This window comes from Sorangium sp. So ce327, assembly GCF_051530205.1.
In the GTDB taxonomy this organism is placed as follows: Bacteria; Myxococcota_A; Polyangia; order Polyangiales; family Polyangiaceae; genus Sorangium; species Sorangium cellulosum_B.
The window spans coordinates 10,675,861-10,732,752 of sequence record NZ_CP150330.1 but is presented as its reverse complement, the minus strand read 5'-3'; the positions used below and the strand labels follow the sequence as shown (position 1 = coordinate 10,732,752).

At 71.7% G+C, this 56,892-nt stretch carries 51 protein-coding genes (2 of these 51 cut by a window edge); 35 read left to right on the top strand and 16 right to left on the bottom strand.

What is annotated here, in order from left to right:
- Positions 1-70: the final stretch of a VanW family protein gene (locus WME95_RS40200; RefSeq protein WP_437904566.1), read on the top strand. It extends 1,694 nt beyond the left edge of the window; 70 of the gene's 1,764 nt are visible here — the last part of the coding sequence; its start codon lies off the left edge, out of view; its stop codon occupies positions 68-70.
- A 96-nt stretch (positions 71-166) separates the two neighbouring features.
- Here the strand turns inward: WME95_RS40200 and WME95_RS40195 are convergent, their stop codons facing one another.
- Complete coding sequence (locus WME95_RS40195) at positions 167-1,195, bottom strand: tryptophan--tRNA ligase (RefSeq protein WP_437904565.1); 1,029 nt, start codon at positions 1,193-1,195, stop codon at positions 167-169.
- 290 nt (positions 1,196-1,485) lie between these two features.
- Here WME95_RS40195 and coaBC point away from each other — a divergent pair, with 290 nt between their 5' ends.
- The gene (coaBC, locus tag WME95_RS40190) at positions 1,486-2,871 is read left to right on the top strand and encodes a bifunctional phosphopantothenoylcysteine decarboxylase/phosphopantothenate--cysteine ligase CoaBC (protein WP_437904564.1); all 1,386 of its coding nucleotides are present in this window, start codon (positions 1,486-1,488) and stop codon (positions 2,869-2,871) included.
- On the top strand, positions 2,868-3,656 hold the full coding sequence (locus WME95_RS40185; protein ID WP_437904563.1) for a CPBP family intramembrane glutamic endopeptidase: 789 nt from the start codon (positions 2,868-2,870) through the stop codon (positions 3,654-3,656). Before coaBC ends, WME95_RS40185 begins: the two co-directional genes overlap by 4 nt.
- 22 nt (positions 3,657-3,678) lie before the next feature.
- On the opposite strand, the gene WME95_RS40180 is transcribed toward WME95_RS40185, so the two are convergent.
- The 4 genes from WME95_RS40180 to WME95_RS40165 all read right to left on the bottom strand — a co-directional run bounded on the left by WME95_RS40180 (position 3,679) and on the right by WME95_RS40165 (position 8,703).
- The gene (locus WME95_RS40180; protein WP_437526015.1) at positions 3,679-4,428 is read right to left on the bottom strand and encodes a YebC/PmpR family DNA-binding transcriptional regulator; all 750 of its coding nucleotides are present in this window, start codon (positions 4,426-4,428) and stop codon (positions 3,679-3,681) included.
- A gap of 320 nt (positions 4,429-4,748) precedes the next feature.
- Complete coding sequence (locus WME95_RS40175) at positions 4,749-5,963, bottom strand: ammonium transporter (RefSeq protein WP_437545341.1); 1,215 nt, start codon at positions 5,961-5,963, stop codon at positions 4,749-4,751.
- A 141-nt stretch (positions 5,964-6,104) separates the two neighbouring features.
- The gene (locus WME95_RS40170) at positions 6,105-6,551 is read right to left on the bottom strand and encodes a universal stress protein (RefSeq protein WP_437904562.1); all 447 of its coding nucleotides are present in this window, start codon (positions 6,549-6,551) and stop codon (positions 6,105-6,107) included.
- Positions 6,526-8,703, bottom strand: a complete 2,178-nt coding sequence (locus tag WME95_RS40165) for a DUF2079 domain-containing protein (RefSeq protein ID WP_437904561.1) — start codon at positions 8,701-8,703, stop codon at positions 6,526-6,528. Before WME95_RS40165 ends, WME95_RS40170 begins: the two co-directional genes overlap by 26 nt.
- Positions 8,704-8,850: 147 nt before the next feature.
- On the opposite strand from WME95_RS40165, the gene WME95_RS40160 reads away from it, so the two are divergent.
- Positions 8,851-9,489 carry a hypothetical protein gene (locus tag WME95_RS40160; protein WP_437545335.1) on the top strand — a complete coding sequence of 213 codons (639 nt, stop codon included), beginning with the start codon at positions 8,851-8,853 and terminating at the stop codon, positions 9,487-9,489.
- 61 nt (positions 9,490-9,550) lie between these two features.
- Here WME95_RS40160 and WME95_RS40155 read toward each other — a convergent pair whose 3' ends face one another.
- The 3 genes from WME95_RS40155 to WME95_RS40145 all read right to left on the bottom strand — a co-directional run bounded on the left by WME95_RS40155 (position 9,551) and on the right by WME95_RS40145 (position 12,724).
- Positions 9,551-10,534: a lysylphosphatidylglycerol synthase transmembrane domain-containing protein gene (locus tag WME95_RS40155; RefSeq protein ID WP_437904560.1), complete on the bottom strand. Its 984-nt coding sequence runs from the start codon at positions 10,532-10,534 to the stop codon at positions 9,551-9,553.
- Positions 10,535-10,646: 112 nt separating this feature from the next.
- On the bottom strand, positions 10,647-11,708 hold the full coding sequence (locus tag WME95_RS40150) for a glycosyltransferase family 2 protein (RefSeq protein WP_437904559.1): 1,062 nt from the start codon (positions 11,706-11,708) through the stop codon (positions 10,647-10,649).
- A gap of 200 nt (positions 11,709-11,908) precedes the next feature.
- Entirely contained in the window at positions 11,909-12,724 is an 816-nt protein-coding gene (locus WME95_RS40145; RefSeq protein ID WP_437904558.1) for a hypothetical protein, read from the bottom strand.
- A 328-nt stretch (positions 12,725-13,052) separates the two neighbouring features.
- Here WME95_RS40145 and WME95_RS40140 point away from each other — a divergent pair, with 328 nt between their 5' ends.
- A complete protein-coding gene (locus WME95_RS40140) occupies positions 13,053-13,796 on the top strand; it encodes a DUF434 domain-containing protein (protein WP_437904557.1) in 744 nt (247 codons plus the stop codon).
- A gap of 16 nt (positions 13,797-13,812) precedes the next feature.
- On the opposite strand, the gene WME95_RS40135 is transcribed toward WME95_RS40140, so the two are convergent.
- Entirely contained in the window at positions 13,813-14,772 is a 960-nt protein-coding gene (locus tag WME95_RS40135) for an NAD-dependent epimerase/dehydratase family protein (protein ID WP_437904556.1), read from the bottom strand.
- Positions 14,773-15,468: 696 nt separating this feature from the next.
- Here WME95_RS40135 and WME95_RS40130 point away from each other — a divergent pair.
- Together WME95_RS40130 and cysK are read left to right on the top strand one after the other, a co-directional pair.
- Positions 15,469-16,539 (top strand): sulfate/molybdate ABC transporter ATP-binding protein, encoded by a 1,071-nt coding sequence (locus WME95_RS40130; RefSeq protein ID WP_437741684.1) that lies wholly within the window; start codon positions 15,469-15,471, stop codon positions 16,537-16,539.
- A gap of 51 nt (positions 16,540-16,590) precedes the next feature.
- The gene (cysK, locus tag WME95_RS40125; RefSeq protein ID WP_437545322.1) at positions 16,591-17,547 is read left to right on the top strand and encodes a cysteine synthase A; all 957 of its coding nucleotides are present in this window, start codon (positions 16,591-16,593) and stop codon (positions 17,545-17,547) included.
- A gap of 85 nt (positions 17,548-17,632) precedes the next feature.
- Here the strand turns inward: cysK and WME95_RS40120 are convergent, their stop codons facing one another.
- Positions 17,633-18,166 (bottom strand): hypothetical protein, encoded by a 534-nt coding sequence (locus tag WME95_RS40120; RefSeq protein ID WP_437545320.1) that lies wholly within the window; start codon positions 18,164-18,166, stop codon positions 17,633-17,635.
- Between the two features lie 91 nt (positions 18,167-18,257).
- Between WME95_RS40120 and WME95_RS40115 the strand changes: the two genes are divergently transcribed.
- The 7 genes from WME95_RS40115 (at position 18,258) to WME95_RS40085 (ending at position 29,018) form a co-directional block, all read left to right on the top strand.
- On the top strand, positions 18,258-19,322 hold the full coding sequence (locus WME95_RS40115) for an AAA family ATPase (RefSeq protein ID WP_437904555.1): 1,065 nt from the start codon (positions 18,258-18,260) through the stop codon (positions 19,320-19,322).
- Positions 19,323-19,378: 56 nt separating this feature from the next.
- Positions 19,379-21,457: a hypothetical protein gene (locus tag WME95_RS40110; protein WP_437904554.1), complete on the top strand. Its 2,079-nt coding sequence runs from the start codon at positions 19,379-19,381 to the stop codon at positions 21,455-21,457.
- The gene (locus WME95_RS40105; protein ID WP_437545315.1) at positions 21,454-22,692 is read left to right on the top strand and encodes an ABC transporter ATP-binding protein; all 1,239 of its coding nucleotides are present in this window, start codon (positions 21,454-21,456) and stop codon (positions 22,690-22,692) included. The genes WME95_RS40110 and WME95_RS40105 overlap by 4 nt, the downstream gene beginning before the upstream one ends.
- The gene (locus tag WME95_RS40100) at positions 22,689-24,437 is read left to right on the top strand and encodes an ABC transporter permease (RefSeq protein ID WP_437904553.1); all 1,749 of its coding nucleotides are present in this window, start codon (positions 22,689-22,691) and stop codon (positions 24,435-24,437) included. The genes WME95_RS40105 and WME95_RS40100 overlap by 4 nt, the downstream gene beginning before the upstream one ends.
- A 237-nt stretch (positions 24,438-24,674) precedes the next feature.
- Positions 24,675-25,925, top strand: a complete 1,251-nt coding sequence (locus WME95_RS40095) for a serine/threonine-protein kinase (protein ID WP_437904552.1) — start codon at positions 24,675-24,677, stop codon at positions 25,923-25,925.
- A gap of 857 nt (positions 25,926-26,782) precedes the next feature.
- The gene (locus tag WME95_RS40090) at positions 26,783-28,018 is read left to right on the top strand and encodes a hypothetical protein (protein WP_437904551.1); all 1,236 of its coding nucleotides are present in this window, start codon (positions 26,783-26,785) and stop codon (positions 28,016-28,018) included.
- 139 nt (positions 28,019-28,157) lie between these two features.
- Positions 28,158-29,018, top strand: coding sequence for a hypothetical protein (locus WME95_RS40085; RefSeq protein ID WP_437904550.1), 861 nt, complete (start codon positions 28,158-28,160; stop codon positions 29,016-29,018).
- A 39-nt stretch (positions 29,019-29,057) separates the two neighbouring features.
- Here WME95_RS40085 and WME95_RS40080 read toward each other — a convergent pair whose 3' ends face one another.
- Positions 29,058-30,932: a hypothetical protein gene (locus WME95_RS40080; RefSeq protein WP_437904549.1), complete on the bottom strand. Its 1,875-nt coding sequence runs from the start codon at positions 30,930-30,932 to the stop codon at positions 29,058-29,060.
- Positions 30,933-31,139: 207 nt separating this feature from the next.
- Positions 31,140-31,652, bottom strand: coding sequence for a hypothetical protein (locus WME95_RS40075; RefSeq protein WP_437904548.1), 513 nt, complete (start codon positions 31,650-31,652; stop codon positions 31,140-31,142).
- 397 nt (positions 31,653-32,049) lie between these two features.
- Here WME95_RS40075 and WME95_RS40070 point away from each other — a divergent pair, with 397 nt between their 5' ends.
- Complete coding sequence (locus WME95_RS40070) at positions 32,050-32,970, top strand: transposase (RefSeq protein ID WP_437904547.1); 921 nt, start codon at positions 32,050-32,052, stop codon at positions 32,968-32,970.
- A 184-nt stretch (positions 32,971-33,154) separates the two neighbouring features.
- Here the strand turns inward: WME95_RS40070 and WME95_RS40065 are convergent, their stop codons facing one another.
- The gene (locus tag WME95_RS40065; RefSeq protein WP_437545301.1) at positions 33,155-34,042 is read right to left on the bottom strand and encodes a hypothetical protein; all 888 of its coding nucleotides are present in this window, start codon (positions 34,040-34,042) and stop codon (positions 33,155-33,157) included.
- 831 nt (positions 34,043-34,873) lie between these two features.
- Here WME95_RS40065 and WME95_RS40060 point away from each other — a divergent pair.
- The 4 genes from WME95_RS40060 to WME95_RS40045 all read left to right on the top strand — a co-directional run bounded on the left by WME95_RS40060 (position 34,874) and on the right by WME95_RS40045 (position 38,453).
- Positions 34,874-35,632 carry a DNA methyltransferase gene (locus WME95_RS40060; RefSeq protein WP_437911075.1) on the top strand — a complete coding sequence of 253 codons (759 nt, stop codon included), beginning with the start codon at positions 34,874-34,876 and terminating at the stop codon, positions 35,630-35,632.
- 45 nt (positions 35,633-35,677) lie between these two features.
- Positions 35,678-36,637, top strand: a complete 960-nt coding sequence (locus tag WME95_RS40055) for a gluconeogenesis factor YvcK family protein (RefSeq protein WP_437545299.1) — start codon at positions 35,678-35,680, stop codon at positions 36,635-36,637.
- 644 nt (positions 36,638-37,281) lie between these two features.
- The gene (locus WME95_RS40050) at positions 37,282-37,665 is read left to right on the top strand and encodes a hypothetical protein (protein ID WP_437545297.1); all 384 of its coding nucleotides are present in this window, start codon (positions 37,282-37,284) and stop codon (positions 37,663-37,665) included.
- A gap of 182 nt (positions 37,666-37,847) precedes the next feature.
- Entirely contained in the window at positions 37,848-38,453 is a 606-nt protein-coding gene (locus tag WME95_RS40045) for a hypothetical protein (protein WP_437904546.1), read from the top strand.
- A 240-nt stretch (positions 38,454-38,693) separates the two neighbouring features.
- Here WME95_RS40045 and WME95_RS40040 read toward each other — a convergent pair whose 3' ends face one another.
- A complete protein-coding gene (locus WME95_RS40040) occupies positions 38,694-39,635 on the bottom strand; it encodes a hypothetical protein (RefSeq protein ID WP_437904545.1) in 942 nt (313 codons plus the stop codon).
- A complete protein-coding gene (locus WME95_RS40035; protein WP_437904544.1) occupies positions 39,632-40,531 on the bottom strand; it encodes an SPFH domain-containing protein in 900 nt (299 codons plus the stop codon). The genes WME95_RS40040 and WME95_RS40035 overlap by 4 nt, the downstream gene beginning before the upstream one ends.
- A gap of 143 nt (positions 40,532-40,674) precedes the next feature.
- On the opposite strand from WME95_RS40035, the gene WME95_RS40030 reads away from it, so the two are divergent.
- Entirely contained in the window at positions 40,675-42,036 is a 1,362-nt protein-coding gene (locus WME95_RS40030) for a serine/threonine protein kinase (RefSeq protein WP_437904543.1), read from the top strand.
- A gap of 37 nt (positions 42,037-42,073) precedes the next feature.
- Here WME95_RS40030 and WME95_RS40025 read toward each other — a convergent pair whose 3' ends face one another.
- The gene (locus WME95_RS40025; RefSeq protein ID WP_437904542.1) at positions 42,074-42,796 is read right to left on the bottom strand and encodes a polyprenol monophosphomannose synthase; all 723 of its coding nucleotides are present in this window, start codon (positions 42,794-42,796) and stop codon (positions 42,074-42,076) included.
- 362 nt (positions 42,797-43,158) lie between these two features.
- Between WME95_RS40025 and trxA the strand changes: the two genes are divergently transcribed.
- From trxA to WME95_RS39950, 15 genes are all read left to right on the top strand, one after another.
- On the top strand, positions 43,159-43,482 hold the full coding sequence (gene trxA, locus WME95_RS40020; protein ID WP_437545284.1) for a thioredoxin: 324 nt from the start codon (positions 43,159-43,161) through the stop codon (positions 43,480-43,482).
- A gap of 260 nt (positions 43,483-43,742) precedes the next feature.
- The gene (gap, locus tag WME95_RS40015; RefSeq protein ID WP_272102749.1) at positions 43,743-44,768 is read left to right on the top strand and encodes a type I glyceraldehyde-3-phosphate dehydrogenase; all 1,026 of its coding nucleotides are present in this window, start codon (positions 43,743-43,745) and stop codon (positions 44,766-44,768) included.
- Positions 44,769-44,772: 4 nt separating this feature from the next.
- Positions 44,773-46,008, top strand: coding sequence for a phosphoglycerate kinase (locus WME95_RS40010; protein WP_437904541.1), 1,236 nt, complete (start codon positions 44,773-44,775; stop codon positions 46,006-46,008).
- A complete protein-coding gene (gene tpiA / locus WME95_RS40005) occupies positions 46,005-46,847 on the top strand; it encodes a triose-phosphate isomerase (protein WP_437904540.1) in 843 nt (280 codons plus the stop codon). Before WME95_RS40010 ends, tpiA begins: the two co-directional genes overlap by 4 nt.
- 106 nt (positions 46,848-46,953) lie before the next feature.
- Positions 46,954-47,226, top strand: a complete 273-nt coding sequence (secG, locus tag WME95_RS40000) for a preprotein translocase subunit SecG (protein ID WP_104985237.1) — start codon at positions 46,954-46,956, stop codon at positions 47,224-47,226.
- 6 nt (positions 47,227-47,232) lie between these two features.
- Positions 47,233-48,879, top strand: a complete 1,647-nt coding sequence (locus WME95_RS39995; RefSeq protein WP_437904539.1) for a hypothetical protein — start codon at positions 47,233-47,235, stop codon at positions 48,877-48,879.
- Positions 48,876-49,550: an acyltransferase gene (locus WME95_RS39990; protein WP_437904538.1), complete on the top strand. Its 675-nt coding sequence runs from the start codon at positions 48,876-48,878 to the stop codon at positions 49,548-49,550. The genes WME95_RS39995 and WME95_RS39990 overlap by 4 nt, the downstream gene beginning before the upstream one ends.
- The gene (locus WME95_RS39985; protein WP_437904537.1) at positions 49,547-50,665 is read left to right on the top strand and encodes a DegT/DnrJ/EryC1/StrS family aminotransferase; all 1,119 of its coding nucleotides are present in this window, start codon (positions 49,547-49,549) and stop codon (positions 50,663-50,665) included. The genes WME95_RS39990 and WME95_RS39985 overlap by 4 nt, the downstream gene beginning before the upstream one ends.
- 145 nt (positions 50,666-50,810) lie before the next feature.
- The gene (locus WME95_RS39980; RefSeq protein WP_437904536.1) at positions 50,811-51,917 is read left to right on the top strand and encodes a hypothetical protein; all 1,107 of its coding nucleotides are present in this window, start codon (positions 50,811-50,813) and stop codon (positions 51,915-51,917) included.
- Positions 51,914-52,471: a hypothetical protein gene (locus WME95_RS39975; protein WP_437545269.1), complete on the top strand. Its 558-nt coding sequence runs from the start codon at positions 51,914-51,916 to the stop codon at positions 52,469-52,471. The genes WME95_RS39980 and WME95_RS39975 overlap by 4 nt, the downstream gene beginning before the upstream one ends.
- A 17-nt stretch (positions 52,472-52,488) precedes the next feature.
- Entirely contained in the window at positions 52,489-53,253 is a 765-nt protein-coding gene (locus WME95_RS39970) for a formyl transferase (protein ID WP_437904535.1), read from the top strand.
- Between the two features lie 161 nt (positions 53,254-53,414).
- Complete coding sequence (locus tag WME95_RS39965) at positions 53,415-54,365, top strand: LysR family transcriptional regulator (RefSeq protein ID WP_437904534.1); 951 nt, start codon at positions 53,415-53,417, stop codon at positions 54,363-54,365.
- Positions 54,366-54,462: 97 nt separating this feature from the next.
- Positions 54,463-55,554 (top strand): redox-regulated ATPase YchF, encoded by a 1,092-nt coding sequence (ychF, locus tag WME95_RS39960; protein WP_437545263.1) that lies wholly within the window; start codon positions 54,463-54,465, stop codon positions 55,552-55,554.
- A gap of 118 nt (positions 55,555-55,672) precedes the next feature.
- A complete protein-coding gene (locus WME95_RS39955; protein ID WP_437904533.1) occupies positions 55,673-56,137 on the top strand; it encodes a hypothetical protein in 465 nt (154 codons plus the stop codon).
- 162 nt (positions 56,138-56,299) lie between these two features.
- Positions 56,300-56,892 carry the 5' portion of a hypothetical protein gene (locus tag WME95_RS39950; protein ID WP_437904532.1) on the top strand. The gene runs 46 nt beyond the window's last position, so the window shows 593 of its 639 coding nt (coding positions 1-593); its start codon is at positions 56,300-56,302; its stop codon lies off the right edge, out of view.

Here is a 56,892-nt window from a genome sequence, read left to right as displayed (position 1 = left end):
GAAGGGCGGCAAGGGCAAGAAGCGACGCCAGAATCAGAACCAGAAGAAGACGACGAGCGACGGCGGCTGAGCGGGCGGCCTCGAACGGAGCCGGCGGCGGCTGCTCGGCGGCGCTCGCCGCGCGCTGGCCCCGGCGAGCTCCGCCCGTCCTCCGCCGCCGCGGCCTTCAGCGAGCGCCGATCGCCCGGCGCACCTCGTGGAGCGTCGGGCCCGCGAGCGCCCGCGCGCGCTGGGCGCCTTCCAGGAGCAGGGCGTCGATGCGGGCCGGGTTGGCCATGAGATCGGCGTAGCGGCGCCGCGGCTCCTCGAGCGCGCGGTTCAGCACCTCGAACACGGCCTCTTTCGCCTCGCCCCAGCCGATGCCGCTCTGGTAGCGGCCGCGGAGCGCCTCCGCCTCTTCGGACGTGGAGAACTCCCGGTAGAGGTGGAAGAGCGGCGAGGTGTTCGGATCCTTCGGCTCGCTCGGGGGCGACGAGTCCGTCTTGTACTTGAAGATCGTCTTGCGCAGCTTCTCCGGCGGCAGGAAGAGCGCGATGGTGTTGTCGTAGCTCTTGCTCATCTTGCGGCCGTCGAGGCCCGGGATCACCGCCGTCTCCGCGCTGATGCGCGCCTCGGGCAGGACGAGGGTCGGGCCGTAGATCGCGTTGAAGCGCTGCGCGATATCGCGGGCGATCTCGATGTGCTGGACCTGGTCCTTGCCCACCGGCACGACATTCGTCTTGAACAGGAGGATGTCGGCCGCCATCAGCACCGGATAGGCATAGAGGCCCATGTTGATCCCGGCGTCGAGGTCGTCGCTGTCCTCGGCGCCCGCGGCGCTCGACGCCCCGGCCCGGGACTCCATGTTCTTGGCGACAGCCGCCTTGTAGGCGTGGGCGCGGTTCATGAGCCCCTTCGCCGTGAAGCAGGAGAGGATCCAGCTGAGCTCGAAGATCTCCGGAACGTCGGATTGCCTGTAGAAGATGACCTTCTCGGGATCGAGGCCGAGCGCGAGCCACGTCGCGGCGACCTCATGGACCAGGCTCCGGAGCTTCTGCGCGTCGTGGATGAGGTTGAGCGCGTGATAGTCCGCGACGAAGTAGAGCGCGTTCGACGCGGTCCCTGCGAGCGCGAGCGCCGGCTTGATCGCCCCTACGAAGTTGCCGAGGTGCGGCGTTCCGGTGGGCTTGATGCCGGTGAGGACGGTGCTTGCCATCGTTGTCGTGTTCCTCTGAGAGAGCTCATCCCATTACGCGCTCCCGGTGGGTGATGCCACTGTCACGCCCCAAAAATCAGCCGGGTTTCTTGCTGCGCGGGCGCGTTGGCGCGGGTCGGCGCGCGGTAGTGCGCGCGTGCGCGCCAGCACGAGCTCTCTGCCCGCAGCGCGACCCCGGATCATCCGCCCGCGGCGCAGCGTGTACCGTGTCGTGGCCGTGTACGATCGGCGATTTTCGTGCCACGGTGGACGCCGGACCGACCCCCACGACCCACGCTGGCACCTGCGCCATGTCTGGCCGAACGCCGTCATCTCCCGCTCCTCGCCCCGAGGCCTCCGCCCCGCCGCCCGCTGGCCAAGCCCCCGAACGCGCGCGGCCGACCGTCGCGCTCGCCGTCTCGGGCAGCATCGCCGCGTACAAGGCCGCCGAGGTGGCCCGGCTCTTGATCCAGGGCGGTGCGCGCGTGCTCCCGATCATGACGCGCGCGGCGCAGCAGTTCCTCGGGCCGATGACGCTGAGCGGGCTTTGCGGCGAGCCGGTGCGCGACACCATGTGGGATCCCGGCTTCGCGGGCGAGCTGCACGTCGCGCTCGCCGCCGAGGCCGATCTCGTGCTGCTCGCGCCCGCGACCGCCGACGTGATCGGGCGCCTCGCCGCGGGGCGCGCCGACGACCTCGTGACGGCGCTCGCCCTGTGCGCGCGGGGGCCTGTGCTCGCCGCGCCGGCGATGCATCCCCGCATGTGGGCTCATCCCGCGACGGCGCGGAACGTCGCCACGCTCGAGGCCGACGGGCGCGTGCAGCTCGTCGGCCCGGTCTTCGGCGAGGTCGCCTCGGGCGAGCGCGGCCTCGGGCGCATGGCCGAGCCGGCGGCGATCGCGGCCGCGGCGTTCTCGCGGCTCGCCCCGCGCGACCTCGCGGGGCTCCGCGTCGTCGTCACCGCGGGCCCGACGCTCGAGGACCTCGATCCCGTGCGCTTCCTCGGCAACCGGTCGACCGGCAAGATGGGCTTCGCCGTGGCGGAGCGGGCCGCGGCGCGGGGCGCGCAGGTCACGCTCATCGCCGGCCCCGTGTCGCTCTCCACGCCGCCGGGCGCGCGCCGGGTCGACGTGCGCGGCGCGCTCTCGATGCGCGGCGCGCTCTGGCAGGCGCTCGGCGAGGACCTGCGCGGCGCCGACGCGCTCATCATGACGGCCGCCGTGTCCGACTACCGCCCGGCCGAGCTGCACGCGACCAAGCTGAAGCGGACGCCCGACCTCGCGTCGCTCCCGCTCGTGCCGAACCCTGATTTGCTCGCGGAGATCGGCGCGGCGCGCGGCGGGCTGGCGGACGCTGCCGGCGACGACGGAGCGCGCTCGCCGGTGCTCGTCGGGTTCGCGGTCGAGACCGCCACGGACGAGGGGGTCATCGCCTACGCCCGGCACAAGCTCGCGAGCAAGCGCGTCGACATGATCGTCGCCAACCACGCGGCGGACTCGTTCGGCCGGGACGACAACCGCGCCACGATCGTGACCGGCGACGCCGCCGACGCGCTCGGCGTGTTGCCCAAGCCGGCGCTCGCGGACCGCATCCTCGACCGGGTCTTGCAATTAAGTCAGACGAGTCAGACGAGTCGAACGAGTCAGACGGGTCGAACGAGTCAGACGGGTCGGACGGGTCAGGCGAGCGCGCGATGATCCCGGGTGAAGACCGCGCCGCGGCTCCTCCGGCTGCCTCTGGCTCGGCCGCCCCGGCCTCGTCGCGCGATCCGCGGGCGATCGATCCGCGCGATCCGCCGCGCTCTTCGCGCCGCGAGGCCGCGCTCATCGCCGCGTCCGTCACCGCCTGTGTCGCGCTCGCCGTCTCGTTCGCGTTCGATCCCGGCCGCGCGGGCGCGCCTGCCATGCTCGCGGCGCTCGGCGCGCTCTACGCCGTCCTCACGGCGATCACCGTGATGTGGCTCCGCCGGCGCGGCGAGCTCCGCGCCGCGCTCCGCCCCCTGTCCGGCGATCTCGCGCGCGGCGCCCTGGTCGCGGCGGGGCTCTACGGGCTCGCCATGGCGGTGCAGCTGCTGCTCGCCCCGCGGGGCTCGCCTCGCGAGGCGTGGGTCCTTCGCCTGTACCTCCAGCTCGGCGACCCCTCGGCCGACGCGCGCGTGTTCGTCGGCGCGCTCGTCTTCGTCATCGCCGCGCTGGAGGAGATCGTCTGGCGCGGGCTCGTCCTGCGCGCCCTGGAGGGGCCGCTCGACCGGGGCGCCGCGTGGCTGCTGTCGAGCGCGCTGTTCGCCGCCGCGCACGCCCCCACGCTCTTCCTGCTCGGCGATCCAGTGGCCGGGCCGAACCCGCTGCTCGTCGCGGCGGGCTTCGGCTGCTCGATCGTGTGGGGTCGCGTGGTGCACCGGACCGGGCGCCTGGCGCCGGCGGTCTTCGCCCACGCGTTCTTCTCGTGGGCGATCGTGAGCTTCCCGATCTGGCGGCCGTGACGGGCTCGCGCCTGCCGCGGGATCAGCCCTCGAGCTTCGCGAGCTCCTCTTCGGGGACGTCGAAGTCGGCGTAGACGTTCTGCACGTCGTCGTGGTCGTCGAGCGAGTCGACGAGGTTCAGGCAGACCTCGGCGTCGCGGCCCGCGACCTCTTTCTTGGTCTTGGGGACGTAGCCCGCGGAGTTCGACTTCACCGCGATCTTCGCGTCCTCGAGGGCCTTCACGACGGTGTCCATCACGTCGACGCTGGAGAGCACCTGCCACTCCTCTCCCTGGTCGCTGTAGTCGTCGGCGCCCGCGCCCACGGCGGTGTCCATCAGCTGATCCTCCGTCGCCGCGTCCTTCGCGAGGAGGATGATCCCCTTCCTCTCGAAGGCCCACTGCGCGGAGCCGCCGGCGCCGAGCTGCCCGTTGTTCTTCTCGAAGATCTTCCGGATCTCGGCGACGGTGCGGTTCCGGTTGTCGGTCATCGCCTCGCAGAGGAACAGCGTCCCGCCGGGCCCTGTCCCTTCGTAGAGGATCTCCTCGTAGTTCGCGCCCTCGATCTCGCCGGTGCCGCGCTGGATGGCGCGCTTGATCGTGTCGGCGGGCATCGCCTGGCCCTTGGCGTCGTTGATCGCCTTGCGGAGGCGCGGGTTGCCGTTCGGGTCTCCGCCGCCCATGCGCGAGGCGACGGTGATCTCCTTGATGAGCTTCGTGAAGAGCTTGCCGCGCTTCGCGTCGAGCGCGCCCTTCTTGCGCTTGATGGTGGCCCACTTCGAATGGCCGCTCATGCCTGTCTGCTCCGTGATGACGGGGCGCTCGCTCGTGGCGCGCGCCCAGGGGGAAGGTTCGGCGCAAGATGGAGCACCGTTCGGTTCGAGCGTAGAAACCGTCAGGGCGCCGGGAGCGCCAAGAGATTGTCGAGCTCTCTTGGCGCTCTCGGCGCCTTTCGGTTCGAACCGTCTGTCGCTCTAGCGGTGCGCCCGGGGGGAGGCAACAACGACGGCACCCCCGGCCGCGCGGTTCCCTCCTCACCGGGAGGACGAGCGCGGCCGGGAGCCCTTGTCGACCTGGGTCTGCGGCTGCCCCCCTCTGTGTCGCTACAGCGTCGCTACAGCGCGTAGCCGGTCTCGCCGTGCTCGGTGGCGTCGAGGCCCTCGCGCTCGTCGCTCTCGGGCACGCGCAGGCCGATCAGCTTGTCGACAAGCTTGAGGAGCACGAAGGTCACGATCGCGGCGTACAGCCCGACGGCCGCGATGCCGACCAGCTGCGGGACCATCTGCCCCGGGTTGCCGGCGATCACGCCGTCGCGGCCGGCCTCGTTCAGGGCCTTCTCGGCGAAGACGCCGGTGAGGACCGCGCCGAGGAGGCCGCCCACGCCGTGGACGCCGAACGCGTCGAGCGAGTCGTCGTAGCGCAGGCGCTCCTTCGAGACGACCGCCGCATAACACACCACGCCCGCGAGCAGGCCGATCACGACGGCGGCCCACGGCGCCACGAACCCGGCCGCGGGCGTGATCCCGACGAGCCCGGCCACGATGCCGGACGCCACGCCGAGCGCGGTCGGCTTGCCTCGCTGCGCCCACTCGACGAGGAGCCACGCCGCGCCGCCCGCCGCCGCCGCGAGGTGCGTGTCGAGCAGCGCCAGCGCCGCGAGCCCGCCCGACGTCAGCGCGCTGCCGGCGTTGAAGCCGAACCACCCGAACCACAGGATGCCCGTGCCCGTCAGGGTCATCGTCAGGTTGTGCGGCACGTGCCGCTCGTGCGGATATCCCGTGCGCCTGCCCAGCACGAGCGCACAGATCAGCGCCGAGATGCCCGCCGCGAGGTGAACCACGGTGCCGCCCGCGAAGTCGAGCGCGCCCATCTCGAAGAGCCAGCCCTTCTCCGCCCACACCCAGTGCGCCACCGGGTCATAGACGAGCGTGGACCAGAGCAGGATGAAGACCAGGTACGCCGAGAACCTCATCCGCTCGGCGAACGCCCCCGCGATGAGCGCGGGCGTGATCACCGCGAACATCATCTGGAACGCGGCGAACGCGATGTGCGGCACCGTGCCGCGCTCGACCATCGCGATCCCGTGCAGACCGACAAAGTCGAACCCGCCGATGAGCCCACCGTGCGAGGTCCCGAACGCGAGCGAGTACCCGACGGCCACCCACTGCACCGAGATCACCGCGAGCGCGGCGAACGAGTGCATGAGCGTCGCGAGCACGTTCTTGCGGCGCACCATGCCGCCGTAGAACAGGGCGAGGCCCGGCGTCATGAAAAGGACGAGGGCTGTCGATGCGAGGAGCCAGGCCGTATCCCCAGTGTCGATCTTCATGGCACCGGGGTAACGTGCCCAATGTTTCAACGAGGTTTCGTCGTCGCGGCAGGACGCATTTGACAGGAAGTCGGGAAATTTCTAACGCCCGATCTGGCGGCGCCGGACACCGAATCCGATCGTTTCGTGATGTCACCTACATCAGGCCGGTTGCGGTCCCCGTATCGACAGGACCGGGACCTTTGCCGATCTCACCACCCGTTGCGCCACGCTGCCGAGCAGCGCCCGCGCGACCGCCCCGCGCGCGTGCGTCCCGATCACGATCATCTCGGCGCCGATCTCGTCCGCGAGGCGGCAGATCTCCTCGTCGGGGACGCCGGCGCGCAGCACGCCCGAGATCTCGACGCCGGGCGTGGCGCGCCGGCGCTCGAGCACCTGATCGAGGCTCCGCTGCGCCGCATCGGCGATGCGCGCGGCGTCCTCGGCCGAGGGGATCAGGGACGAGCCTTCCGGGAAGCTGTAGACGGGCACGCTGTACACGTGCGCGACGACGAGCTTCGCGGACAGCTTGCGGGCGAGCTCGATCGCCGTGTCGAGGGCGATCTCGGAGGTCGCGTTGAAGTCATGGGCCAGGAGGAGGGTCTTCATCTTGCTCCGCGGTGGTGGAGGGCGCAGGCGGCGCGCCGCCGTCCTTTCGGTCCAGCTTTCGTAGCTCCGGGGGCGGGTCTCCGGTAGGGGGCTCGTCGGAGGCTGCCGGCGCCGGCGGCTGCGCCTTCGACGGCGGCTTCACCCGCTTGAACAGCGCCATCTTCTTCAGCCGGCTGAGCTCCTCGAGCTCGCCGCGCTTCACCGCAGCGTTGTGGCGCTCCAGGTCCTTGCCCTTGAGCTCCCCCTCGTCGAGCAGCACGTACTGGACGGTCGCGGCGCGGTCGCCCGGATAGAAATAGGCCTCCTTCCGGTTCGACACGTGCGGTCCCATCTTGCTCGTCGCGCCGACGATGGCGCTCTTCGGGATCGCCTCCACCTGCTGCCGGACCCAGGCGTAGGTCGCCTCCTGGTCGGGCGTCAGCTTGCGCGCCACGCGGGAAAAGCCGCCCCTGAACGACGCGTTCTCGACGAGGCCGCCGAACTTCCACGACATCAGCGCGGCCGCCACCACCATGGCGGCGAGCAGCGCGCGCGACAGGCGCCGCCCGTCGAGCCCGTAGTACGCGGTCGGCCCGGAGCCCTCGATCCGCTTGAGCGCGATCGGCGTCAGCACGAACGCGATGGGGAAGAGGATCGACGAGTACTGGAAGTGGATCGAGAACACCGCGTCGCGCGAGGCGAGCAGGCAGAACAGGAGCCCGTAGGCGAGCATCCAGCGCCCGGGCTTGGCGAGGAAGGGCAGGAAGCAGAGGGGGACGAAGAGCTGGAGCAGGAAGATGATTTTCGGCTCCTCCAGCAGGACCTTGAGCGCGAAGACAGGGTTCGTGAGGAGGGAGACGAGCATGCCGCCGAGCCCGCTCCGGTTCGGCATGAGCTCCTCGTAGTAATAGGCGAACGAATAAGCGTCCTTGCCGGACATGATGATGCCCGCCGACGTCATGAAGAACAGCTTCACGATCACGAAGTAGACGAGGCTCGTCGCGATCGTCACCCAGCCGAGGCGCGTCCTTCCCGGGCGCCGGTCGAAGATGGCGTAGAGCCCGATGAAGCACATCAGCAGGGAGACGTCCTCCCGGCAGAGCAGCAGCACGGCGAGGGTGACCCAGTACAGCCTGTCCCTGCCGGTCTCGTAGAAGTAGAGGAGCCAGACGACGAGCGGCGAGATCAGCGCGAGCGAGTGGAACTCGTACATGTTCGCGCCGTGCAGGGCCGGATAGATGGCCCACACGGCGGCGAGCAGGAGCGCCTTGCCGCGGTGAGCGAGCTTGTCGCGCGCGAGCAGGTACACGGGGACGACGCCGGCGCCGAGCCACGCGGACTGGAGGATGAGGAGGAACTCCGCCCTCGGGTAGATCAGGTAGAGCGGCGAGAGCAGGATGAGGATCGGGTCGAAGTGCGCGGAGCCGTGGTAACCGGCCTTGAGCCAGGAGCAGCCGAGCGGCCGTCCGTGGATCGTCTGGTAGAAGATGTTGTCGTAGTACCCGAGGTCGGGCGTCCTCGTGTGCAGCGCGCGGTGGTTGGTGATCGCGAGCCGGGAGAAGAAGAGCGTGTAACCCGTCCACATCGCGAGCAGGGCCAGCGACGGGAGCCATCGCGCGACCGTCGCGAGCGCGCGGCTTCCGCGGGCGGGCGCGCCATCGAGCTCGGACGCATCGTCGAGCCCGGGCGAGAGCCGCGCGCGGCGGCCCCAGGCGTAGGCGCCGACGCCCGTGGCCAGGGCGGCGAGGGCGGCGAAGAAGATCGTGCTCTTCGGGCTGTCCTTCTCGATGTTCGGGAGCTTGAGCGCGGCGACGAACGGGAGCGCGAGCAGGGGGATCAGGGCGCGGTTGAGGCGGCCCACGGTGCCCACGAAGTCCCACGAGCGGGTGCGGACCCGCCGCGCCAGCATCACGAGGAAGTAGGCGAGCGCGACCCCCACGATGGCGGCGACGGCGCCGCCGGCCATCCAGCGGCGCTCCACCTCGGTCAGCTTGTTCGTGTCGAGCTGCGCGTGCCGGCTCGGGTGGATGAAGACCCAGGCCGTCACGGCGATGCTCATGCCGTAGAGGATCGGCCACGGCGCCAGGGTCAAGGCGGCGCGCGCGAGCCGCTCGAGGGCGCCGTCGAGCTTGGCGAGCGCGCTGTTCAGCCTGGTGCGGTGGTTCTCTAGCATAGGTGAGGCGGGTCCTCGGCTACTTGACCCCACCCCCCGCTGTCAAGGAGCGGGGGGAACATCGCGAAAGGACGCGGAAGGACGTGTAACGACGCGAGGGCGCGGGAAGGGCAGGGCGCCACGCGCGGCCCGCGGTAGAATGGCGCCATGTCGCACTACCGGGATCATCTCGATGCGGCTCGCGCGCGCATCGAAACCCTCGAAGCCAAGCTGAAGGAGCGGGATGCGGCGCTCGCCGCCCGGGACGCGGAGATCGCGGAGATCCGTGCGGAGGTCGAGCGGTTGCGTGATGGATCGGACGATGATGGGCCGCCCGACGGGCCGCTCGGCCGGGGCGGCGGGCAGCGGGCCCTGCTGGTGGCGCTCGCGGTGTGCAGCTTCGCCACCGCGACGGGCTATGCGATGGTGCGCCCCTCGCACTGCCTGCAGCGCGGCGGGGCGTACCCCCCCTCTGCCGAGGTGTCGCTGCGCTCTCACGAGGGGTACGACGCCTTGTCGAGCCGGGTCGACGGGGCGCGCGTCCGGGTGGGCAAGGCCGCGGGCGCGGCGCTCGAGCACGGCCGCGTCCGGGCGAAGCGCTGCTGGCAGCCGGACGGGCCGAGCGGGGAGGGGAGCGTGACCGTGACCTTCGCGCCGAGCGGCGAGGCCCACGTGGCGCTGGACGGGGCGCCCTTCACCGGGACCGAGGTCGGCGCGTGCGTGGTCGACGCATTCCGAGCCGCCGCGGCGCGGGTGCCGGCCTTCGAGGGGGAGCCTCTTCGGCTCACGACCCCGATCTCGCTCTGAGTCGATCGAAGGAGCTCGTCGCTCGCGCTCGCCCCTGCGGGCGACGGAGGAGCTCGGGGCGCTAGCCGGATCCGGGGGTGGAAGGGGCCGGGGAGGTCGGCGGGGGGGCGAGCTGCCAGCTCACGAAGCCGACGGCGACGACGATGAGGTAGATGACGGCGAAGACCAGCAGGCCGAAGCTGACGCCGTGCTCGGCGGTGAAGCCGAGCGAAGGGAATACGAGGGAGAAGAAGAACTCTCGGACACCTACGCCGGCGATCGAGATCGGCAAGAGACCGAGCAGGTTTGCGATGGCGAGCAAGCAGGTGACGTCGAAGAGCGAGAGCGGTACGCCGAGGGCGCGCGCGATGAGGTAGCCCTGCGCGAAGTTGACGACGAACGTCGCCACCGTGACCGGGAGCGTGAAGAGGAGCCCGCGCCCGACATGAGCGCGCAGCGCGACCAGGAAGCGGCTCGCCGCGCCGGGCTCCGCGCTCTCCGACGGATCCTTCGCGAGCTTGCGCGAGAAGGCGAGCAGCAGCCGCTCGGCCAGCCCGGGGATGAGCAACACGAGGGGCGCCAGGACCGTCAGGGCGATTCCACCCCACGTCAGCCAGGCCAGGCGGCCGGCGATCACGGCGCTGTAACGGGCGACGCCGACCGCGACGAACGCGGCGAGCACGTAGAGATCACACAGCCTGTCCATCACGACGGTGGCCAGCCCCTCCGCGTAAGGCACGCCGAGGTCGTGGCGCAGGTAGCGGATCCGGAGCAGGTCGCCGACCCGCCCGGGGGTCAGCATGCCAACGTAGAGCGACGTGGCGTAGGCGCTCCACGCACGCCGAAGCGGATAAACGATGCCCCGGGCACGCAGCAGCGCGTCCCAGCGGACCACCTTGAGGTGGATGTTGAGGACGTTCAGCGCCGCCGCGAGCGCGAGCGGGCCAGCCGAGGCCGACACGACCGCGCCGAGCACCGCGTCCCGGTCGTCCATGCGCACGACCACGAGGACGAGCAACAGCGGGCCAATCAGGCGGACGAGGGCGCGCAGGGCGGCGCGGCTCACGACGGCAAACCCCGGCCGCGCGCTCAGCGAGGCGCCGCGGAGCAGAGGGCCTGAAGCGAGGGGAGGCGCCCGGACGCGGGGACCCAGGACCGATCGAGGCGAGGCTCGGAGATCACTCGAACTCCTCGCGGATGGGCGGCTCGTCTGCCAGGTGGCGCTGCTGCATCTGGAAGGTGAGGAACTCGCCGATGAAGCCCATCGAGAAGAACTGGATGCCGAGGAGGATCATCAGCACGCCGAGGAGGAGCAGCGGCCGGTCCCCGATCTTGTGACCGAGCAGCCAGAGGAACGTCAAATACGCGTTGATGGTCACGCCGGTCGCCGCGAAGACCAGGCCGATGAGGCCGAAGAGGTGCATCGGCTTCTTCGAGTAGCGCGTGAGGAACATGACGCTGAGCAGGTCGAAGAAGCCGCGCAGGATGCGCTCCAGTCCGTAGCGCGAGGCGCCGTACTTGCGGGCGTGATGGCGCACCGGGATCTCCGTGACGCGGAAGCCTTGCCAGGCGGCGAGCGCCGGGATGTACCGGAAGAGATCTCCGTAGATCGGGATGGTGCGCAGCACCTCGCTACGGTAGGCCTTGAAGCCACAGTTCATGTCATGGAGCTTCACGCCCGTGACCGCGCGGACGGTCCCGTTGAAGATCCGCGACAGGACGAGGCGATTGGCGGGGTCGAGGCGGTTGACCTTCCAGCCCACCACGACGTCGAGGCCCTCCTCGACCTTGGCGATGAAGCTCGGCAGATCGGCCGGGTCGTCCTGGAGATCGGCATCCATCGTGACGACCACGGCGCCCCTCGCCTTGCGGAACCCGGCCGTGAGCGCCGTCGCCTTGCCGAAGTTCTTCCGCAGCCGGATCCCCTTCACGACCGGGTTCTCCGCGCGGATCCTGGAGATGACGCCCCAGCTGTCGTCCGTGCTGCCGTCGTCCACGAAGATGAGCTCGTAGGAGAAGCGGCCCTTCAAGGCCTGATCCACCCGCTGCGCGAGCTCCATCAGGCTCTCCGCCTCGTTCAGCCCCGGGACGACCACCGAGACGTGCGGCGCCGCCGAGGCGGCCGGCGCGATGGAAGGCGCCATGAGGCTCGGGCGAGGATCGATGGCGGCGAGGCCGAACGTCGCGCGGTCCTCCGGAGCCTCGTGAGGGGCAGGTGTGGGGGGCTGGTCCACAATCACGGCGGCGGAGGATAGCAGAACGTCACGAGAAGGCGCGGTTCCGTCCGAGAACGCGCTGCAAGCGCGACGGCAACGAGGGCAGGACGTGCTGCCGGTCACCGGCAGGGGAGAGGGAAGCGCTGCCGGATGCTGGCAGGGGGAGCGGGAAGCGTTGCCGGGGGCTGGCGCGGGGCGAGGCGCGTCTTCAGGTGTCGGACGCCTCAGGCGGGGGTGCTCTCCGGCCCGTCGAGCCGTGGCGACGGTGGTTCCGCGGTGGCCGTGTCGCCCTTCTCGTCGGCCGTGAGGGCGCGCTGGGGGCTCCGCTCGAGCAGCGCCAGGAAGGGCGCGTGGAGCGCCTCGAGGAGCTCGCGCTGCTTGCCGCTCGGCGTGTGCTCGATCAGCCAGCTGATCTCGTCGTGGATGGCGTTGAACGCCGACGCACACGCGGTCATCGCCTCGAGGATGCGCTTCGAGCGCGCGATCGCGCGCGTCTGGCCGGAGCTCCGGCCGAGCCCCCTGGCGAGCGCCGTTGTCGCCTCCTCGATGCGCTTCAGGTACGCGCCGGCGCCGATCTTCTTCACGTCGGCGGAGCGCGGCGCCTTGCTCGCGATGGCGACCTGGCGCCAGCCGAAGTCGACCTCGGCGTCGTACCCGTACTGGGTCTGCTCGGTGCCAGCCCCCGCGAGCAGCGCGCCGCGCAGCCGGATCGCCGCGTCGCGGTGGGCCGGATCCCTGCCCTCGGCCGCCGACGCGAGGAACAGGTGCAGCGCTCGCTGGGCAGCGTCCCACGCCGCGTCGAGCTCGGCGAGCGCCGCGGTCGACGCCACCCCGAGCGCCTCGTCGAGCGCCGCGATGCTCCAGAGCGCGCGCAGCTTCCAGACCACCGGCCTCGGCGCCTCGAAGAGCAACGCCGTCGGGACGCGGCTCGGGACGTCGTACCTGCCGATCAAGACGCCCTTCCACGCGCCGTGCTCGAGATCCCGCGCGAACGCGCTGAACGCCTTGTCCGTGACGAAGCTGTATCCGTGGGCTGCCATCGTTCGCTCTCAGCTCCTCCCCCAGAAACCGCGCATTTTAGCGAGCCGCGCGCGCTCTGCCGCAAGCGCTTTCCTCCAGGCGCCCGGTCGGGGCCTCGCTCGGTGCGCGCCGGGCGAGCGGGGCGCCGAGGCGCGTTCCGTGCAAGAGCACGCGCCGCTGGAGCAGCGGCTCCTGGTGTGGAGGCTGCTCGCTCGCGGCGATCGAGGCGCGGAGCGACCAGGCGATCTCCGCGACACGAGCGCTCGGAGGCGACCCGGGTGTGGTAATCGAGTCGCGTGGGGAGCCGACGGCGTGACAGCGTGCTGATGCGCCGAGGAGGAGGGTGACGTGGCGGGCGAACACAGCGGCGCGCCGCGCGGCGGGCACCCGGACGATGAGCGGCTGTTCGGCCCCGATGCCGTCCGGACGCTGCGCGTGGCCTTCGAGGAGGTGACGTGGCTCCTCGGCCGCGGCTACCCGCTGCGCACCGCGATCCGGACCGCCGGCGACCACCACCAGCTGGCCGCACGCCAGCGCCTCGCGCTGCAGCGGGCCGCGTGCTCGGACGCGCAGCGGGCGTCGCGCCTCGCGCGCTGCGCCCCGTCCTCGTCGCTCCAGGGCGCGGAGGCGAACATCGACGGCTTCAACCTGATCATCACCCTGGAGGTGGCGCTCGCGGGCGGGCTGCTGGTGCGCGGGCCGGAGGGGGCGCTGCGCGATCTCGCGGGGCTGCGCGGCAGCTACGCGCCGATCGCGGAGACCGACGGAGCCATCGATCGGATCGGCGACGCGCTGTCCGGCGCCGGCGCGGCGCGCGCGCGCTTCCTCCTCGACGCGGCGATCCCCAGCTCCGGGCGGCTGCGCGCGCGGATCCTGGAGCGGCTCGGGGGCGCGCCCCTCTCGATCGAGGCGACGCTCGTCCCTGATCCCGACCGCCTCCTCGCGGGGGCGGCGGGCGTGATCTCGTCCGACAGCGTCGTCCTCGATCGCTGCGTGGGCTGGGTCAACCTCGCGGACGAGATCGTGGGCGCGCGCGTGCCGGCGGCGCGCGTGGTCGAGCTCGTCCCTCGCGGAGGCGATGCCGGCGCGTGAGGGCGCGGAGCGCCCGTCACCGGCAGAGCCCAAGCCGCCTCATTTGCCAGGCGACCTGCGCCGCGAGCCCCTCGCGCAGGGGCACCCGGGGCACGTACCGGAGCGCCGCCTGCGCCGCCGCGGTGTCCGCCCAGGTGCGCCGGACGTCGCCGGGCTGCGGCTCTACCCGCTCGACGCGCACGGGTCCCGCGAGCTCCCCCAGCAGCCCGAGCGCGTCGTTGAGGCTCACCCGCGAGCCGCCGCCGATGTTGAACACGCCGACCGCGCCGCCCTCCATGGCGTCGACGTTGGCCTGCACCGCGTCGCTCACGTACGTGAAATCGCGCGTCTGCTCGCCGTCGCCGTACACGCGGACCGGCTCGCCCTTCAGCACGGCGGCGATGAACCGGTGAAACGCCATGTCGGGGCGCTGCCTGGGGCCGTACACCGTGAAGTACCGGAGCGAGATCGTGGGCAGGCCGAAGTTGCGCCGGTACAGCTCGCAGAGCTGCTCGGCGGCGAGCTTCGTCACCCCGTAGGGTGAGTGGGGGGCGGTCCGGCTGGATTCGTGCATGGGCACATCCCCTGTGTCGCCGGAGGGGTCGCCGTAGACGGAGGAGGACGAGGCATAGACGAGCTTGCGCACCTGGCCGTGCGCCCTGGCTGCCTCCAGCAGCCGCTGCGTCGCGAGCACGTTGTCGCGCAGGTAGACCTCGAAGCTCTGTCCCCAGCTCGGGCGCACGCCCGCCTGCGCCGCCTGGTGGAAGACGACCTCGCGGCCCGAGAGCAGCGGGCGGAGATCGTCTGTGGCGAGGTCGGCCGTCGAGAGCGAGAAGCGCGGTTCGCCGCGCAGCCGTGCCAGGTTCCCCTCCTTGAGCTCGCGGGCGTAGTAGTCGGTGAAGCGGTCTACCCCGAGCACCTCGTGCCCGAGCTCGATCAACCGCTCCGCCAGGTGGGAGCCGATGAATCCGGCCACCCCCGTCACCAGACAACGCATCCGCCTTCCGTCCTGGTCCTGCCGCGTCGCGGCTTCGCGTCCTCGTCCAGCCGCGCCGCGGGCTCCGGTCCCGGGCCTGCCGCGTCGCGGCGCGGCGATGCTAGCACCTCGGACCGTCCGTTGAGTCGGGCAGCAGCCGCCCGCGCGAAGCCCGCCACGCCGCTGAGCTCGCTCCGGGGTTCGGGAACCGACCGAGGTTGGGGACCGGGTTGCGGACCGACAGCGGACCGACCGAGGTTGGAGACCGGGACCGACCGAGGTTGAGACCGACCGAGGTTGGGGAGCGGAGCGGGGACCGACCGAGGTTGGGACCGTAGGTCGTAGGTTGGGACCGTAGGTTGAGACCGACCGAGGTTGGGGAGCGGGGACCGACCGAGGTTGGACCGTGGCGTGGGGACCGGGACCGAGGTTGAGGACTGACCGAGGTTGGGACCGTGGGGACCGGGACCGAGGTTGAGGACTGACCGACCCGGGAGGGGGACGGCCTGAGCACGGGCTCCGCGCTTCCTGTCCTCTGTCAGTCTTCTTGCAACAGCTCGCCCTCACCCTTTCTTGCAAATACACCCACCTTTCCGATGTGTATTTCTGAATCTGGTTGCGCCTACCCGCTCGGCAGGCGACGCTGGTGCCCACTCGGGCCCTCGCTTTTTCTGTCCGAGGCGCGATCGAGACGGGTCGGAAGGCTAGCTGTTGCTTATGGGAATTGTTGTCGAGCGGCTCACGAAGCGGTTCGGTCCGAACAAGGTGGTCGATGACGTCTCGTTTGAGATCGAGAGCGGCGCGCTGGTCGCGCTCCTCGGGCCGAGCGGAGGTGGCAAGAGCACCGTCCTGCGCATCATCGCCGGGCTCGAGAGCCCCGACTCCGGCGAGGTCGTCCTGAATGGCAAGAACGCGACCACCACCCGCGTCCAGGACCGGAACATCGGCTTCGTCTTCCAGAACTACGCGCTGTTCAGGCACATGAGCGTGCGCGACAACATCGGCTTCGGCCTCAGCATCCGGAAGCGGCCACGGAAGGAGATCGCGACCACCGTCGATGAGCTCCTCAGCCTCGTGCAGCTCGACGGGCTCGGCGGCAGGTTCCCGCACGAGCTGTCCGGCGGCCAGCGGCAGCGCGTCGCGCTGGCGCGCGCGCTCGCGCCAGGCTCGTCGCTGCTCCTGCTCGACGAGCCGTTCGGGGCGCTCGACGCCAAGGTCCGCCTCGAGCTGCGCGAGTGGATCCGGAGGCTCCACAAGGAGCGAGGGATCACGAGCGTCTTCGTGACCCACGACCAGGAAGAGGCCATGGACCTCGCCGATCGGGTCATCGTGCTGCACAAGGGGCGGGTCGAGCAGATCGGCACCCCGGAGGAGATCTACGACCGGCCGGCGACCGAGTTCGTCGCGAGCTTCGTCGGGTCGATCAACGTGCTCAAGGGGGAGGTGCGCGACGGCCAGGCGGCGCTCGGTACCCTCGCGGTGCACGCTCCCCCCGGGACCGGCGACGGCGCGAGCGTGCACGCCTTCGTGCGTCCTCACGACATCGAGGTCCACACCCGGATCGACTCCTCGAAGACGCCCGCCGCCGACGACGCCAGCGTCGCGCGCGTCGAGCGGCTGTCGCGGGTCGGGTGGATGGTCAAGGCGGAGCTCCGCCTCTCCGACGGCCAGCCGCTCTCCGTCGAGCTGACCAAGGATCGCGTCGCCGAGCTCGGCCTGTCCGAGGGGGACAGGGTGCTGGTAAATCTCCGAGACGCCAAGATCTTCGTGCAAGATTACTCCATCTAGCCCGCTGGCCGGCGCTCCCGTCTGGCCAACGGCCATCACGGGAGGCGGCACGTGGCTTCAATCTTCGACGACATCGCGGCGACGATCGGGCGCACCCCCCTCGTCCGCCTGAGCTCTGCGGGCAAGGGTCTGCGCGCCGAGCTGATCGGCAAGGTCGAGAGCCGGAACCCCGGCGGCAGCGTCAAGGATCGCATCGGCCTCGCGATGGTCGAGGACGCGGAGCGGCAGGGCAAGCTGAAGTCCGGGAGCGTCCTCGTCGAGCCGACGAGCGGCAACACGGGCCTCGCGCTGGCGATGATCGCCGCGGCCAAGGGCTACCGGCTGATCCTCACGATGCCCGAGTCGATGAGCCCGGAGCGGATCGCGCTGCTCAGGGCGTTCGGGGTCGAGGTGCTGCTGACGCCCGGGTCGCTCATGGTGCAGGCCGTCGCGCGGGCGCGGCAGATCGTGGAAGAGACGCCCGGCGCGGTGATGCTCCAGCAGTTCGAGAACCCGGCGAACCCCGCCGCGCACCGCGTGACGACCGCGCGCGAGATCTGGGAGGACACGGACGGGACGGTCGACGTCGTGGTCGCCGGCGTGGGGACCGGCGGGACGATCACTGGCGTGGGCGAGGTGCTCAAGCAGAAGAAGCCGGGCGTGAAGATGATCGCGGTCGAGCCCAAAAACGCGGCCGTGCTGAGCGGTGGCCGCGTGGGCGCGCACCTGATCCAGGGCATCGGCGCGGGCTTCGTCCCGAAGATCCTCCGGCGCGAGCTCATCGACGAGGTGGTGCCCGTGTCCGAGGACGAGTCGTTCGAGGCCGCGCGCCGGCTCGCCAAGACCGAGGGCATCCTCGTCGGCATCTCCGGCGGCGCGGCGATGGCGGCGGCGCTGTCGATCGCGGCGCGTGACGAGATGCAGGGAAAGAGGATCGTGGTGATCCTTCCCGACGGCGGGGAGCGCTACGTCACCTCGCCGCTCTTCAAGGAGCTCGTCGGCTGCGCTCGCGCGGCCGTGCCCCGCTGAACCGCCAGGGAAGGCAGCCGCACATCGGGTCGCCTTCCCTGCAGACGCACTCCGTCTTCCTGGGCGCCTGCGGCGAGCGGCGCGATCACTCGATGCGGACGGCGACGAGGACCTTCATCCACACCCCTTCGGGCGGGATCGTCTTCGTCAGATCGACCTTGCCTTCCCAGTCGACGTGCACCGTGTAATCGCCGCTCTCGTCGTCCTTGTAGAAGAAGGGCCGGATGTCGTCGTGATAGACCCGATCGAGCGGGACGATGCGCTCCCCGGTAGGCATCGGCGCCTTCTTGGCGACGACGGTCGACTTGCCGTCGACGACGGCCGAGGCGGAGACGCTCTTGAGGAAGGTGAGGTCAGGCACGTTGTCGTCGCGTGCTTCCAGCCGGATGTACATGAGCTCGGCCCTGTCGACGGAGTTCGGGTCCTCCGAGACGGAGAGCTCGCTCCATCCGGAGAAGGTCGACTGCGAGGTGGGCTTCACGAGGAACTTGGTCTCCACCTCATGCTCGCCGACGACCGAGGCACAGGCGCTCGCGCCGAGCGACAGCGCCACGGTGAGCGCCGCGCCGCTGCGCGCGGAGAGGCAGAGCGAGGCGAGCCCACGGCGACAGGTCAACATAAGCATCCTCATTCGCAAGACATAGCATGTGGCGAGGTCCGATCGACGCGCGGGGCGCGGCCGGCTATCGTCGTCGGCCGAGGGCGACCAGATGGCGGCGGAATCAGGCGCGGGTATTGACGGCGGGCAGGGCGCGGCCCCTGCGTCCTTCGAGGCGAGGCTCGAGCTCGCCCAGCGGACGAGCGCGCGGCTGCGAGAGGCGATCGGGCAGGCCGTGGTCGGGCAGGACGACGTCATCGAGCAGACGCTCTGGGGGATCCTCGCGGGAGGGCACGTCCTCCTCGAGGGGGCGCCCGGGCTGGGCAAGACGCTCCTCGTCAGGACCATCGCCGGCTGCCTGGATCTCGCGTTCTCGCGCATCCAGTTCACCCCGGATCTCATGCCGAGCGACGTGACGGGCACGAACGTGCTCGTCGCGGCGGCGGACGGCTCGCGCCACTTCTCGCTGCACAAGGGGCCGATCTTCGGGCAGGTGATCCTGGCCGACGAGATCAACCGGGCGACGCCGAAGACGCAGAGCGCGCTGCTCGAGGCCATGCAGGAGCACGCGTGCACCATCGCGGGCACGCGGTACGCGATGGAGGAGCCGTTCTTCGTGCTGGCCACCGAGAACCCGATCGAGATGGAAGGGACCTACCCGCTGCCGGAGGCGCAGCTCGATCGGTTCCTGCTCAAGGTGCTCGTGCCGAGCCCGACCGAGGATGAAATGACCGAGATCATCGCCCGGACCACGGGCCACGATCGCGGGCCGCCGCCGCGGGTGCTCACCCGCGACGACGTGCTCTCGCTGCGATCGCTCTGCCGCGACATCGCGGTCGCCGAGCCGGTCATGCGGTACGCGTCGCGGCTCACCCGCGCGAGCGATCCGGCCGCCGAGGGGGCGCCCGAGATCGTGCGGAGGTCGCTCCGGTTCGGCGCCGGCGTGCGCGGCGCGCAGTCGCTGGTCCTGGCCGCGAAGGCCGTGGCGCTGCTCCAGGGAAGGGCGCACGTCGCCTTCGCCGACGTGCAGCGGGTCGCGAAGCCGGTGCTCCGCCACCGGATGATCCGGTCCTTCGAGGGCGAGGCGGAGGGGATCACGACGGATCAGGTGATCGCGGCGCTCCTCTCCGCGATCGAGGCGCGGCCCGAGCCCGTGGCGCAGGCGATCCGGCGATGAGGCGCGCGGAGGAGCCGCGGGGGCAGGCGATCCGGAGCGGGTCGCCGAGGAGAGGCGTGAAGGGCCTTGCGGCGGCGGCGTCGCTCGCGGCGCTCTTCTCGGCGGGGCCCGCGTCCGGGCAGGCGCCGACGCTGCCGACCGCGACGGCGCTCGTCGTCGACGTGGCGCCCGTGCTCGGGACGAGCGGCGGGGTGCCCTGGGGCTGGAACCAGGTCGTCGTGCGCATCCAGAACAACGGCGGCCGGGCGGCCAGGGGCGAGGTCGAGGTCGAGTCGAAGCGCTACTCCGATGAGCGCGTCTTCGTCGCGTCGGCGCCTTACGCGGTCGGGGCGGGCGCGTCCGTCGACGTGCGCGTTCCGGTGCACGTGTCCCCTTTCGGTGACGTGCAGGTGCGGGTGCTCGATGAGGGCGGAGCGCAGGTGTCGTCGCAGGGGCTCTCGTCGACCTCGCAACACGCGGTGGTGCTCTTCGACGTCAGCGAGAGGTCGCTGCTCCGCGGGGGCCTCCACGACGCGCCGATCGCGCCGCTGTACATATCGACCAGCCGCGCGCCCGGGGGGACGCCGAGCCCTGTCCTCTGGGTCGGGCAGCCTCGCTTCGACAGCGCGACCGGCGACCCGCTGCTGCCCGACCGGGCGGCCCTGTACAACGCGGCGGACGCCGTGCTCATGCGCACCGACACGCTGTCCAGGCTGAGCGGCTCCGAGCTCGAGGCGCTCGCCGGCTTCGTCCTCTCCGGCGGCACGCTGGCGCTGTCCGTCGCCCGCCCCGAGGATCTGCGGCACCCGACGCTCGCGGCGTTCGTCGGCGGTGAGGTCGCGAAGGCGGCCATCGCGCCGCCCACCCTCGCGGAGATCGCGCCGCCCGGCGGCTCCAGCGGCTTTGGCAAGCAGGGCAACGTGCTCCTGCCCGCGCCGAGCGCGACCCCCGCGGTGGCCGAGTCGCTCTGCGGCTGGTCGGGCGGCAACCTGCGCGGGAGCGCGTATGGCAGCTCGGCGTTCTACGGCCTCGGCGAGGTGCACCTGCTCGCGTTCGACCCCACGCGCTCGCCCGCGGCCAGCGACCCGTGGGTGAAGATACGGGTGGCCGATCTCGCTCGCCGAGCCTACGACCGTCGCTCCACCGTGGCCTTCCGCCCGGGGGAGGATGCGATGGGCGTCGACCTCGAGCCGGTGCGGCGGGAGCTCGATCCGAACGAGAGCTCCCGCTGGGCGATCGGGGTCTCCGCGCTGCTGCTCTGCATTTACGCGGTGCTCGCCGGTCCGATCAATTTCTCGCGCGCCGCGCGGCAGGGGAGGCCGCTCCGCGCGCTCTGGTACCTGCCGGTGGCCGCGGCGGTCACGTTCGCGGTGATCGTCGGCGTGGGCCTGCTCGCGAAGGGGGTGCGCGGCCGGGCGCGCCACCTCACGCTGATCGAGGCGGGGGCCGGCATGACGAAGGGGGCGGTGCGCCGGTTCCGGGGCTTCTTCGTCGCTAGCGCGGAGGAGCTCACGGTCCGCACGACCGACGCGAGCGGCGTGATCAGCACGGCGGTGGTCGCCGAGCTCTCGGAGCGGCGCGACCGGTTGCTCGTGGATCGCGACGGGGCCCGGCTGACGAAGGTCGCGGCGCTCCCCTGGCAGACGGTGATCGTGCGTGAGGACGGGGCCGCGTCGCTCGGCGACGGCATCGCGATCGTCGCCGATCCGAGCGGCGACGTCGTCGTGAGCAACCGGAGCGGCCGCGACCTCCGGGCCGGCGTCCTGTGGCTACCGGAGGGCGCGGCCCGCTACTTCGCCCGCATCGGCGACGGGGAGAGGGTCTCGTCGCGCGCGGGGGTCGATCTCGCGGCGCGGAGCGAGGGGCAGGGCTGGCTCTCGCACGCGGGCTTCGGGCGGCGGGTCGGCGGCATGGACGTCCACGACCTCGGCGGGAGGCTGCTGGCTCCGCTCCTCGAGCCCGACGCGCCGGGGCTAGGCGCTGCGTGGCTGGCCATCGAGGTGGCGGCCGGTGGATCGGTCGACTGGTTCCCGGCCGGCGTGCCCGTGCTGTTCGGCCAGCTCGACGGCGGCGAGGGGCGCGCGAGCGACTCCGGGTTGCGGATCGACAGCGACCGCGTGCTCGTGCGGGTCCTGGGCTACGGAGGCCGGCCGTGAGCGCGGCGCTCGGCGGCGCTCTGCCCTCCGGGGCGCAGATCGAGCGGCCTCGGCCGACGATCCGCGTCCGGCACCTCTCGCACCGCTTCGGCGCGCTCGACGTGCTGAAGGACGTCACCTTCGACGTGGGCCCCGGCGAGATCTTCGGCTTCATCGGGCCGAACGGCGCGGGCAAGACGACGACGATCCGGGTCATGGCGACCTTGCTCGAGCCCATGGCAGGGCGGGTCGAGATCGACGGCGTCGACGTGACGATCGACCCCGCGGCTGTCCGCCGCAGCATCGGGTACATGCCGGATCACGCCGGCGTCTACGACAGGATCACGGTGCGCGAGTACCTCGAGTTCTTCGCGGACGCCTTCAGGGTTCCGTCGCTCGACGTGGTCGACGCCGTCCTGGAGCTGACCGACCTCGGCAAGATCCAGGACCGGATCGTCGCCACGATGTCGAAGGGGATGAAGCAGCGCCTCCAGCTCGGGAGGATCCTGCTGCACGATCCGAAGGTCCTTATCCTGGATGAGCCGGCGAGCGATCTCGATCCGCGCGCGCGCATCGAGATCCGCGATCTCTTGCTCGAGCTCCGGAGCCTGGGGAAGACGATCTTCCTCTCGTCGCACATCCTCACGGAGCTCTCCGACGTGTGCACGTCGATCGGCATCCTCGAGAAGGGCCGCCTCGTCGTCGCCGGGCCGATCGGGGAGATCGCCGCGCGCCTCGAGGCGGTGCGCGCGGCGCAGGCGCACGGGCACGCGCCGCCTCGCCACGGCGCCGCGCCGGGCGCGTACGGGCCGCAGGCGCACGGGCACGCGCCGCCGCGGCACGGACCCGAGGCGGCCACGCCCGACGGCGCGCCGGTGGATCCGGCCGCCGTCGATCGCGCGCAGGCCGGCGGTCCGCCGCCCGGATACGGCCCGCACCCGCCGCACGCCGCTGCGCCGGCGAGCGCGGGGCAGGCGGCCTATCCGGCGCTCTCGCAGATCTCCCGGCGCAGGGTCAAGGTGCGGGTCCTCGGCGATCCCGAGGCAGCGGCCTTGCTGGTCAGGGGCGGGCCCGGGATCACCGATGTCGACATCGTCGCCGGAGCCGTGCACGTCGGTTACGTCGGCACCGACGTGAAGATCGCCGAGATCGTCCAGCACCTCGTGCGCAGCGGCGTCGGCGTGATCGGCGTCGAGCCGGAGCGCAACGAGCTCGAGAGGATCTTCCTGGAGGTCACGCAAGGAGAGGTGCAGTGAGCGTGCAGACTGGCACATTGCCGCCCGCCGGTCCGGCGTCGCAGCGGCTCGTCGATCGGGCGCGGCATCGCGTGGGGCGCATCCTGGGCGAGCCGAACCCGATCTGGATCCGCGAGCTCAAGCAGGCGGCGCGCCTCGCCCGCACGCCGATCATCCTGCTGGTGCTGGCCGTGCTGATGGCGCTGCTCGTGGCGACCATCGGCGGCATCGCGGCGAAGGAAATCGCGCCTGCGAAGACGGGCGTGATCCTGTTCCAGGTCTTCTTCTCGCTCGCGTACTTCGTCGTGGCGCTGGTCGGGCCGGCGGTCGCCGCGAACAGCATCGCCTCGGAGCGCGAGGGGCGCACCTGGGAGGCGGTGCTCCTGACGGGCATCCCGCCCGGCGAGATCGCGCGAGGCAAGTTCCTCGCCGCTTACACGGCGATCTCGATGTACGTGGTGATGCTCGCGCCGGTCGGGGCGCTGCCGTTCCTGTTCGGCGGGATCACCGCGATGGAGGTGGTGATCGCCTTCCTGTTCCTCTTCTTGATCGCGCTGCTCAGCGTGGCCTTCGGCCTGGCGATCAGCTCGAAGATGGGGAGCCTGCGCGCGGCGATCCTCGTCACGCTGCTGCTCGCGTTCCCGCTGTCGATCGGCCTGTTCTCGGCGGGCGGCTCGGGGCTCTCGTACGTGGCTCACCTGGCCTGGCCGGAGGTCCCCGAGGGGCTGCCCATCTGGCTCCCGATCGCCTACCAGCGCGCGCCGCTCGGCCTCGATTACGTGCTCTTCCTGATCCTCCTTCCGAGCGCGGCGGTCGGCATGCCCGCGTGGTTCCTGTACCAGGTGACCGTCGCGAACCTCACGAGCGAGAGCGACGATCGCTCCTCCGGGCTGAAGACGTGGTTCGCGGTCTGCGCCCCCGTGACGACCGCCGCCGTCGCGGTGCCGGCGTTCGCGGTGGACGCCTCCGATCGCCTGCCCGCGATCGTCGCGGGCGTGTGCGTAGCGCTCTCGTTTCTGATCTTCTGCGTGTTCCTCTTTGCCGGAGAGCCGATCGGCCCATCGCGCCGCGTCGAGGTGCACTGGGCTCGGAGCCGCGCCAGCCGGCTGCGTCGCTTCTTCGGCCCCGGCGTGATGCGCTCGGCGTACCTCCTCCTCGCGGTGGGGGTCCCCGCCATCACCGCGCTCTGGGTCGTCGGGCACCGGCTGAGCCTCGGCGTGCCCGTCCCGACGCCGGAGATCCAGGCGCAGCAGGTCCAGCACGTCGCCGTCTACGCGCTCGCCGTCTACGTGTTCGTCGTCGGGCTCGGCGCGTTCCTTCGCGCGCGGATCGCCTCGCCCCTGGTCACGCGGGCGCTTCTCCTGACGCTGCTCTTCACGATCGCGGTCGGCCCATGGATCGTCGCCGCCATCGCCGGCCTCGTCGCGGAGCTCGACACGAGCGAGAGCGCTCTCCTCGTCGCGGCCCCGTCGCCGTTCTATGCGTTCGTGATGCTCTCCAAGGCCGATCAGGGCGACGCGGGGTCTGTCATGGCCGCCGGGTACACGGCCGCAGCTGGCTGGGTCGCCGTCGGGCTCGGCCTGCTCTCCGCGGCCCGCGCGCGCTGCGCTGCCGTCGTCGCGCAACGCGAGGCGGCCTTCGCCGAGACGGACGCGCTCCTCGCCCGGGAAGACGAGGCGGCGCTCGCGGCGGAGCAGGCAGCGCCGCCGCACGCGGCCACGCCCGAGCACGCGGAGCCAGGGAGCGCCGCGGGCACCGCCGCCTGATCAAGGGGCGTGATCGCGGCGCGCTCCGAAATCGTACGTGCGCGTCTCTTTGCGTGGAAATTTGGAGCGCGTCCGGGGAATGCAGCAGGATGCGCTGCGCGCGGATCTGTCGAAATCTTGGGCGTGCTGTGGCGAGCGTGTGAGAAGAGCGCTCGCGCGCTCGAGGTCCGGGAGCGAGAGGGGATCTCGATTCCTCGCGTCGTGTGACGACGGCGGCACCACCTCGACCCGCAGAGGATGGCCTTGCCTTCGCACGAAGACTGCCGATGCGCGGCGCCTGAGCTGAGCGATACCTTGCTGGATGGAACGCCGTACCGGCCCGTGCGCCGGCTCGGGCGAGGGGGGATGGGCGAGGTGATCGAGGCGGCGCACGTGGGCCTCGACAAGCCGGTGGTGGTGAAGCTCTTGCACCGCGACCTGAACCGCGAGCCGCGGCTCGTGGAGCGGATGCGCGTCGAGGCGCAGTCGCTGGCGCGGCTCGCCCACCCGAACCTGGTGACCGTCACCGATTTCGGGCGGACCGCCGAGGGGAGGACGTTCCTCGTCATGGAGCGGCTCTGCGGCCGGACGATGCGCGAGGAGCTCGCGGCGCGCGGCGCGCTGCCTGCGATGGAGGCGCTCGATCTCGTGACGCAGACGCTGGCGGGCCTCGCCGCGGCGCACGGCGCGGGCATCGTTCACCGCGACGTGAAGCTCGAGAACCTCTTCGTGTGCGACGCGGATGCGCAGGGGCGGCGCGTGGTGAAGGTGCTCGACTTCGGCATCGCCAAGGTGGTCGCTCCGCGCGGCGATGGGCGCGCGCCGGCGCCGTCGCTCTATCAGACGGAGGAGGGGGTGCTCGTCGGTACGCCGCGCTATCTCTCGCCCGAGCAGGCTTGCGGGCTCGCCGTCGACGCGCGCACCGACGTGTATGCGGCCGGCGTGGTGCTCTACACGCTGGTCGCCGGTCGCGATCCGTTCGAGCATGTGAGCCGCGTCCACGAGCTCGTGCGCGCCCATGCGAGCGAGGTCCCCGCGCCGCCGTCGAGCCACGCGCCACGACCGGTGCCGCCGGAGCTCGACCGCGCGATCATGAGGGCGCTGGAGAAGAGCCCGGAGCTCCGTTTCCCTGACGCAGCGGCGTTCGCGGCGGAGCTGTCGCGCATCGCCGCAGGGCTTTCGGGAGGGGTGGATGGTGGGTCGGCCATACCGTCCGGGTCGTACTGGCAGCGCACGGCGCCGCTGACGTTGCCGCCGGTCCGGGCGCCGGCGCTCCCACCGACGTTGAGCGCGACCGTGAAGGCGTTCGGCCTCACGGCGCCGTATATGGCAGCGCGGCCCGCCCCAGGGGCTGCGCTGCAGAGGGCCTCGGAGGCGCACAGAGGCAGGCCGCGGCGCGCGCGACGGCCCGCGCGCGCTCAGGCCAGCTGGGCGGCCATGGGATTGCTGGTGGTGAGCGTGGTGCTCTTCGGCTTCACCCTGGCGCTGCTGGTGAGCCTCGTGGGCTGACAGGCGGGTACGGCGTCGTCGCCGCGGCTGCTGCCAGGAACGTCACCCGGTGTGACGAACCCGCTACGATGCGGGCTGCAGAATGGGGAGCGCCGGCGCTGAGAGGGGCAACCTGAGAGGGGCAACCTGGGTCGGAAGGGTCAACCTCGGAGGGGTCAACCTGGTCAACCTCAGGCGCGGTAGAGGTCAACCTGGGTGCGGGCCACGAGGCAAGGCAGCTCAACCTGGGTGCGGGCCAGAAGGTGCGGACCGTCGACCGTCGTAGACCGTGGATGCTGGATGGGTGCAAAAAATCGATGTCGTGGCACGCGGGAATTTGGGCAGCGCAGTATTGGGCAACACGCGCGTGGTTCGGTGAGGAAGCAAGAAGGTGGCCAGGGGCAACTTTGCGCGCCGTCGACCCGCGGAGCCGCGCCTTGCGCGACGTCATGGTCCGCGACACCGGCGCCTTCGGGCATCGGGAGCCGCCGCCGTCACGTCCGTGACGGCGGCGGCTCCCGATGCCCGCGCCCTGCCATGGAGCGGCCTTGGCATCGCTCCGGAGGGGGTGGTGACGCTTGGGTGCGTGGTGGTGGCGGCCGGGTGGAGTATCTTCGGGTCCATGCCGTGGCCCTGTCCCCGAGCGAGCTCCGAGGTACCGTGCGCAGACCAGCGCATGTTCGACGCTGGCCTCCGCCGCCCCCGGGCTCGTCGGAGCGCTGCCGCGGCGCCCGCCACGCCGTCTGCGGTGCAGCGGTCGAGGCAGATCACCTCGGGAGCGCGCCCATGACAGCGCGGCGTCTTGTACCGGGGGCTCGATGCGCTGCTGCTCACGTGGGGCAGCAGCGCGCCTTTTGCGCGTGGCGAGAGGGGCAGGCATGACCAACAGGAACGCGAACAAGAGCTCGCCAGGGCAGCCGGCGGCTCAGGGCGCTGCGGGCGACGCCGCGCCGCAGCAACCGACGCTGCCGCAGCAGCCGCCGCGCGGGTACGACACGCCGAATTTTGCATCGCAAGAGCACCCCTCACCGGCGCAACAGCGAGCGCTTACGCAGGAGCCGCGCCGCAGACCTGAAGAAGGGAACACCGGCCCCGCAGCGCCGCCCGCGGAGCGGATGGTGCAGTGGGGCGAGCCCAGGCCGCGGCGCCGCCAGGATCGCGAGGCGGGGCCGAGCGACAAGCAGGTGTACGTTCCTCCGGTCACGCTGCCTCCGAACCGAGAGCACCAGGCGATAGATCAGCAGAAGATCCAGGTAGCGCCGTCGCTGTTGAAGGGCGTCGACGAACGGAACCGGCCGACGATGCGCAGGATCCCTGTGCAGGGGTTGCCGGGCCCCCCGACCGGTGCTCCCGATGGGCAGGGCGGCGCGCGTCCCGGTGGCGTCCGCACGGCCCGCGTCGGTGTGGGCAGCGGCGTCTGGCCGCCGCCCGAAGACGAGTCGTCCGGCTCGCGCGGGCAGTCGTCCCGGAAGCAGCGGCCGATTGCCGCGGCCGCTCCCCCGCCAGCAGCCGGCGCGCCTCGAGCGGGGCTGCAGCCAACCGCGGCGCGGTCCGATGACACCGCGGTGACCGCAGCGGCCGCCGCGGCGGTGCTCGCGGCGCGCCGCCGCCGGGCCCCGCTGGCGCTCTTCGCGTTGCTCGTGTTCCTGGGGAGCGCGACGGTCGCAGGCTTCTGGGTGCTGTGGCGCGCCGCCAATCCGACGAGCGAGCAGGATCCGGCGCTGGCCGAGGGCGGCCGCGCTCCCACGCCCGATCCCGCTGGGCTCGCGACGCCCACCCCGAGCGCGCAGCCCGAACCTCCGCCCCCGGTGGCGATCGAGCCGCCGCCCACCGCAGAGCGACTCGTTCCCGCCGCGCCCGAGCTTCCGACAGCGTCGCCCACGGCGGAGCCGAGCTCGCCGCCCGCTCACTCCGCGGCCACGGTCGCCGCCCGTCCGTCATCACCGCGCCCTGCTGTGCAGGTGCGGCGCCCGGTCAAGCCTTCGACGGCGGTGGACGACTTCTACGACTCGGCTGTGAGCCCTCCGATCCCACCCTCGGTCCCGCCGTCCGCGCCCTCTGCGTCGCCCACAACGCCCCCGGGGACGACCGCTCCCCCGCGTCCGTTCCCCTGAGGCGTCGCCTCTCCGGATTGCATTCCTCCCGCCAGCCACCATGCGAAAGCCATTCTTGAAATACCTGTCTCTACTCCTCCCGTGCGCGGCGGTTCTTCTGGGGCCGAGCGTCGCGAGCGCGACCGGCGAGGCTCGGCTGATGCCGAACTCTCCGACCGACGCCCCGGCTGCGACGTCGCGCGCGGGCGAGCGCGCCGCGCAGCTCTACCGGGAGGGGAACAGGTTCTACGATGAAGCGCGATTCGCCGAGGCCGAGGCGCGTTATCAGGCGGCGTGGGATCTCCAGCAGAGCTTTGACGTGGCCGGCAACCTCGGGAACGTCGAGCTGGAGGTGAACCAGCCCCGCGAGGCGGCCGAGCACCTCCTGTACGCGCTCAATATCTTTCCGCTCGGCGAGAAGGCAGAGAAGAAGAGCTTCCTGCAGAAGCGCCTCGCCGTCGCCAGATCGCAGGTCGGCGCGCTTCGCATCAGCGTGAACGTCGACAATGCCGAGGTGCTCGTCGACGGCAAGGTCGTCGGGCATTCGCCCCTCGACACCCAGGTGTTCGTCGATCCCGGCAAGCGCAGGATCGAGGCACGCCGCGCTGGCGCCAGGACGTCGACGTCGCTGCTCGTGGCGAGGGGCTCGGACCAGAGCATCGCTCTCAGCCTGGATTCGGGCCCGAACATTCCGCTGGTGGTCGCGGGCGGGGCCGTCGGGCTGCTCGGGCTCGCGTCGGGCGTGACCTTCGCGATCCTCTCCACGGCAAAGGGCGAGTCCGCAGCGACGGAGCCGTTCGGCAGCGAGAGGCGCACCGACCTGCGCGACGCCCAGACCACGCTCGCCAACGTCTCGTTCTGGAGCTTCCTCGGCGGCGGCGTGGTGCTCGCGGGGACGGCCTTGTACGCGTTCTCCACGTCGAGCCGCACGCCGGTCACGAAGGCCGGGCTCCCCCGGCTGTATGCTGCGCCCTTCGTGAGCGCGGAGGCGAACGGCCTGCTGCTGGGCGCGAGCTTCTAGGCCGGTGGGCGCTGCGCGCTCCACGTCTCGTCCCCGGGCTCAGCGCGGCTGGAAGTAACGGCCTACCTGCTCGCGGTACTCCTCGGGGACATCGCTGCGCTCGACACCGCCGACCTCCTGGGGACCCACGACACCGAGCGCGCTCTCGCCGCGCACGTTGGCGGTGTCTCCGGCGCGCCCGGCTGCTCGGCCCGTCACGATGCCCGGCATCGGCCTACCCGGGTTGAGCCTCGCGCTGGCCTGTGAGCGCAGCTCACCCCCGGCGATCGCGCCGGTCTGCCCTTCGTGGCTGCCCGAGCCGCCGCCCTCCGAGTGACCTGGCTGTGCCGACCCCTGCTTGCCAGTCCCGCCCCCGGACGAGCCCTGCTGCCCGCCCTGTCCGCGCTCCTGGCCGCCCAACCCCGGTTGGCCTGACCCGGGTTGGCCTGACCCGCCTGCGATCGGCACCGGGAGCGGCGTCCCCCCGAGCTGCCCCTCGGCCTCGCCCGCCCCGCGCTGTGCATCGTCGAGCGCTCGTTGGCGCTTCGATTCCTCGCTGCTCGGGCTCCCCTCCTGGGCCATCTGGCGCAGCTGTTCCTCGAGCTGCTGCTGTCCGTCCGGCGTCTCGATCTGCCGTGCGAGCTCGCGCATCTGCTCCTTCGACATGGGCTCTCCGAGCGCGCTCTCGGGGGACTGCGCCATCCGCTGCTTCAAGCGGTCGGCGAGCCGCTTGCGCTCCTCGGGGCTCAATTTTTCGAGCGCCTTCTCGAGGCTGCCAGCAAGCCGCCGCGCGTCGCGGTCGCTGCCGGTCCGGGCGAGCTCGCGGAGCGCGTCGCGCCCCTCGTCGTCGAGCCCGTCGCCGAGCGCCTCCGCCAGCTCCCTCAACGCGTCGGCCTGCTTGCCGCGCTGATCCAGCAGCTTGCGCTGTTCCTCGAGCGCCTTCGCCACGCCGGGGGCGCCGGCCTTCTTGGCGGCTTCGGCGGCCTCCTCGAGCGCCTTCCTGGCCCGTTCGCGGTCATCCCGTTCGAGCTTGTTCGCGAGCCGCGCCATCTCCTCGTCGAACGCCACGAGGTCGCGATCGCCGAGCGCCTTCGCAGCCCGCTTCAGCTGGGGGTCTTCTCCGAGCTTGCCGAGCGCCGACTCCATCCCATGACGCTGCTCGCCCTCGCCGAGCGATAGCCGCTCGGCCGTGATCGCGTCGCGGAGCCTGCCGAGCTCGGCCTGCGCTTCGCGGCGCTCGACGCCGCTCTTCAGCTTTTCGCGGAGCCTCTTCGCGTCGTCCGAGAGCTTTTTCAGCCGATCGTGTTGCTCTGCGTCCCGAGCGTCGATCTCGGAAAGCTGGACCACCCGCCCGAGGCCGGCGATCTCGGCGAGGCGCACGTGTTCAGCCCCGGGTGGGGGCGCTGCTGCCGCGGGCGCTGGTGGCAGGGGAAGCCAGCTGAGATAGCCAATGGCCGCTGCCGCGAGGGGCGCTCCGGCATGCCAGCGTCGCCACAAAGGCGTGCGGACCTGCCGGGCGGTTGCGGCATCGAGGGCCGCGGTCGCATGGGCGAACACCACCTCGCGGGCCGCGGATGCGATGGCACGGGGCGCGCCGTCCACCGCGTCCTCGGCTGTTGCGAGCTCAACGGCCGTGGAGACCGACTCGGCGGAGCCGAGCTTGCCGTCGAGAAACAACGCGACGTTCGGGTCATTCCACCGGCGCCGGCGCGCCACCGCTGCGCCGGCCACGGCGCCGAGCAGGCCGCCCGCGGCCATCCAGGGGCGCAGCGCGCCTTGCCGCATCTGCCAGGCGACCGCCGCGCCTACCGCGCCGAGCATCATCCCAGCGGCGGCGCCGGTGAGGACCAGATCGAGCGCGAGCCGCCGCCGGACGCGGTGAGACCACCGAGCGAACGCGGCGCTGAACCTCCGCCGGGGAGACGCATCGACCATGGATCGAGGTGTACCTGCGGGCCGGCGCGCCGGCCAGAGCTGCTTCGGGGCGCTCCTCCAAGCCTCATTGCGGCACGCCGTGCCCGACGTCGCGCCCGGTGCGAGCGCCTCGCGCTCTGTGGGGACGCCCTGTGGAGCGGCGTCGGTCATTTTGCGCCACGACGCGCCGCGGAGGAGCTGTCCTCGGACATATCGCGCCCCGCCCCCTCAGGGGACGAAGCACCATTTCAAGTGGAATGACGCGAACTCGAGGCGCGCTGGGACAACGTCCTGGGCAGCGCCGAGCAAGTTCAGGCCACAGTCAGCGAAAGAGAACCTGCATTCGTGCGAGTCCTCGGACGATGTCCGGAGCGTCGCGTGGCAAGAGCCATAGAAAAGCGCATCGTCGACGTACATTCGCATGTTCACGACAGCAGCGTCGCCGCCCTTGCGCTTGCTGCCGAGCAGATGGAGATCGAGGTAGTAGAAGCCCCTCCTGTCCTTCGAGTGATCCACCAGCTCCAGATTGGTTTCGCCATTGAGGCGGGAGCAGTCAACGTCCCAGCTGTCGTCGAATCCGGCGACAGGCAGCTTGCCGCTATCCCCCGTGTCAAGCACCAAGCTCTCCCCGTTCACGGTCATGACCGCCACGCCGTACGCTTCAGGAATTTCCGGGCTAGTAGAGCACCCGAACGGCGAGAGCGACAGCACGAGGCCTTGGGCGAGGAGGGGTCGGTGCATGGGAGTTCTCCAGCAGCATGGCGGGCGAGAGCATCGCACGAGGTCGACAACCATGAACGCGCGCAATGTGGTTGATCCATGCGCCGTGCCAGATGTCAACCGGAAACGGAGGCCCCTGTTGGGCCCGTGCCGGGCTGACTGCGGGGCTGACCGATGCGGGGCTGACCGACGTTGCCGTTGACTGTCGACCTGAGCGACGTTGCCGGTCTGCCGGCCCGGCGTGTCTGACCGACGTTGCCTTGGTGGTGAGACCCGATACGTGTTGTCTACGAGGCGGTCCCAGGCAAAGGCCATGGCGGGCGCCGGCGGAAAACAGGATCCGCCAGGATCTCGAAGATTCAAGTATGCGAAATCATTGGCTACAAGCCCCGGCACGCGTTTGGCATAGTCGGCAGCCATGAGCCAGCCTCGCGCTATCGTTGCAGGCGCCACCTATCTCCTCACGCGACGCGCGTTGCGGCGACACCTCCTCTTCCGACCGGACGCCGCGATTACTCAGCTGATCACCTATGCACTCGCGGTTTCGGCCAGGCGCTACGGCGTTCGCCTGCATGCGTTGTGCGCCATGTCCACGCACCTGCACGTCGTCGTCACTGACGTCGAAGGCGTGCTTCCGCGATTCCTGCAGCTGTTTCATCGCCTCGTGGCGCTGGGGACCAAGGTGCTCCGAACCTGGGAGGGGCCGGTCTGGGGCCACGAAGCGACCAGCGTTGTTCGCCTCTTGACGCGGACGGCTGTGGTGGAGAAGATTTCATATTCACTGGCGAACCCGGTGGAGGCGGGGCTGGTGCGACGTGCGAAGGAATGGCCGGGAGCGAAGGTGCTCGTCAACGAAATCGGCCGCGGCGAGCTGCGGGCGAGGCGTCCTGACGTCTACTTTGCTTCGAGCAATCCCGCATGGCCCGAGGACGCCGCCATTGCGATCTCGCTTCCGCCAGCTGTGGCGGATGATGACGCGGACGCCTTCCGGAGCGAGGTGGCGGCGGAGCTGGAGCGGAAGGAAGCCGAGGCGCACGCCGCGATGCATCGAACTGGCCGCGGTTTCCTCGGCCCCGAGCGCGCATGCGCGGTGTCGCCCGACGCTCGCGCGACGAGCGTCGAGGCGCCCCGCGGCCTCAATCCAACGTTTGCGGTGGGGAGGGGACATGCAGACGCACGAAGGACCGCGGTTGCCGCTGTCCGGGCGTTTCGCGCAGCGTACCGCGAGGCGCTTCAACGATGGCGTGCAGGGCTGCGCAGCGCGGTGTTTCCGGCAGAGACGTGGTGGATGCGCGTATTCCATGGGGTGGCCGTGAACGATGATCCGCTCGTGTCGTAAAAGGAACGGTCGAAATGCCGACGCGCCACCTGGGCTGCTCGACGAGGGCGAGTAAGCGGCAGACGCCCTCCGTTCGCGCGCATGAACGCGTACCTCGTTTTCGTGTGAAGCTACACGTCAAGGGCGCCGGGATTGCGTGAGCCGGCCTGGTGGTCGAGGAAGCGCGGGCGGTCCGTGCGCGTCGCTACAACGGTAGGGGAAGCTCGATATACGGCTCCGTGATCCGGCCGACGACGATATCGCGCACCTGCGTCCCATAGTAGGTCGATCCCGATTGCGTGCTCCAGGCGTGTCCCACGATCGTCCCGTTGCTGTTGGCATAGAGGCGCATGACACCCCTGCCAACACCCGCGTGCCAGGAGCCGTCCGCGTTGCGCCGGGTGTCGGTTGTCCCGTGGCCCGTGGTGCTCGAGTCTAGGACGAGGAGCGAGTACTGTATCGTCCCCGTGACGAACGGATAGGTCGCCACGCGTGGCACTGCAGCGCCTGCCGCGATGGCGACGTGCCCGCTCGCCGTGCTCCCCGCCGGATACTCGATCGCGACGATATCGCCGGCCTCGATCTCGCTCACCGTCACGATCTGCTCGAACCCGACCTCCTCGATGATCCTGTCGTGGTACAGCGAGGCGTTCGGGCTCATGCTGCCGAACCATGTGTTGATGTCGTAGACGGACAGCTGATACGCCTGCTTGAGGACGTTCGTGACGAACGACGCGCACAGGCTGCGGCTCCGATAATCGGGGGCTCCTCCGACGCCGGCCCAATAAACATAGGTCGTGCCGCTTCCATATTCGTTGTTCACCGGTGCGATGTGGGTTACGAGTGTGTCGGCCCAGTACAAATGGCCCGGCTCTCCGGCCGTCTGGCCCTCTGCCGGGCGCGGCGCGAGCAGGCTCACCCCGGCCAGAACGACGCCCGGGAGCGCGCGAACAGCGGCTCTCGAGCTCATGCGCTTCAATGCATTCATGATTTCCTCCCGTGTGGAATCGATGGCCCCGCGTAGGCTGGTCACACCGGTGTCGGCCTCGTCGCGGGCATCGCCGCGGAGCGCCGGCAAAGCGAAGTTGCGCACCAAGCCACCGAACATACGCCGAACGAACGATCTCTTCAATCACCGGCACGAAGGCGGCACACGGGCCGTGCGCGATCCTGCGCGGATAGTGTTCCCCTCATTTCCACAGGCTGTCTCCTCGCGGCGACCTCCGTGCACGTCTTCGTAGATCCGCGCGTCGATGCCCACCGCAGGGGCGGCGTGGCGGTGGCGCGGGGATCACGGCCGGTACGGAGAGGGCGCGGCCGGCCGTCGCGACCGACGACGACGGCCGACACGACCGACGTTGCCCCCCGGCGGCCGACGCGACCGACGTTGCCCCCGGCGGCCGAAGCGACCGACGTTGCGTCCGACGACGCGACCGACGTTGCGCCCCACGGCGTTGCGCCCCACGGCGCCCCACGTCGACTGGAGGGCGGCGATGTCGTACGGATCGGCCGATCCCGGGCGCTTGGGGCTCGCGCTCGGCGAGTGCCCGAGGCGCTGACGGAGCGCGCCCCGCCCGCGCCGCGTCGCGCGCGGGTCCAGGCGGCTCGCCGGGGCCGAGCTCCGCCGTTTTGTTGACAGATCCGCGCAGTTCGATTGGATGGCCGCGTGTCCCCCGTGAAGCGCGCATCGACCACCCTCCACCCCACCCTGACGCTCGGCGACGCGCTGGAGCACTACGCCTCCTGGCCGAGACCCACCGTGATTGTCTCCGACGGTGCTTATGGCGTCTCCGGTTTTCCCGGCGATCCCCCGACGCACGACGGGCTCGCCGCGTGGTACGCGCCCCACGTCGCCGTCTGGTCGGAGCGCGCCTTGCCGTCCGCCACCCTCTGGTTCTGGGCGACGGAGGTCGGCTGGGCGACGGTGCACCCGCTGCTCGAGCAGCACGGCTGGGAGTACCGGACCTGCCACGTCTGGGACAAGGGAATCGCCCACATCGCGGGCAACGCGAACACCCGGACGCTGCGCAAGTTCCCCGTGGTGAGCGAGGTGTGCGTGCAGTACGTGCGCAAGGTCTTCCTGGAGAGCGCCGGCGTGCGGCTGCCCCTCAAGACCTGGCTGCGGCATGAATGGGAGCGCTCGGGCCTCCCCCTGCGCCAGACCAACGAGGCGTGCGGCGTGAAGAACGCGGCCACGAGGAAGTACTTCACCCGCTGCCACCTCTGGTATTACCCCCCGGCCTCGGCGTTCGAGCAGATCGCCGCCTTCGCGAACGCGCACGGCCGCCCCGAGGGGCGACCCTACTTCTCGGTCGATGGCAAGCGGCCGTTGACGGGCGAGGAGTGGGCTACCCTGAGAGCCAAATTCCATTGCGAGGTCGGCGTGACCAACGTCTGGCACGAGCCGGCGGTCCGCGGCCCCGAACGCTTCAAGGAGGACACCCGGTCGATCCACGGCAACCAGAAGCCCCTCAAGCTGCTCGATCGCATCATCCGCGCATCGTCCGATCCAGGCGATGTCGTCTGGGAGCCATTCGGGGGGCTCTGCTCGGTCGCGGTGGCGGCCTTCACCGCAGGGAGGCGCTGCTACAGCGCCGAGATCGCGCCCACGTACCACGCCGTCGCGTCGCGCCGCCTCGCGAAGTGCGCGCCGCAGCCGCGCGTCGAGATCTCGGCGGCCTGACGGTCGGTATCGGCCCCGCTCGTCCGCATGGTAGCCTGCTCCCCCATGGCGACGCCGAAGATCGTGACCGTGGGAGGGGGGACGGGCCATTACACGCTCCTCACCGGCCTGCGTGACCTGAGCGTCCGCATCACGGCGATCGTGACCATGATGGATTCGGGCGGGAGCTCCGGGAGGCTCCGGGACGAGTACGGACTCCTCCCGCCGGGCGACTTCACGCGTTGCCTCGTCGCCCTGTCCGAGCACCCGGAAGCGCTGAAGGAGCTGCTCGGCCACCGCTTCCGCTCGGGGAGCCTCGGCGGGCACACCCTGCGCAACCTGATATTCACCGCGGTGCAAGAGATCACAGGCTCGCTCCCCCTCACGGTCGAGCGCCTGCACGAGATCTTCTCCGTCAAGAACCGCGTCCTCCCGGTCACGATGGATCACGTCGATCTCGTGATGCACCTCGAGAACGACCGGACCATCCGCGGCGAAGCGTCGATTGACAACCTCTCCGACATGCTCGATGCGCCGGTGCTCTCGGTCTATCTGGATCCCGAGGCCCAGGCGTATCCAGCGGCGCTCGACGCGATCGCGGAGGCCGATCTCATCATCCTCGGGCCGGGAGATCTCTACACGAGCCTCGTGCCGAACCTCCTGGTCAAGGGCGTGCGAGAGGCCATCGCGGCGAGCCGCGCCCGCGCGATGTTCGTGTGCAACCTGATGACGAAGCCCAACGAGACCCCCGGCTACACGGTCGAGGACTTCGTGGGGACCATCGCCATGTACCTCGGCGAGGCCAGGCTCGACGCGGTGCTGGTCAACGACGTCTGGCCCTCCGAGGGCCTCGAGGAGTACGCCTCCGCCGGCTCCGAGCCGGTCGTGACCTCGCCGGACAAACCGCTCGCCTCCGACCTCCTCGTCCCTGCGGATCTGCTGTTCGGCGGCAAGCTGATTCGCCACGACCCGCGCAAGCTCTCGGCCGCGATCGTCTCGCTCGCCCGCCAGCGCTCGTGGTGGTGAGGCGCCGGGCCCGGCTCCGCTGGCCCGGCCCTACGCTCGACGGCCACCCGCGGCGCGCCTCCGGGACGCGGCGCTGCCGCGTCGGCCGGTGGCCTCGGGCCGGCGCGGCCGCGCACGACGATCAGGCGGTCTCCGGTGCATCGGGCAGATGAGCCGGCCGAACAGCACCGTTATGAGCGACATGGGTGAGGCAACTCACGCAACGCGTGTGCCGGGAGCAAGCTCCGTCGCGCGCGCGTCGGTCTCGGAGGCGCCGCGTGCAACCGGCGCTCCCAGCTCGCGCCGAGCGCTGGTCAGCGCTACCGATCGAGCACGAGCGTCGCCTCCGTGGGCGTGGGCGCAGCTCGCCGCATGCGAGGTTTGTGCAGACAGCCTCTCCTCCGATGCGACGATATCGGGTGAGCCGATCGAGGTGGGATCATTTGCCACGCCAGGCCAAGTTGCCTCATCGCACGCGGGCGCCCTCGCCTGCGGGCGCCCTCGCCGCTGGCGCAAGCGGCTCGCCCGCTGCCGCGCGAGCCGCGCGGGCTCACGCGTGGCTGCGCGTCGGCCGCCCCGGCGCTTGCTGCTGGTATGTGCTTCGCATGGCGCCGGGAGCTAACGCCACTTTCGTGGCTGATCATCTCAGGACGAGGTAGAGCGCTATGAGCATCAGTAACGACCAGTACACTTCGGGCGGGTACAAGAACGGGATTTACGAGGGCGGCTCGCAGGAGTCCGGCTCGCACGAGCCTGGCGCGCCGCAGACGCAGGGCGGCGAGGGCGCGGTGAGCCTCGACATGCTGCTGAAGTTCGCCAAGGACATCCAGACCAAGGTCAAGGACGTCCCGTACATCGTCCCGATCGCGATCGGCGGAGCGGCGTTCGCGATTGGCGTGCTCGCCAGCTCGAAGATCCTGCGCCAGCTCACCGTCCTCGCCGGCGGCTACGCGGTCAAGTACGCGATCCAGAACGTCCCCAGGGAGCCGATCATCGACTTTGCAAAGAAGGTCGTGTCCGACTCATTCCGGGCGTCGTCGAGGGCCTGAGCCGGAGACGCGCTGCGGCGCGCGCAGAGGCGCTCGCCCGCCTGCAGCCGTGCGTGCTCCGGTGGAAGGCAGCCCGACCTGAGATCCTACCTTCGTCGCGCCGGCGGCACACGTGCCCCCGTTTCTGGCATCATGGAGGCGGGGGTGCGGACGCGCCGCACGCGCGCGGCCGGGAGGACGTCATGGACATCCGGGAGAGCATCGAAGTCCGCTGGTTTCTACCTGCGGACGACGCTCGGGCGACGCGGCTCGTGTCGTGGTTCTCGCGTGTGTTCTCCGAAGCGCCCCGGCATGACCGCTACCGGTGTCTCCGGCGCGCCGATCTCGGGATCAAGAAGCGCGGCGGGCGGCCGAAGGGCCTGGAGGTCAAGTGTCGGGTCTGCGCCCTCGGATCCATCCATCTCTCTCCCACGGTGCTGGGTGAGCTGGAGCGGTGGACGAAGCTCACCCTCTCGTCGACGGACGCCGATGACAGCGGGTGGATGACCCTCACCAAGGAGCGTCGGGTGAGGGTGTTCGGGCTGGTGGGCGGACGCGCCGTCGAGGTGATGGACGGCGCGCACCCCGGAGCCGGGTGTGCTGTCGAGCTGACGCGCGTCGCCGTGGGGGAAGGCCAGAGCGCGGCTGCTCCGGCGGCGTGGTCGCTGGGCCTCGAAGCGTTCGGTCCGCCAGCGACCCTGCTCGAAGCGCTTTATACCGTGGGCCGCGCGGCGTTCGTGGAGGTGCCCGACCTCGGCCTCACGTCCGTTGAATCGAAGGGGTATCCGGCGTGGCTCGCCGAGCGGTGAGCGCAGGGGCTCGTCGCGCGCGATGCCCTGCTGCCTTTCTGAGCTCCAGGGAGAGTGATCGTATGATGAATGTTACTTCAGACGCCCTGCAGCTCAACACGCAGCGTAACCTCCGCGCTGCGCTCCAGCATGCGATCCGGAGCATGACCCGCCCGGAGAACCCCCCGCGCAACGGCGCTGCGACGCCCGGCGCCGGCGCCGAGACGCCCGGCCTGCTGGCGCGGGGCTGACGGCGGCGCGTCACGGGAGCTCGCCGCCGCCACAGAGCAGCGCGGCGAGCTCCTCCGTCCGCTCCGGCGTCGCGAGGTCCCCGGCTGTGACGGTGATCGCGCGGATCCCCTCGGCTCTCCAGCCGCCGTGTTCCCGCTCCGGGGCCGCCGTGATCCGGACGCGCATGAGCTCGCCGGACGCCACGACCGCGAGCTCCACGCCTTCGCCCTCCGGCCCGTCACCGCGGCGGATGGTCACCGCCACCGCGCCGCGCGCCGCGAGCGCCCGCGCGAGCCGGGCCTCCGGCGCCGCCGCTCCGCCGAGCGGGTAGAGCGCCGTGGCGAGCTCCACGGACGCGATCGCCTCGGAGGCGCGCGTCCCCGCGTCGCGCACCGCCCGCCGCAGCCGCTCCGCGCGCTCGCCGTCGCGGTCGAGCGCCGCGCGATCCGCTGGCTCGAGCCGCACCACGCAGCGCACCAGCGCGGCGCCCCCGCTCGCGACCTGCGCCGCCTCGAGCCGCGCGCGGCGGAGCATCGCCGCGCCCCGCGCGTCGCCCGACGCCTCGAGCAGGGCCGCCGCGCCGCCGAGCACCGCGTCCGGAGCCGGCCGCTCCGGCGCCGCCGGGAGGGCGGCCTCCCGGTAGATCTGGCTCCACCCGCGCCCGACGCCGGGCAGGCGCAGCACCAGCGACAGATCGGCGAGCTCCGTCTCCGGCGTGCGGACCGCGCTCGCGAACGCCTCCTTCACCGCCGCGAGGCGGCTCGGATCCGCGGTGAGCGCCGCGAACTCGGGCGCGTCGACGGCCAGCGAGAGGCGCGACGCGCTCACCTCGCGCGACCCCAGCGTCCACCGCTGGGGCGGGGCGGCGAGCGCGAGCTCCCCGCCGGCGACGAGGGCGGAGAGCCCGCGCTCGCCGCGCGCCTCGAGCAGCGCCGCGACCGCGGCCTTGAGCGCGGTCAGCGCCGGGATCACGCCCCGCCCATGCGCCCGCGCCGCGCCGTCCGCTGCTCCTCGAGCGCCGCCTCCTCGAGGGCCGCCTCGGCCTCGCGCTGCGCCTCGGCGTCGACCGCGCGTTGCCCCTGCTGGACGCGCGCGGGCTTCGCCTCGGTCGCCGCCGCCTCGGCCATCGCGACCGCCGCGTGCCGCACGTCGTCGTACGGCTTCGCGAGGTCGAAGATCACCTTGGTGTTGCCCTGGCTCAGGTTCGCCAGCGCCTCGAAGCGGCGCAGCTCCATCGCCCCGGGCGAGCGCGCGAGGATGCCCGCCGCCTCCGCGAAGTTCTTCGCGCTCTCCACGTCGGCCTCGCTCTTGATGACCACGTAGCGCCGATCGCGCTCGGCGATCGCGCCCTTCGCGAGCACCTCCTGCATCTGGGGCGGCAGCGCGATGTCCTGGAGGCCGATCATCTCCACGTGCAGGCCCCACGCGGCCGCCACCGCCTCGACCTGCGCGCGCACCTTGGCGGCGACCTCCTCGCGGTGCGCGAGCAGCTCGTCGAGCCGCGTCTCGCCCACCACGTCGCGCAGCACGACCTTCGCGCGATCCTTCATCGCGTTCTCGTAGTTCTCGACGGCCAGCGTGGCCTTCTCCGGATCGACGACGCGGTAATAGACGACCGCGTCGACCATCGTGGTCACGTTGTCGCGGGTGATCACCATCTGCTGGAGGAGATCGCGGTTCTTCATCCGCGTGTCGATGCGCCGCAGCTCCTGGATCCCCGGGAGGAACAGCGTCACCCCGGGGGATACGCGGCCGGTCAGCTTGCCGAGCGTGAAGCGCAGCGCGGCCTCCCACTGGTTGATCTGCCGCAGCCCCGACAGCAGGTAGAGCGCGGTGAACAGCCCGAGCACGGCGAGGATCAGCGACATCGCTCGCGACTCTAGCAGAGCGGATGGCGCGGGCCGCGCGTCGGCGGGCGTCCGGACGTCCGGACGTTCGCGCGCGCTCGCGGGCGCTCAGGCGCGGCTTCGACCTGGTGTCGTTGCCCGGGCGGTGTACTCTCGCTCCCTCGATGGGTGCCGAGCCGAGCCAGGCGTTGCGCGACGGCCGCTACGTGATCACGCGCGCCCTCGGCGAAGGGGCTCAGGGGCACACGCTCGAGGCCGTCGACAAGCGGCTCGGCAAGCTCGTCGCGATCAAGCGGTTCCAGATCCGCGGCGCCTCGAGCTGGAAGAGCGTGGAGCTCGCCGAGCGCGAGGCCCGGGTGCTCGCGTCGCTCTCGCACCCGAGCCTGCCAGGCTACCTCGATCATTTCGAGGAGGACGGAGCGCTCTTCCTGGTGATGGAGAAGATCGAGGGCGAGAGCCTGGGCGCGATGCGCCGTCGCCGCGCGGTGCTCGGGCGGGACGACATCCTCCGCTTCCTGCGGGACGCCTCGGGCGTGCTCGACTACCTGCACGGCCGCGCGCCGCCGGTCATCCACCGCGACATCAAGCCGAACAACGTGATCCGCCGGCCCGACGGCTCCTTCGCGATCGTCGACTTCGGCGCGGTCCGCGATCGCATGCGTCCCGAGGGCGGGAGCACCGTGGTCGGCACGTTCGGGTACATGGCGCCGGAGCAGTTCCAGGGCCGCGCGCTGCCCGCGTCGGACGTCTATGCGGTCGGCGCGACCGCGCTCTGCCTGCTCACCGGCGAGGAGCCGGAGAACCTGCCGCACCGAGGGCTCGCGATCGACGTGCCCGCTGCCCTCGGCGATCGAGCCGATCCTCGCCTCGTCCGGGCGCTCTCCGCGATGCTGGAGCCCGACCCGGACCGCCGCGCCGCGCGCATCGCTCCGCTCCTTTCGGGGCTCGAAGCGGGCGGCGCGCGCCCCGAGACGGCGCGCGCTGGCGAGCCCGCGGAGGGCTCCGCGGGGCGCGGGGCGCGCAAGGAGGAGCGGCGCACGCGCAAGGAAGAGAAGCGCGCGCGCAAGGAGGAGCGGCGCGCGCGCCGGCACGAGGGGAGCCCGTCGCTCGATCGCGGCCTTGTGGGCCTGCCGCTCGTCGCCGCGCTGTTCGGCCTCACCGTCGCGCGCATCGCCGTCGGCGTCGCGCTCGGGGTGATCGTCCCGACGGTGCTGACGCTGCTGTCCCTGGTGTTCGGCCGCGTGCTGCGCGAGAAGGCCGCGCCGAACGTGCGCAGGGCCGGGCGGGTCGCCGATCTCGCGCTGCGCCGCGCGACACGCGTCGTCCGCGGGCGCCCGGCGCCGGAGGACGCGGCCCAGCGCGGCCAGGCCGCGGCGGCGCGCGTGCGCTTCGAGGAGCAGGAGGCCCCCGGTCGATCGCGCATCCACGACGGCGACGTCCCGCTGGACGAGGAGCTCGACGAGGAGCTCGACGAGCCGGGCCGCAGCCACGCCGCCTCGCGGCCGCCGCGCGCGGGGGAGCGCTGAGCGCAGCGCGCGCTCGCGCTCCGGCGGGGCCGCGCGATCAGATGCGACCGCGCGCGGCGTCGAGCTTCAGGCGGAAGACCTCGACGATCGCCTCGGCGAAGATCCGGCGGCTCATCTTCGAGCGGCCTGCGCGGCGGTCGACGAACACGATCGGCACCTCGACCACGCGCAGCCCTTTGCGCAGCGCGCGGTAGGTCGTCTCGATCTGGAACGCGTAGCCGTTCGAGCGCACGCTGCCGAGATCGAGCGAGAGGAGCGCGCGCCGCGTGAACGCCTTGTAGCCGGTCGTGAGGTCGCGGATGCCGACGCCCAGGATGGTCCGCGCGTAGAGGGAGCCGCCCTTCGAGAGCACGTGCCGCCCGAGGCCCCAGCCCTCGACGCCGCCACCCCGCATGTTGCGCGAGCCGAGCACGACGTCGGCGCCTTGCGCGATCGCGTCGAGGAACGCTGGCAGGTGGCGCGGGTCGTGCGAGAGGTCGGCATCCATCTCGAACGCGACGTCGTAGCCGCCGTCCAGGGCGCGCTGGAAGCCCTCCAGGTAGGCCGTGCCGAGCCCGCGCTTCGCCGCCCGGTGGAGCACGCGGACGCGCCCGTCGCGCGCGGCGAGCTCGTCGCCGAGGGCGCCTGTCCCGTCGGGCGACGCGTCGTCGACGACGAGCACGTGCGCCTCCGGGGCCGCCGCGAGGACGGAGCTCACGAACTCGGCGAGGTTGTCTCGCTCGTTGTACGTCGGCGTGATGATGAGGGTTCGGGGGGCCATCCTGGCTCGGCGCCGCGCGAGCGGGCGCTCGCACGCGGGATCGTGCGCGCCGTGCAGCGTCGCGCGCCAGGTCCGCGGGCGTCCGCTCGCGCTCAGGCCTCCGCTGCGTCGGCCAGCACGGGCGCTCCGGCGCCGGGCGATCTACCAAAACGACGGCGCAGGCGGAAGGTTCCGCGGGGGCGCCGCGAGCGCCTTGTGGGTTGCCGGAGGCGTGCGCGCCGGGTACTTTCCTTTCCCGACAGGGCGGTCCGCTCTGCATCGGGCCGATAGGCCGGCGCGGCCTCGGTCAACTCACGGGGCGCGCCCCGCGCAGCACAGGCGCGGCCCCGAACATGAACAGCGCGGCACCGACGGAGACAATCATGGCAGGCGAGCACGTCGTCACCCTCACCAACGAGAATTTCGAGTCCGAGGTCATCAACTCCCCGATCCCCGTGCTCGTGGACTTCACGGCCACCTGGTGCGGGCCCTGCAAGCAGCTCGCGCCGATCGTCGCCACGATCGCCGCGGAGTCCCAGGGCACGCTGAAGGTCGGCAAGCTCGACATCGACGCGGCGCCCAAGCTCGCCCAGAAATACAACGTCCGCGCCGTTCCGACGTGCATCCTGTTCCGGGGCGGCGAGAAGGCGGGCTCGTACACCGGCGTCGCGAGCAAGGAGAAGCTCCTCCGGGAGCTCGGCGTCTGATCCGCGGCCGCGCGTGACGCCGGCCTGACAGATCCCGGCGCGGCAGAGCCCGAGCGCGCCGGCGCTCCCCTTCCCACAGACCGAAACCACCCCAAATACCGACCGAAAGCCCTCCCGGCGCGGCGCCGCTCCGGCCAGCCGGCCGCGGCCCCGCCGCCGCCGGCGCTCCACGTCGCCGGCGCCCCGCGGCTGAGGCTTTGCTTGACCGTCGCGCGCGAGGTGACTACGACTCGCGCCGGCCACTTTCCCAGGAGTTCGTGATGGCGACGAAGATCGCAATTAACGGTTTTGGGCGCATCGGACGCTGCATTGTCCGCGCGCTTTACGAGCGCGGCGTGAAGGATATCGAGCTGGTCGCCATCAACGACCTGACGGATCCGGCGACGCTCGCCCACCTCTTCCAGTACGACTCGATCCACCGCGAGTTCAAGGCGGCGAAGGTCGGTCACGGCGACAAGCACATCAGCATCGGCGATCGGAAGATCGAGGTCCTCGCGCTGAAGGATCCGGCCGAGCTGCCGTGGAAGAGCCTCGGCGTCGACATCGTCCTCGAGTGCACGGGCCTCTTCACGGACAAGGCGAAGGCCGCCGGCCACATCAACGCGGGCGCCAAGCGCGTGATCATCAGCGCGCCGGCCAAGGGCCACGACCTCACGGTCGTGATGGGCGTGAACGACGAGCTCTACGACGCGCAGAAGCACACGGTCATCTCGTGCGGCTCCTGCACGACGAACTGCCTCGCCCCCATCGCCAAGGTGATGCTCGACAACTTCGGCATCGTCCGCGGCCTGATGACGACGGTCCACTCGTACACGAACGACCAGCACCTGCTCGACATCCCGCACCGCAAGGGCGACCTGCGCCGCGCGCGCGCCGCCGCGGTCAACATGATCCCCTCGAGCACCGGCGCTGCGAAGGCGCTGTCCGAGGTCATCCCGGCGCTCAAGGGCAAGTTCGACGGGCTCGCGATCCGCGTCCCCACGGTCGACGTCTCGCTCGTGGACCTCACCCTCGAGACCGAGAAGCCGATCACGAAGGAGAGCATCCACGCCGCGATGAAGCAGGCCGCCGAGCAGGGGCCGATGAAGGACGTCCTCAACTACACCGATCGGGAGCTCGTCTCGGGCGACTTCATCGGCTCGCCCGCGTCCAGCACCTTCGACTCGACCATGACGTCGGTCCTCGGCGATCGCTTCGCGAAGATCTTCTCGTGGTACGACAACGAGTGGGGCTTCTCGAACCGCATGATCGACCTCGCGCAGCTCGTGGCGAGGAAGGGCGTCTAGCGCCGTGAAGCTCACCGGAATCCGCTCCGTCGAAGACCTCGCCGCCGCCGGGGGCGCCGCTGCCCTCAGCGGCAAGCGCGTCTTCATCCGCGTCGACTTCAACGTCCCGCTCGACAAGAAGACGGGCAAGATCACGGACGACTCGCGCATCCGCGAGGCGATCCCGACGATCAAGCTCGTCATGGAGGCGGGCGCGAAGGTGATCCTCGCGTCGCACCTCGGCCGCCCGAAGCCGGGCAAGACCGAGGGGCTCTCGCTGGAGCCGTGCGGGGGGCGGCTCAGTGAGCTCACGGGCTACGAGGTCCACCTGCCGGACGACTGTGTCGGCGACTCGCCCAAGAAGGTCATCTACGACCTCCGGGCGGGCCAGATCTGCCTCCTCGAGAACCTCCGCTTCCACGAGGAGGAGGAGAAGGACGACGAGGGGTTCGCGCGCCAGCTCGCCGAGCTCTGCGACGTCTACGTCGACGACGCCTTCGGCGCCGTGCACCGCGCCCACGCGTCGGTGCACGCGCTGCCGCGCCTCATGCGCGAGCGCGCCGCCGGCCTCCTCCTCCAGAAGGAGCTCAAGGCGCTGACCCGGCTCGTCGATCGCCCGGAGAAGCCTTACGTCGCCGTCCTCGGCGGCGCCAAGGTCTCCGACAAGATCGACGTCGTCGAGGCGCTCCTCAACGTGGTCGACACCCTGTGCATCGGCGGCGCGATGGCGAACACCTTCCTCGCCGCGCAGGGCAAGAACCTGCAGAAGAGCCGGATCGAGGAGGACAAGCTCCCGCTGGCGCGCACGATCATGAGCAAGGCGCGCGATCGGGGCATCCAGCTCCTCCTGCCCGTCGACGCCGTCGTCGCCTCGAGCATCGACGCGACGCAGGGCCAGCCCGCGTCCGTCGACGCGATCCCCGAGGGCACGATGGCGCTCGACATCGGCCCCCGCTCGATCGAGCAGTTCGGCCAGGCGATCGAGCGGGCGAAGACGGTGTTCTGGAACGGCCCGATGGGCCTCTTCGAGACGCCGGCCTTCTCCAAGGGCACGTTCGACGTCGCGCGCATCATGAGCGGCGCCTCCGGCTTCACGGTGGTCGGCGGCGGCGACAGCGCGGCGGCGGTCAAGCAGGCCGGCGAGCACATCGCCAAGGGCTTCGATCACATCTCGACCGGCGGCGGCGCTTCGCTCGAGCTCATCGAGGGCAAGCGTCTCCCGGGCGTCGAGGCGCTCCGGTCGGCCGAGGTGAGCGAGTGAAGCCCGGGAACGATGGGGGCACGTCCGCGGAGGCGGGCGCCGCCCCGCGGGCGGCCTCGCGTCGTCCGCTCATCGCCGGCAACTGGAAGATGAACGCCGGGGGCCAGGACGCATGTCCTCTCTCGGCGGCCGTCGCCAAGGCGACGCGCGAGCTCACCCGGGCCGAGGTGGTGGTCGCTCCGCCGTTCACGGCGATCGCCGCCGTGGCCCACGAGCTCGCGGAGGCGAAGAGCGAGATCGGCATCGCCGCGCAGAACATGAGCGCCGAGGTCTCCGGGGCGTTCACCGGCGAGGTCTCCTCGGGCATGCTCAAGGACGCGGGCGCGACCTGGGTGATCCTCGGGCACAGCGAGCGGCGGCAGCTGTTCGCCGAGACCGACGAGTCGGTCGCCCGGAAGGTCGCCTCGGCGATGGCCGCCGAGCTGCGCCCCATCGTCTGCGTCGGCGAGACGCTCGAGCAGCGCGATGCGGGTGAGACGCTCGCCGTTGTCGAGCGGCAGGTCCGCGCCGTCCTCGACGAGCTCGCGAAGCAGCCCGGCTTCGGCGTCATCGCCTACGAGCCGGTCTGGGCGATCGGGACGGGCAAGGTCGCGCGCGCCGAGGACGCCCAGGAGGTGCACGCGTTCATCCGCGGCCTGCTCGCGAAGGCCTCGGAGGATCTCGCGGGCGTCACGCGCATCCTCTACGGCGGCAGCGTCAAGGCCGACAACGCCGAGGCGCTGCTCGCCCAGGACGATATCGACGGCGCGCTGGTCGGCGGGGCTTCGCTCGACGCCGCTGGCTTCGCCAAGATCGTCGACGCCGCTCACCGACTGGCGGAGCGCGCGGAACAGGGGTAGATCGCAGGCCGCTCCCGTCTCGCCACGGGAGCGCCGGCCTGCCCTCTGGCCCACTTGCCCCTTGGGCCCCTCGCGCGGTCCAGACTCACCCAGCTGAAAGACGCCGATGCTTCACACGTTCCTCAACATCGTGCACGTGTTCGTCTGTCTGTTCCTGATCCTCGTCGTGCTCCTCCAGCAGGGCCGCGGGGGCGGGATGGGCTCGGCCATGGGCGGCGCGACGGCGCAGGTGTTCGGCGGCCGCGGCGCGGGCAACTTCATGACCCGCCTCACGGCCATCTGTGCCGCCGTCTTCATGGCGACGAGCGTGTCGCTCGCCTACCTCTCGTCGGCAGGCGACCGCGAGCTGCGCGAGTTCGAGAAATCCCAGGAAAAGTAGGCTCGCGTGCTAGGGCCCGCCCCCGCGCCGGGGAGGGAAGCGGGTAGGGCGCTCGACGCGAGGTCGTCCGTGGAGGCGGCGTCGGCCGCCTCCGTCCCTTTCGCGCGCGACCTTGCCCTCGTCGCCCTCGCCAAGGCGGTCGTCTCCGCCCTGGTCCTCGCGCTCGGCTTCCGGGCGGTGAGCGATGACGACTTCGCGCGCGTGGTCCTCGCGCAGGCGTGGGCCCACGCGCCCCGGCTCGACCCGACGGGGACGAGCTGGCTGCCCGTCCCTTTCTGGCTCACCGGCACGCTCTTCCGCGTCTTCGCGCCGACCCTCGAGGTCGCCCGCGCCATCGCGTTCGCCCTCGGCCTCGCTTCGGCCGCGCTCGTCCACCTCGCCGCCCGCTGGATCACCGGTGACCGCCGCGCCGCGCTCGCCGGCGCGCTGCTCGCCGGCGCCTTTCCCTGGAGCGCTTGCCTCGGCGTGGCGACGGTCCCCGAGCTGCCGACCGCCGCCCTCTCGCTGTTCGCTGTGGCGTCGCTCGTCACGCCGCCGGCCGGGCCTGCGCCCCCGGCTGGGCGCGCCCTCGTTGGCGCGGTCGCGCTCGTGCTCGCGACGCTCTCCCGCTACGAACCCTGGTCCGTCGCCGTCGCCTTCGCGGCGATGGCGCTGCTCGCCGCCGCCCGCCTCGGCCAGAGCCGCGGCGCTCAGGCGAAGCTCGCGCTCGCCGCGCTCGTCGCGCTCGCCGGGCCCGCCGCGTGGATCGCATGGAACCGCGTCGCTCACGGCGACGCGCTGCATTTCCTGGCCCGCGTCGCCTCCTACCGCAACGCGATCGGCCCGGGCGGCGACGGCTCCCTGCTGCGGCTCTTCGCGTACCCTGCCGCGATGGTCCGCGAGGAGCCGGAGCTCTTCGCGTGGCCCATCGCCATCGCCCTCGTCGCATGGCGCGCCCGCCGCGGCGCTGCGCCGGGGGCGGCGCTTCCACCGCTCCTTCGCGCGGCCCGTCCGTACGCGCTCCCCGGCGCCGTCGCCGCCTTCCAGATCGCGGCGCTCTCGCTCGCCCTCGTGCGCGACGGCGCGCCCACCCACCACCCCGAGCGAGCGACCCTCCTTGCGTTGCTCTTGCTCGCGCTCGCCGTCGGAGATCTCTCGGCGCGCGCCTTCCGGGGCGCCTCGGCCGGCGCGCGGCGCGCCCTCGGCGGCGCGCTGCTGGTGGTGCTCGCCCTCGGCGCCTTCTTCCGCCCGCACCTGCGCCGCGAGCACTTCAATCCGCGGAGGGACGAGGTCGCCATCGGCCGCGCCGCCGCGGAGCTCACGCCTCCTTCCGCGCCCCTCCTCCTCGAGGTCGCCGACTATGGCCACCTCGCGGCGCTCGCCGCCCTCGGACGACCCGAGGGGGTGCACCCCGATCGCTCGATCGATCCCCGAGATCCGCCTGTCCGCTCGAGCTTCGAGGACCCTGCCTCGCTCGCGCGCCGCGCCGCCGGCCTGGGCGCCGCCTACCTCATCGGGCGCGTCAGGCCACCGGTCATCGATTTCGCCGGCCCGCCGCTCGCGACGCGCGGCGCCTGGGGGATCTGGCCGGTGCCTCCGGCAGGCGGCGCGCTGGGGGCCTTGCCGGAGGGTGGCTCCAGGGGCCCTGCGCACCCCGTGGACGGGGCGCCATGAGCGAGCCCGCAAAGCCCTTCTTCGCGCACCCGTCTGCGTGCATCGACGAGCCCTGCGACATCGGCGAGGGGACGAAGGTGTGGCACTTCTGCCATGTCTCGGCCGGGGCGCGGATCGGCCGCGCCTGCGTCCTCGGCCAGAACGTCTTCGTCGCGGGCACCGCCGTCATCGGTGATGGCGTCCGGATCCAGAACAACGTGTCTCTTTACGACGGCACCCTGGTCGAGGACGACGTGTTCCTCGGCCCGTCCGCGGTGCTCACCAACGTCGTCAACCCGCGTGCCCCGATCGACCGCCGCGCGTTCCTCGACACGACGCGCATCCGTCGCGGCGCCACCGTGGGCGCCAATGCCACCATCGTCTGCGGCGTCACGATAGGGCGCCATGCGTTCGTCGGCGCCGGCGCCGTCGTCACGCGCGACGTGCCCGACTATGCGCTCGTCACCGGCGTGCCGGCCCGGCGTACCGGCTGGATGAGCCGCCACGGTCACAAGCTCGTCGCCTCGCGCGACGGCCTCCTGCGCTGCCCCGAGAGCGGCTTTCGCTACGAGCGTCACGGCGACATCGTCCGTTGCCTCGACCTCGACGAGGACGCGCCGCTCGCCCGGCCCCGCGCCGCGGCCACGCGCCATTACCGCGATCCCCTCTCCGCGGAGGACACCGACGGATGACCGCGCCTGTTCCCTTCTTCGATCGCGCCCGCGGTGATCTCGCCATGCAGGACGAGCTCTCCGCCGTGTTCCAGTCGGTCCTCCGGAGCGGCCACTACATCCTCGGTCCGGAGGTCGAGGCCTTCGAGTCGGAGTGCGCCGCGTACCTCGGCGTCCGGCACGCGATCGGCGTCTCTTCCGGCACCGACGCGCTGCTCGTCGCGCTGATGGCGCTCGGCGTCGGCGTGGGCGACGAGGTCGTGTGCCCCGCCTACACGTTCTTCGCGACCGCGGGCGCCATCCATCGCACCGGCGCCACGCCCGTCTTCGCGGACGTGCTCCCTCATTCGTTGAACCTCGACCCCGCCTCCGCGGCGCGCGCCCTGACGGAGCGCACCCGGGCGATCCTCGCCGTCCACCTCTTCGGCGGCTGCGCGCCCATGGACGAGCTCCTCGCGATCGCGGGCGGCCGCGGCCTGCCGGTCATCGAGGACGCGGCCCAGGCGTTCGGCGCCGAGCGCGGCGGCCGCCGCGCCGGGGCGCTCGGGCTCATGGGGTGCTTCTCGTTCTTCCCGACCAAGAACCTCGGCGGCTTCGGCGATGGCGGGCTCGTGACCACCGATCACGACGAGCTCGCGGAGCGCGTCCGGACGCTCAGGGCGCAGGGCGCTCGGAAGAAGCACCATCACACCTGCGTCGGCGGCAACTTCCGGCTCGACGCGCTCCAGGCGGCGCTCCTCCGGCGCAAGCTCCCGCGGCTCGGCGCGCTCCTCGAGCGGCGGCGCGAGCACGCCGCGCGGTATGCCGCGCTGCTCGGCGGGCGAGATCTGCCCCTCGCGCTGCCGGACGCCGGCGCTGCGGGGCGCACGTTCAATCAGTATGTGATTCGCCTGAAGGATGCCTCTCTGCGCGATCCGCTGCGGAGCTCGCTCGCGGAGCGGGGCATCGGCACCGAGATCTATTATCCCGCGCCGCTCCACCTCCAGCCCTGCTTCGCGCGCCTTGGCCCGCCGGAGGGCTCCCTTCCGGTCGCAGAGGCGGCGGCGCGCGACACGCTCGCGCTCCCCATCTTTCCCGAGCTCACGGGCGACGAGGTCGCACGCGTGGCGGCCACTATCGCCTCGTTCTTCGGTTGAGCCGGGCGCCTCGGCGCGGCGGCGTCAAGACACCTCGGCTGCACCTCGGCTGCACCTCGCGTCGAGCGCGGCGCGCGTGCGCCATGGCGCCGGGCTCCGGCTTGCCGGATCGCGTGAGCGGGTGCTAGCGTGCGCCGCGCTGACGATGTTGCCGGCTCGCGCCATCACCCCGACGCCTTCCAGCGATCACCTCGCGCTGGGGGTCTCGGTACGGGAGCGGGCTCCGGCGGTCTCGACCGTGCACCACGTCGACGCCGACGGCACGGTCTGGGCGAGCCAGGGGCGCGTCGTGCTGCGCCGCGCCCGCGGCGTCGGCGCGTTCGAGCCGTTTTGCCGGTTTCCCGCGGCGATGCCGCGTGACGCCATGGCCTTCCAGCGCCTGCTCGTCCGGGCGGCGCGCGCCGACAAGTGCAATGTGTACCGCACGTCGCGCGGCGTCGTCATCGGGGTTCGCGCGGGGACGATCTACCGGCTCGAGGAGGGGCGCGATCCGGCGCCGCTGGGCGCGATCGCTGGCGACTGCGTCCTGCACCGCGGGATCGCGGAGGACCCTCTCGGCGCTGCGTACCTCGGCGAGTACACGAGGAACGAGCGCCGTGGATCGGTGCGCGTTCACCGGGTCGCCCCTGACGGCGACCGCGTCGAGGTAGCCCACGAGTTCTCCGCGGGGTCGGTGCGGCATGTTCATGGCATCTTCGCCGACCCGTTCGACGTCGGCGCGGCGTGGGTGACCACCGGTGATCTCGACGGCGAGTGCTACCTGTGGCGAACGCGCGACTGGTTCCGCACGATCGAGAGGTTCGGGGACGGCACGCAGCGCTGGCGCGCCGTGCAGCTGTTCTTCACCGCGGACCACGTGTGCTGGTTGACCGACTCCGAGGTGACGCAGAACCATGCATGCCGCGCCGATCGACGCACGCTCGCCCTCGAGGTGGGCTGTGCGATCCCCGCCTCGGCGTGGCACGGGGCCCAGCTCCCCGGTCCGGTGCTCATCGCGCTCACGGTCGTCGAGCGCGGCGCCGGGGTTCACCGCGATACGGCGGCCGTCCTCGCGAGCCGCGACGGGATCACCTGGCGGGAGCTCGCCTGCTTCCGCAAGGATCGATGGAGTCCCTACTGGTTGTTCAAGAACGGTGTCCTCACGCTGCCGTCTGGGCACCTGCGTCAGGACGATCTCTGGTTGAGCGGAGAGGCGCTCGTGGGCCTCGACGGGAGCAGCGTGCGTATCGCGATCGACGGAGGATTGCCGTGACCCTGCGCGATCGCGTGCTGGCGGGCGTCCGCGCCGCCGCGGTGTGGCTCGATGATCCCGCCCGGGGGCGCGAGCGCCGGAGCCGCCTCGAGGCCGCGCTGCGACGGGCTGCGTCCGGGGTGACCCGCGCCGCGCCGGCGCGCGCCGAGGGCGCCCTCCGCCCGGCGCTGGAGCAGCGCCGGTGGCGCGCCGGCGCGTGCGCCGACATCGAGGCGGCGCTCGCCGCGGGCGACGCTCGGGGAGCCGAGGAGCTCGAGCGGCTGCTTCGTCATGTCGAGCTGCGTCGCGGCGACGCCTTGGCGGAGATCGAGCCGCCGCAGGATCGCGCCGGCGTCGCGCGTGAGCGCGCCGCGGTCTGCTCGCTGCTCGCGCGGCAGGCGCCAGCGCGCCGCGACTGGCGGCTGCTCAACGCCGCCCTCAAGCTCGCGGATCGGTTCGCGCCGGGGATGTCGTGGCGGGTCGGACCCGAGGTCGCCGCGGACTGGGCCGCGGCGCTCCGTGACGTCGAATCCGCCCTTGCGGAGCTGGAGTTGCAATGCGCATCGCGCTCCTAGCGCCCGTGCATACAAGCATGTACGCGCGGCTGCTCGCGTGGCGGCTCGGTCGCACCGACGGCATCGAGCTGACCGACGTCCTGCTGCGAGCGCCTTACCAGCTCGACCGGCTCCGCGACGAGCTTCGCCTCACCACGCCCGGCCGCGTGCTCGCCAAGGTCACCGGCAAGGTCCTGGTCGGCAGCCTCTCGTCCCCCCGCGAGGGGGAGCGATCGGTGCGGGACATCGCCGCCGAGGAGGGGCTCCCCGGGGCGTCCCTGCGAGACGTCGCTGCGGCGATCGGCGCGCGGTTCCACGTGGTCCAGAACCACAACGACGAGCGGTCGCTCGCCGCGCTCCGGGCCGCCGCGCCCGACCTGATCGTGTTCGCGGGCGGCGGCCTGCTTCGCGCCCCGCTGCTGGCGATTCCCAGGATCGGTGTCCTCAACGCCCATGCGGGCGTCTTGCCCAGGTACCGTGGCATGGACGTCGCGCTGTGGCCCTTCCTCGAGGACGGCCCGCCCGAGCTCGGGGTCACCGTGCACCTCATCGACACGGGCGTCGACACCGGGCCCATCGTGCTGGTCGAGCGGTTCGCGCTCGAGCCCGGAGACGACCACCCGGCCGTGATGAGGCGCGTCGAGCGCGTCGGGCTCGAGCTCATGTGTCGCGCGGTGCGCGGCCTGCGCGACGGGACCTTGACGCCTGCGCCCCAGGCCGCCGACGCGGGGCGCCAGCATTTCGTGCTGCACCCCGCGATCTCGGCGATCGCGGCGCGGCGGCTCCGGGCGCTCGCCCGCTGATCACGCCCCCGCATCGCACGCGCGCCGCCGGCTCCTCGGCTGCGAGATCTCCCCTCGCCGGGGCCCCGGGTCGATGACCCGCCGCGCGCCCTCATCCGGCGGCTCCTTCGCGCGGCGCTCCGCGAGCGGTGAACCCGATCTCCGGAGCGTACAATCGACGCGTGAAGGCGAGGATTCATGAGATCGGTTCATCAATCGACCCCTCCGAGGCCGCGCACGCGCTGCAGCTCCTGGTCGCGATCGCGGATCTGCGCTCGTTCTCCGCGGCGGCCGAGCGGCTGGGTCTCACGCCCTCGGCGGTGAGCAAGGCCGTCTCCCGCGCCGAGGCTCGGCTCGGCGTGCAGCTCGTGCAGCGCACGACGCGACGGGTCTCGCTGACCGATCTCGGCGAAGCGTACGTCGCGCGCGGCCGGCAGCTCCTCGCCGACGTCGAGTCGCTCGAGCGCGACATCGCCGCGCGCGACCAGGCGGTGCGCGGTCCGCTGCGCGTCGCGGCGCCCGCGGTCTACGGCGCGTGCCGCGTCGCCCCGCTCTGCGCGCGCTTCCAGGCCGAGCACCCGGGCGTCACCGTGGATCTCCGCTGCGGCGATCGGCTCGCCGATCTGGTCGAGGAGCGCATCGACGTCGCGGTGCGCATGCTCTCCGCGCTCCCGGCCGAGCTCGTCGCGCGGCCGCTCGAGGACGATCGGCGCGGGCTCTACGCGAGCCCGGGCTACCTCCGCCGCCACCGCGCGCCGCGCGGCGCGGCGGAGCTCGGATCACACGCCGGGCTCCGCTACGGCGCGGGCGGCGCGTCGCACGTCGCCTTCCGCCTCGTCGAGCCCGGCGGCGCCGCGGCGACGGCGCGCTTGCCCGCGGTCTTCTCCAGCGACAGCGTCCTCGCCGTGCTCGAGGCGACGCGCGCCGGCCTCGGCCTGGCCGAGCTGCCCGCGTACCTCGCCGCGCCCGACGTCGCCGCGGGCAGCCTGCGCGAGGTGCTCGCCGGGTGGCTCCCGGTGCGCCGCCAGGTCGTCGCGGTGTACCTCCCGTCGCGCTTCCTGCCCGCGCGGGTGCGCGCGTTCGTCGACCACCTCGCCGGCGCCCTCCGCGCGCCCGGCCGCGCGCGGCGCTGACGGCGGACGGCGGCGCGGGCAAACCGGGAATCTCGCTGTGGCGGTGCTGCCCACGGGGCCGGGCCGCGCGACCCTGCCTGTGCTAGACGTGCGCGCCATGAGCGTCGAGGTTGGCATCGTCGGACTGCCCAACGTGGGCAAGAGCACCCTGTTCAATGCGCTGACGGCCGCCAAGGCCGAGGCGCAGAATTACCCCTTCTGCACGATCGAGCCCAACGTCGGCGCCGTCCCTGTCCCCGACGACCGGCTCACGACGCTCGCGAAGTTCATCAAGACCGAGAAGATCATCCCCGCCATGGTGCAGGTGGTCGACATCGCCGGGCTCGTGCGCGGCGCGAGCACGGGCGAGGGGCTCGGGAACAAATTCCTTAGTCATATCCGTGAGGTAGACGCCATCCTCCACGTCGTCCGCTGCTTCACGCTCGCCGACGTCGTGCACGTCGACGGCGGGGTCGACCCGCTCCGCGACATCGACACCATCGAGACGGAGCTGATGCTGGCCGACCTCGGATCCCTCGAGGGGATGCTGGAGCGCACGCGGAAGCAGGCCAAGGGCGACAAGGAGCTCCTCCCGAAGATCGCGCTCATGGAGAAGTGCCTCGAGGCGCTCCAGGCCGGCAAGCCCGTCCGCGGGCTCTCCTTCGACGACGAGCAGCGGAAGGTCGTGAAGACGTTCGGCCTGATCACGGCGAAGAAGGTCCTCTACGTGGCGAACGTCGACGAGTCCGACGTCTCCGGCACGGGCCCGCTCGCGGCGAAGGTGCGCGAGCGCGCCGCCTCCGAGGGCAGCGGCGTCGTGCCGGTCTGCAGCAAGCTCGAGGCGGAGCTGAACGAGCTCGCGCCCGACGAGCGCAAGGAGATGCTCGAGAGCCTCGGCATGAAGGAGCCGGCGCTCTCGACGCTCGCGCGCGAGGCCTACCGGCTGCTCGGCCTCCAGAGCTACTACACGGCCGGTCCCAAGGAGATCCGCGCCTGGACGATCCCGATCGGCTGCACGGCCCCGCAGGCCGCGGGGGTCATCCACAGCGATTTCGAGAAGGGCTTCATCCGGGCGGAGGTCTACAGGGTGGACGACCTCGTCGAGCACAGGACCGAGGCCGCCATCCGCGCGGCAGGCAAGCTGCGCGTCGAGGGCAAGACGTACGTCTTCCAGGACGCCGACGTCGCGCACTTCCTCTTCAACGTCTGACCGTCCGTCCCACGAGCGCGCCCGCCGCCGTCGCTCTCCCCGAGGGCGCCTGGTGCGCCCCTGCTTCGCGGGCGGCGCGGCACCGCCGTTGCTCCTCCGGCGTTCGCGCAGGCGCGGTGTGCCGGCCACGACCGCCGGCGCTCCGCGGACCTCGCGCTTCTCGGACGGAGGCAGGACGGTGCCCAGGGCGAGCGTCGGCGCGTGGTGTGTGCTGGTTCTCCTCTCCTCGTGGGGGAGCGCCGCGGCGGGCTGCGTCGCGGCTGCCACCGACGTCCCGCCCGAGGAGGCGGGCGCCCCGGACCCGGGCGGCGGCGCGGCGCGCGTGCCTCTTCCGCCCGCGCCGTGCGACGTGCCGCGCGGGTTCTCGGAGGGCGCGCCGCCCCGCTTTCCTGCGGTGCCCGCGCCGGCCATCGGCCACAGGCCATCTGCGGAGCCCGGCGACGACGTCTTCGGCCGCTTCCTGCGATCCACCGTCGTCTTCTGTGGGCCCGACGAAGAGCCGTATTTCCTTCGCTATCGCTTTTACCTCACTGGCCCGTTCTCGGGCCGCTGGCTGCGCCCGCCGCTGGTCCAGCCGCTCTGACCGCGCCCCACTGCCCAGCCCGCCTGGCGGCCGTGGCGATCGCCGTTCGTCGCCGTTCGTCGTCGTTCTCCGCCCGATGGCCGCGCCGCCCCGTCCGGTTTTTTGACCCCCTGGATCCGCTCGGCTACCTCCTGCGCCTTCACGAGACGAAAGGACGATCATTTGGGCGCACTCAAAGGATCCATCTCATTCTCGAAGTTCTATGTCCGCGGCGAGCTCACCGAGGGGTTCCGCGACAGGTTCGTCGAGCGAATCCAGCTCCGCGCGTTCCGGCCGCTCACGGTCGAAGAGGACGCGGAGCAGCGCGCCGGGTGGTGCTCCATCGAGAATCCGCTCGATTGCGAGCTCGATCACGGCAAGATCTTCTTCAACTCGTACATCAACCTCGGCCTCAGGACCGATCGCTGGCAGGTGCCCTCGGCGCTCTTCAAGGCGCATTTCGCCGAGGCGGAGCGGGAGCACCTCGCGAAGCGAGGGCGCGAGAAGCTCGGGCGGCGCGAGAAGGAGGAGCTCCGTGCCGTCGTGTCGAGGAAGCTCCGCGCGCAGCTCATGCCGGTGATGAAGGTCGTGGATCTGTCCTGGAACCTGGAGGCCGGCGTCGTCCGGTTCTGGAACCAGTCGCCGCGCGCGCACGAGGGGCTCTCGGAGCTCTTCGAAGAGACCTTCGAGCTCGATCTCGTGCCGGAGAGCCCGTACACGGCCGCCCGTGAGCTCGGCTTGTCGGCCGAGCAGCTGGCCGCCTTCGAGCTGCTCAA

Excerpts from the sequence above, each read along its gene's own strand:
- WME95_RS40195 (WP_437904565.1), bottom strand. The coding sequence starts at position 1,195 with ATGGCAAGCACCGTCCTCACCGGCATCAAGCCCACCGGAACGCCGCAC.
- coaBC (WP_437904564.1), top strand. The coding sequence starts at position 1,486 with ATGTCTGGCCGAACGCCGTCATCTCCCGCTCCTCGCCCCGAGGCCTCC.
- WME95_RS40185 (WP_437904563.1), top strand. The coding sequence starts at position 2,868 with ATGATCCCGGGTGAAGACCGCGCCGCGGCTCCTCCGGCTGCCTCTGGC.
- WME95_RS40180 (WP_437526015.1), bottom strand. The coding sequence starts at position 4,428 with ATGAGCGGCCATTCGAAGTGGGCCACCATCAAGCGCAAGAAGGGCGCG.
- WME95_RS40175 (WP_437545341.1), bottom strand. The coding sequence starts at position 5,963 with ATGAAGATCGACACTGGGGATACGGCCTGGCTCCTCGCATCGACAGCC.
- WME95_RS40170 (WP_437904562.1), bottom strand. The coding sequence starts at position 6,551 with ATGAAGACCCTCCTCCTGGCCCATGACTTCAACGCGACCTCCGAGATC.
- WME95_RS40165 (WP_437904561.1), bottom strand. The coding sequence starts at position 8,703 with ATGCTAGAGAACCACCGCACCAGGCTGAACAGCGCGCTCGCCAAGCTC.
- WME95_RS40160 (WP_437545335.1), top strand. The coding sequence starts at position 8,851 with ATGTCGCACTACCGGGATCATCTCGATGCGGCTCGCGCGCGCATCGAA.
- WME95_RS40145 (WP_437904558.1), bottom strand. The coding sequence starts at position 12,724 with ATGGCAGCCCACGGATACAGCTTCGTCACGGACAAGGCGTTCAGCGCG.
- WME95_RS40135 (WP_437904556.1), bottom strand. The coding sequence starts at position 14,772 with ATGCGTTGTCTGGTGACGGGGGTGGCCGGATTCATCGGCTCCCACCTG.
- WME95_RS40130 (WP_437741684.1), top strand. The coding sequence starts at position 15,469 with ATGGGAATTGTTGTCGAGCGGCTCACGAAGCGGTTCGGTCCGAACAAG.
- WME95_RS40120 (WP_437545320.1), bottom strand. The coding sequence starts at position 18,166 with ATGTTGACCTGTCGCCGTGGGCTCGCCTCGCTCTGCCTCTCCGCGCGC.
- WME95_RS40115 (WP_437904555.1), top strand. The coding sequence starts at position 18,258 with ATGGCGGCGGAATCAGGCGCGGGTATTGACGGCGGGCAGGGCGCGGCC.
- WME95_RS40095 (WP_437904552.1), top strand. The coding sequence starts at position 24,675 with ATGGCCTTGCCTTCGCACGAAGACTGCCGATGCGCGGCGCCTGAGCTG.
- WME95_RS40090 (WP_437904551.1), top strand. The coding sequence starts at position 26,783 with ATGACCAACAGGAACGCGAACAAGAGCTCGCCAGGGCAGCCGGCGGCT.
- WME95_RS40085 (WP_437904550.1), top strand. The coding sequence starts at position 28,158 with ATGCCGAACTCTCCGACCGACGCCCCGGCTGCGACGTCGCGCGCGGGC.
- WME95_RS40080 (WP_437904549.1), bottom strand. The coding sequence starts at position 30,932 with ATGGTCGATGCGTCTCCCCGGCGGAGGTTCAGCGCCGCGTTCGCTCGG.
- WME95_RS40075 (WP_437904548.1), bottom strand. The coding sequence starts at position 31,652 with ATGCACCGACCCCTCCTCGCCCAAGGCCTCGTGCTGTCGCTCTCGCCG.
- WME95_RS40070 (WP_437904547.1), top strand. The coding sequence starts at position 32,050 with ATGAGCCAGCCTCGCGCTATCGTTGCAGGCGCCACCTATCTCCTCACG.
- WME95_RS40055 (WP_437545299.1), top strand. The coding sequence starts at position 35,678 with ATGGCGACGCCGAAGATCGTGACCGTGGGAGGGGGGACGGGCCATTAC.
- WME95_RS40050 (WP_437545297.1), top strand. The coding sequence starts at position 37,282 with ATGAGCATCAGTAACGACCAGTACACTTCGGGCGGGTACAAGAACGGG.
- WME95_RS40045 (WP_437904546.1), top strand. The coding sequence starts at position 37,848 with ATGGACATCCGGGAGAGCATCGAAGTCCGCTGGTTTCTACCTGCGGAC.
- WME95_RS40035 (WP_437904544.1), bottom strand. The coding sequence starts at position 40,531 with ATGTCGCTGATCCTCGCCGTGCTCGGGCTGTTCACCGCGCTCTACCTG.
- WME95_RS40030 (WP_437904543.1), top strand. The coding sequence starts at position 40,675 with ATGGGTGCCGAGCCGAGCCAGGCGTTGCGCGACGGCCGCTACGTGATC.
- WME95_RS40025 (WP_437904542.1), bottom strand. The coding sequence starts at position 42,796 with ATGGCCCCCCGAACCCTCATCATCACGCCGACGTACAACGAGCGAGAC.
- trxA (WP_437545284.1), top strand. The coding sequence starts at position 43,159 with ATGGCAGGCGAGCACGTCGTCACCCTCACCAACGAGAATTTCGAGTCC.
- gap (WP_272102749.1), top strand. The coding sequence starts at position 43,743 with ATGGCGACGAAGATCGCAATTAACGGTTTTGGGCGCATCGGACGCTGC.
- secG (WP_104985237.1), top strand. The coding sequence starts at position 46,954 with ATGCTTCACACGTTCCTCAACATCGTGCACGTGTTCGTCTGTCTGTTC.
- WME95_RS39990 (WP_437904538.1), top strand. The coding sequence starts at position 48,876 with ATGAGCGAGCCCGCAAAGCCCTTCTTCGCGCACCCGTCTGCGTGCATC.
- WME95_RS39985 (WP_437904537.1), top strand. The coding sequence starts at position 49,547 with ATGACCGCGCCTGTTCCCTTCTTCGATCGCGCCCGCGGTGATCTCGCC.
- WME95_RS39980 (WP_437904536.1), top strand. The coding sequence starts at position 50,811 with ATGTTGCCGGCTCGCGCCATCACCCCGACGCCTTCCAGCGATCACCTC.
- WME95_RS39970 (WP_437904535.1), top strand. The coding sequence starts at position 52,489 with ATGTACGCGCGGCTGCTCGCGTGGCGGCTCGGTCGCACCGACGGCATC.
- ychF (WP_437545263.1), top strand. The coding sequence starts at position 54,463 with ATGAGCGTCGAGGTTGGCATCGTCGGACTGCCCAACGTGGGCAAGAGC.